Origin of the sequence: Actinomadura rayongensis, from assembly GCF_009831215.1 — a bacterium.
GTDB lineage: Bacteria > Actinomycetota > Actinomycetes > Streptosporangiales > Streptosporangiaceae > Spirillospora > Spirillospora rayongensis.
Map to the genome: position 1 here is coordinate 1 of NZ_WUTW01000008.1, position 57,069 is coordinate 57,069.

Here is a 57,069-nt window from a genome sequence, read left to right on the forward strand (position 1 = left end):
GAACCCGGAAGTTAAGCCTTTCAGCGCCGATGGTACTGCATGGGAGACTGTGTGGGAGAGTAGGACACCGCCGGACTTTCTTTAGTGTCGAGGGTCGCCCCGGAATGCACGGGTGCGGCCCTCGACGCATGTAATGCCCCAGTCGAAGTAGGCTGCAGGGGCAACCGAACGACGACGACAGTGACGGACGTGATGAGCGCGGAAGAGGACGGCCGAAACGGCGAGGACCGGCGCGGCAGGGACGGGGGGCGCGACAAGCCCGCCCGTCGCGGGGGGGACGGTCGCGGCGACGCCGGTCGGCGCCGGGACGGCGGCCCTCGCGGTGCGGCGCCGCGGTCGGGCGGCCCCCGAGGCGCCCAGGGCCGTCCGCGACAGAGCGGCCAGTCGGGGAACGGCGGTGGCCGTTCCTTCGGCGGCGGCCGTCCGGGTGGCGGCGGCTTCCGGCGCGATGACCGCCGCGAAGACCGTCCGCCTCGACGCGACTTTCGCGACGATGACCGCCGGGGCGACGGCCCGCGCGGTGGCCAGGACCGTCCGTACCGCGGCTCCGACGACCGCCGTCAGGGCGGCGAGGGGCGTTTCGACCGTCGTGACGACCGCGGCGGACGTGGATCGGGTGGCCCGCGTGGCCCCCGTCAGGGCGGGCCGCAGGGCGAGCGGCGTTACCAGGGGCGTCCCGGCGACCGTGATGACAGGCGTCCGTTCCGGTCCGGCGACGACCGGTCCGAGCGTCCGTCCGGTGGTCCGCGCCGCGACGACCGGAAGCCCTTCCGGCAGGACCGCGGTCCCGGCCGTCCGCAGGGCGGCGGCTTCCGCGACCGTGACGACCGCTCCGGCAGGTCCGACGACCGTCGCGGCCTCGGCGGACCCCGATTCGACCGGCAGGAACGTTCGGGACGTCCGGACGACCGTCGCGGTCCCCGCTTCGAGCGGCGCGACGATCGCGGTGGTCGGCCCTTCGAACGGCGGGACGACCGTCCGGGCGACGATCGGCGTCCGTCCGGTGGTCCGCGTTTCGAGCGGCGCGACGACCGTGGTCAGGGAGATGATCGGCGTCCGTCCAGTGGCCCGCGCTACGACCGGCGTGATGACCATGGTCAGGGTGACGACCGGCGTTCGTTCGGCGGCCCGCGCTACGACCGGCGGGACGACCGTCAGGGAGATGACCGGCGTCCGTCCGGTGGGCCCCGCTTTGACCGGCGGGACGATCGTGGGCGCGGTGATGACCGGCGTCCGTCCGGTGGCCCGCGCTATGAGCGGCGGGACGACCGTGGTGATGACCGGCGTTCGTCGGGCGGTCCGCGTTATGAGCGTCGGGACGATCGGCGTGGGCCGGGCGGTCCTCGCTTTGAGCGGCGTGATGACCGTGGGGGACGTCCGGACGACCGGCGTGGCCCGCGCTTCGAGCGGCGGGACGACCGTCCGGGCGATGATCGGCGTTCGTCGGGCGGTCCGCGTTACGAGCGGCGCGATGACCGGCGTGGGCCGGGTGGCCCTCGGTTCGAGCGGCGCGACGACCGTGGGGGACGTCCGGACGACCGGCGCGGCCCCCGGCCGGACCGGCGCGACGATCGGCGTTCCGGTGGTGGGCCGCAGCGCGGTTCCGGCCGTCCGCCGTTCCGCCAGGGCGACCGCGACGATCGGCGTCCGTGGCAGGACCGGGGCGGCCGTCCTGGCGATGAGCACGCGTCCACTGAGCTGAAGCACGACGACCCGCTGCTGCCCGACGACGTCACCGGCGAGGAGCTGGACGCGGAGGCCCGCGCCGAGCTGCGCACGCTGCCGAAGGACCTCGCGACCCGCGTCGCCCGTCACCTGGTGATGGCGGGGCGGCTCGCGGAGGACGATCCCGAGCAGTCGTACAAGCACGCGCGTGCGGCCCGGCGGGTGGCGTCGCGGGTCGGGATCGTCCGGGAGGCGGCGGGGCTCGCCGCCTACCACGCCGGCGAATGGGCCGAGGCGCTCGCCGAACTGCGGGCCGCGCGGCGGCTCGGCGCGGGGGACGAGACGTACCTTCCGGTTATGGCGGACAGCGAGCGCGGACTGGGGCGTCCCGAGCGGGCGCTGGACCTGGTCAAGTCGCCCGAGGCGTCCCGGCTGGACACGGCAGGGCTGGTGGAACTGCGGATCGTGGAGTCCGGCGCCCGCCGCGACCTCGGTCAGCACGACGCCGCCGTCGTGACCCTCCAGATCCCCGAGCTGCGCGACCGGCGGCTCCGGCCGTGGTCGGCGCGGCTGTTCTACGCCTACGCGGACGCGCTGGCCGAGGCCGGACGGGAGACCGAGGCGTCCGACTGGTTCGCGCGGTCCGCCGCCGCCGACCGCGACGGCGAGACCGACGCGGCGGAGCGCTACGCGGAGATCGAGGGCCTGGAGATCGTCGACACCGAGGAGGACGACGACACGTTCGTCGCCGACGCGGAGCTGGACGAGGCCCCGACCGTCGGCGCGGACGAGCCGGAGGCCCAGGACGTCGTCGTCGCGGACGAGCCCGACGTCACGGACCCGGCGGACGACGGGGAGGCGCTCGGCGAGCCGGTCGCGGAGACCGCGACGGACCCGCTGACCTTCGCCTTCGCGCCGGACACCCCGCCGGCGGCCGACGCGGACGTCCCCGAGGCGCCCGCCGTCTTCCTGGCGCCCGAGCCGGCGCCGGAGAAGGACGAGGACGAGTGAGATCAGGCCGTCCGCCCCCGTGGCGGACGGCCTGACCCTTTCACGCGTGCTGTGACAGCGCGTGCATGATGCCGACGACGTTGCTCTCGTCGCTGTTGAGCACCTGGTACTTGGCGGCGATGTTCGGGTCGACGTCGTCCTGCGTGATGCGGTAGCGGTGCGCGGTGCGCTCGCGGACCATCTCGACGGCGTGGTCGACGTCGAGCCCGGCATCGCGGGCGTCCCGGACGGCGTCCACCCAGACGCGCAGTTCCTCGGCGGACCGCTCCAGCGTGTCCTGGACCGCCGTCACCGGGCCGTAGTGCGCGAACAGCAGCCGTTGCGGCTGGAGCGCGGCGAAGCGCCGGAGCGAGCCGAGCGCGGTGTCCAGGTCGAAGTCCGGCGGGGGCGTCGCGGGACGGACGTCGGCGGTTTCCTGAAGGTAGATTCCGGCGGCGTCCCCGACGTAGAGGTCGCCGGTCGCGGAGTCCATGAGCCCGACGTGGTGCTTGGCGTGTCCCGGCGAATAGTGCGATTCCAGGCGTCGGCCGCCGCCGAGGTCGATGACGCCGGTGTCGTCCACCGCCCGGATCCGCGCCGCGTCGGTCGGCTTCAGCTCGCCGAACAGGACGTCGAGCGCGTCCCCGTAGACCCGCCGCGCGCTGCGCATCAGCCGTTCCGGCGAGACGAGGTGGCGCGCGCCCTTCTCGTGGACGACGACCTCGGCGTCGGGGTACATCGCGGCGATGTCGCCGACGCCGCCGGCGTGGTCCAGGTGGATGTGGGTGACGACCACGGTCGCGAGGTCGGCGGCGGTGACGCCGAGTTCGGTCAGCGCGGCCTGGACGATCGGCGCGGACCCGGACGTTCCGGGCTCGACCAGGCATGGCCGGTCGGACAGGATCAGGTATCCGGCCGTGATCCCGCTGTATCCCGCCATCCGCGTGTCGATCTCGTAGACGTCCCCGCCGAGCGGCGTGATCGTGGTCTCCATGGCCCGATCATCGCGCTCCGGGACGCGGTTATCCACAGTTCGAGCCCGGGGTTTCGCCGTCGGCGTCCGGCGCTCCATCCTGGTCGAGGAGGCGCAGGACGAGGCCGGTGCGGGGTTTCGGGCCGAAGGAGGTGGACTTCCGGGGAACGCGGTCGCCGTGCGCGGCGACGGCCATGACATCGCGAACAGAGAGGGGGTTGAGCAGGACGGCGGTGCCGCCGGTCGCGCGGGCGCGGTCGAGGGCGGCGGCCGGGTCGTCGTGGACGATCTCGACGGCGTCCTCGTCGCGGGGCACGTTCCAGAGGGCGTCGATGAGGAGCCGGTCGAGGACGGTCGTGTTCAGCCTGCGGACGAGCGGGGACACGCTGGCGGGCACGGCGCGCTCAAGCCGGGCCGGGTCGGGCCGCGTCAGCAGGTGCAGGCCGTGCGCGCCGCCGAGCAGGAACGCGGGCTCGTCCGCCGCCGCGAGCGCGTCGAGCGCGGGGGACAGGTCGGTGAACGAGGTGACGCCGAAGGCCGTCCGGGCGGCCGTCAGCGCCGTCTCGGGGTCCAGACCCGGCAGGACGCGGTGGATGGCGCCCAGCCGGGGCGGGTAGCGCGTGGAGTCGACGAGGAGGGCCATGCCGTAATCGCAGGGACCGGGGCCGCTCTGGCGGGCCTGGAGGAGGCGGTACGTCGCGTACCGGTGGTGACCGTCGGCGATCAGCGCCTGCCGAGGCCACAGGTCGTCGGCGATGCGCGCGTGCAGACGCGGATCGGTGATCCGCCACAGCCGGTGGACGAGCCCGTCGCGATCCCGGAACTCGACGAGGGGCTCACCGGACGCGGCGTCGTCCACGATGTCCGCCGTGACCCCGCCGCCCTCATAGGTCAGGAAGATCGGCTCCAGGTTGGCGCGCGTCGCGCTCATCAACGCCAGCCGGTCGCGCACGGGCCCGGGATAGACGTCCTCATGCGGCAGCACAACCCGGTCGCCCTCCGCCCGCAGCCCGAGCGCACCAATAAGCCCACGCTGCAGAACAACACCACCACCAGCGCCCCCACCAGCGCCCCCGTCCGTGCCCTCGCCGGTGCCTCCGTCCGTGCCCTCGCCCCCGCCCGTGCCTGCGTCCGTGCCCTCGCTAGCGCTCCCGCCAACGCACTCGTCCGCACGCCCGACGCCCTCGTCAGCACCTTCGACAGGCCTACCGGCAGCACGACCGCCAGTGTCCCCGCCGAGGCGCGCCTCACCGGGCACTGCACCAGGAGTGTCACTCGCGTCGCTGCCTCTGTCGGTACGCCCGTCGGCACTCGCGGCACCGCGTTCGACGCCGGGCGCGGCGCCTGCGTCTGCGCTTCCGCCAGTGTCCCCGCGAGCGCTCGGGTCGGCATTGTGGCCAGCGTCCCCGCTGGCCCTCTCGGCGCTCCCAATGGGCCCGCCAGGGGTACCTGTGGCCGCGCTCGCGCCTGCGCCTGCGCGCTTGGCTGTGGTGTACCTGATGGTGGTTGTTTCGGGGTGGCGGGTGGCTGCTGCGTGGGAGCGGGCCCGGGCGGTCGGGCTGTTTGCGTCTGGCTTGGGGCTTGTGTCGGTGCTGGCGGCTTTGGGGGTGGTGGCGGCTTCGTAGATGTAGAGGGCTGGGGTGTCGTCGGGGCGGAGGGTGCCGTTGGCCAGCCAGTGGCGTAGTGCTGCGGCGGCGTCGGCGTAGTCGGAGGACTCCGGGCGGGGGTGGATGAGGCGGGCGATGTTGTGTTCGTCGGTGTTCAGGAGTGAGCGGGTCTCCGCGTCGTCCAGGAGGTCGTAGGGCGGGCTCGTCACGGTGGACAGGTCTTCGATGCGGGTCGGGTCGAAGCGCACGCCGCGGAAGGGGGCCAGGACCAGTCCGGCGGCGGGCCTGGGGTCCGGTGTGCCGAACGCCCATGCGCTGAAGTCCTCCGGATTGGATCCGGAAGGGAGATCGCCGTCCACTGTGGGCATGCTAACCACCGGCGGCCCCCCGCCGCGTGAGCGGGTACCGTCGAAAGTGATCACGATCGCACGGGAGGTCCATATGAGTCTTCAAGGACCGGGACGGCCGGACGATTCCACGGGTGAGCATCCTCCCGGCGGCGACGTGTACGAGTGGTACACGCGTGGGCTCAGTCTGTTGCGGTCGGGCAGTGCTGCCGCGGCGCTCCAGCTCCTGGCCCGTGCGGCCGATGCCGAGCCGGACTCGCGTGCCATTCGTGAGGCGCTGGCGCGGGCTCAGTTCGGGGCCCGGCGGTTCGGGGACGCCGCCGACAGCTTCCGCTCGATCGTCGCCGATGATCCCGCTGAGGATTACGCCCTGTTCGGGCTGGGGCTTGCGCTCAGCCGCATGGGCGACTTTCGCGGCGCCGTCGAGCCGCTTGCCCTTGCTGCCGCTATGCGGCCCGACAACAAGGACTACGCCAACGCCCTCCGGCACGTTCGCGCCACCCTCGCCTCGCGCGACTGACTTCCTCCGCCCGTTCACCCCCTCCGTTCTTTCTCCGCTCCGTCCGTTCGCCCCTCCGTCCGTTCGCCCCTCCGTCCGTTCACCGCTCCCTTTTGCCCCTTCGACCTTCCCGCCTGATCGCCCCTGACCACGACCATCACTGTTGCAGCGCTGATCGCGATCACGTTGCATCGAGTGTCGCCGGTTCGCGTTTGTGGGACCTCCTCCGTCCGCGTTGGACGAATCAATTGCGGCCTCGCTTTTGGCGGGCTCGTGTACTCGGCGCGATCAGCGCCCGCTGTCGAGCGCTGGGGATGCTTGCGCTGGCGGGGCTGAGTGTGGTGTGCGTCATGGTCGGTTGAAGTTTGATCGTGGGTGCGTCGGCGGCGGTGCTGGTGGGTGCGATCCAAATGGGTGGGTGCTTCGGGGATGGGGGCTGGGCGTCTCGGTGGCGGGGCGGGGGAGATGGTGTGATGGACGGGATCCCGGGCGGTGCTCGGGGGTTCGTGGCGACCGCGTGAGGGACGAGGTGCGATGCGAGGGTCCGACAGGCCGCTCAGCGAGGTGTACGACGTGGCGTTGCTCGACCTCGACGGGGTCGTCTACGTCGGGCACAGGCCCGTTCCGGGGGCGGCGGAGGCGCTGGCCAAGGCGCGTGCGGCGGGGCAGCGGCTGGCGTTCGTCACCAACAACGCGTCCCGGACGCCCTCGGCCGTCGCGACGTTGCTGCGCAGCGTCGGCGTGCCCGCCGATCCGGCCGATGTCGTGACGTCGTCGCAGGCCGCCGCGACGCTTCTCGCCGAGCGGCTGCCCGCCGGGGCCAAAGTGCTCGTCGTCGGCGGTGCGGCGTTGCGGCGCGCGCTTCATGCGCGGGGGTTGCGGCCGGTGTCGACGGCGGCCGAGAAGCCCGCCGCCGTTGTGCAGGGATTCGATCCGAGTCTGTCGTACGGGCTGATCGCGGAGGGGGCGAAGGCGGTGCTCGCCGGGGCGCTGTTCGTCGGCTCGAATGGCGATCGCACCATTCCGGACGGCGACGGTGTTCCGAAGCCCGGCAACGGTTCGCTGCTCCAGGTGATCCGGTCGGCGACCGGGGTGGATCCGATCGTGACGGGCAAGCCGGAGCGTCCGCTGCACCACGAGTCGGTGGTCCGGACGGGCGCCGAGCATCCTCTCGTCGTCGGAGACCGGCTCGACACCGACATCGAGGGCGCGCACAACGGCGGCGCCGACAGCCTGCTCGTCTTCACGGGCGTCACCCGGCCGCGCGACGTGCTCACCGCCCCGCCCGAGCATCGGCCGACCTTTCTGGCGGCCGATCTGGGCGGTCTCGTCGCCGGGCATCCGGAGGTCGTCCGGGACGGGGACGCCTGGCGCTGCAACGCCTGGACGGCGACGCGCGACGGCGACGCGCTCTCCGTCGAGGGGTCCGGCGATCCGTACGACGGCCTGCGTGCGCTCGCCGCCGCGTCCTGGCGCGACGCGGCGGCGCCGTCCGCCGAGGCCGTCGACGGTCCGCTGCGGACGCTCGGGCTCGCGTAGAGCGCGGCGGGTCAGAGGGCTTGGCGCACGGCGGCGCCGTCCGCCGAGGCCGTCGACGGTTCGCCGCGGGCGCCCGGGCCCGCCGGGTCGGTCAGAGGGCTTTGCGCAGGCGCAGGAGGTCGGTGAAGCTCGCCTCGACGCGCAGGCGGCCCGACGTCCACGCGCGGGCGGGATGGAGGCGGTCGTCGGCGAGGGCGACGAGGTCGTCGCTGTTCACCGTCAGCCGAACCTGGCCGACGGACGGGTCCTCGGTGCGCCGCACGGGGTCCAGGCCGCCGGGGTGCACGCGGGTCGCGAACGCGATCCCGAGGTCGGGGATCCGGCAGGTGATGGTGCGTTCCACCACGTGCTCGGCGAACCGCTCGGGGTCCACGTCGGCGAGCCGGGCGGCGACCCGGTCGAGCGCGGCACGGCATTCGTCCTCGTTCGCCATGGTCAGGCCGTTCCCCCGTTCGGTCGACAACGATGCCGTGAAGGGACGGTAGCGTTCAGACCGGTCCCCGAGCGACCCGCGACCCGCGGGCCGGAGATGTCCAGGAGGTCAGGCCGATGTCCGACGGCACCGCGCCGCACGCGTCCACCGGGGACGCGCGCGTCGACACGGTCCTCGCGCGCCTCGGCGAGCTGCCCGGCGCGCCGGTCGCCGCGCACGTGGCGGTGTTCGAGGACGTCCACGCGCGGCTCCAGGAACTGCTCGACGGCGAGCCCGCGCAGCCGCCGGTCCCGGGGCCGCGCCCGTGACGCGGCGGCGGCTCGACGCCGAGCTGGTCCGGCGCGGCCTGGCGCGGTCGCGCGAGCAGGCGGCCCAGCTCATCGGCGACGGCCTCGTCCGCGTCGGCGGGCAGCAGGCGGCGAAGGCGGCGACGCAGGTCGAGACCGGCGCCGCGATCGTCGTCACCGCGCCCGCCGACGATCCCGGGTACGTCTCGCGCGGCGGCCACAAGCTCGCGGGCGCCCTCGCCGCGTTCGCGGACCTCAAGCCGGCGGGCCGGGTGTGCCTGGACGCGGGCGCGTCCACGGGCGGCTTCACCGACGTCCTGCTGCGCGCCGGCGCCGCGCACGTCTACGCCGTGGACGTCGGCTACGGGCAGATCGCGTGGTCCCTGCGCACCGACGACCGCGTCACCGTGCTGGAACGCGTCAACATCCGGGACCTGACGCCCGAGACGCTGGGGCAGCCGGAGGCCGAACGGCCGGACCTGGTCGTCGGGGACCTCTCGTTCATCTCGCTGCGGCTCGTCCTCGAACCGATCCGGCGCTGCGTCGCGCCGGACGCCGACTACGCGCTCATGGTCAAGCCCCAGTTCGAGGTGGGGAAGGACCGCGTCGGGGCGGGCGGCGTGGTGCGGGATCCGGAGCTGCGCGCCGAGGCCGTCCGGGGCGTCGCCGCGCACGCCGCGACGCTCGGGCTCGGCGTCAAGGGCGTGGCGGCCAGCCCGCTGCCCGGCCCGTCGGGCAACGTGGAGTACTTCTTGTGGATGGCGGCGGGAGCGCCGCCCCTGGACGCGGACGACCTCGCCCGCGCGATCGAGGAGGGGCCGCGGTGAGCGAACCGCAGGCGCGCGGCACCGGGCGCGCCGCAGGTGAGCGAGCGCGAACCGCGGGCGCCCGCCGTGCGCTGGACCGGGGAGCGGCGGGAGCGTGCGACCAGAGACGCGGCTCAGAACGCGCCGCAGGCGGGCGGGAGACACTGTGAGCGAGCTGGAGGCGCGTGCCGTGCGGTGGGCTGAGGAGCGCGCGCAGCGGGGGACGTGCGAGCACGTGACGAGGGAAGCGCGGCTTGAAGTGCGCCGCAAGCGAACGGGAAACGCTGTGAGCGAGCCGGAGGCGCGCGGCGCGCGGTGGGCTGAGGAGCGCGCGCAGCGAGGGGCGAGCGAGCACGTGACGAGCGAAGCGCGCGGCTCAAGGCGCGCCGTAGGCGGGCGGGGAACGCTGTGAGCGAGCCGGAGGCGCGTGCCATGCGGTGGGCTGGGGAACGGCGGGAGCGTGCGATCAGAGTGGCGAGGGAAGCGCGCAGCGCAAGACGCGCTCTAGGCGAGCGGGGGACAGCTTGAGCGAGCCGCAGGCGCGGTCGGTGCTGATCGTCGCCCATACGGGACGGCCCGAGGCCGTCCGCAGCGCGCATCTGGTCATCGACCGGCTGGCCGAGGCCGGGGTGGCGGTGCGCGTGCTGGAGGACGAGGCGGCCGACATCGGGTGCGCCGACGTCGAGGTGGTGCCCGACGGTCCGTCCGCCGCGGCAGCCGCCGAGGTCGTCATGGTGCTCGGCGGGGACGGGACGCTGCTGCGCGCCGCCGACCTGGCGAGGTCCGCAGGGACGCCGCTGCTCGGCGTGAACCTCGGCCATGTCGGGTTCCTCGCCGAGGCCGAGCGCGAAGATCTCGCCGCCACCGTCGACCGGGTCGTGTCGCACCGGTACGACGTCGAGGAGCGGATGACGATCGACGTGACCGTCCGCCGCAACGGCGAGGTGATCGGGACGAACTGGGCGCTGAACGAGGCGTCGGTGGAGAAGGGCGAGCGGGAGCGGATGCTGGAGGTCGTCGCCGAGATCGACGGCCGTCCGCTGTCGAACTGGGGCTGCGACGGCGTCGTCTGCGCGACCCCGACCGGTTCGACCGCCTACGCGTTCTCGGCGGGCGGCCCGGTGGTGTGGCCGGAGGTCGAGGCGATGCTCGTCGTGCCGATCTCCGCGCACGCGCTGTTCTCCCGTCCGCTGGTCGTTTCGCCGCGCTCGCTCGTCGCGATCGAAGTGATGGCGGACACACCGGGCGCGGTGTTGTGGTGCGACGGACGGCGCATGATCGACCTGCCGGACGGCGCCCGCGTCGAGGTGCGCAGGGGCGCGAAACCCGTGCGCCTGGCGCGATTGCACCTGACCCCGTTCACCGACCGGCTGGTGACCAAGTTCGGCCTCCCGGTGACGGGCTGGCGCGGACGGTCCCGGCCGCGTCCCGAGGAGCCGGGTGCCGGACACGAGAGATAATCTCGGGCAGCCGCGGAAACCGTTGTGCGAGGGGTTGTGACGCCGGTGCGTCCGATGATCGATGAGGTGCGGATCCAGGGCCTCGGCGTGATCGACGAGGCCGTCCTCGATCTTTCGCCGGGCTTCAACGTCGTCACCGGCGAGACCGGGGCCGGGAAGACGATGGTGGTGACGAGCCTCGGCCTGCTGTTCGGCGGGCGCGCCGACCCGCAGCGGGTGCGGCCCGGCGCCGACCGCGCGGTCGTCGAGGGACGGCTCGTCGTGGATCCGGGCGGCCGGGTGGCCGAGCGGGTCGAGGAGGCGGGCGGCGAGCTGGACGACGACGCGCTCATCGTCACCCGCTCGGTCTCGGCGGAGGGAAGGTCCCGCGCGCACCTCGGCGGCCGGGCCGTGCCGGTCAGCGTGCTGATCAACCTGGCGGACGATCTCGTGGCCGTCCACGGCCAGTCCGACCAGCAGCGGCTGCTGCAGGCGGGCCGCCAGCGCGCCGCGCTCGACCGGTACGCGGGCGGCGAGCTGACCAAGCCGCTGCGCGCCTACACGCGCTCGTTCCAGCGGCACAAGAAGGTCGCGGCGCTGCTGGAGGAGCTGACGACGCGCGCCAACGAGCGCGTCCGCGAGGCGGAACTGCTGCGCTTCGGCCTGGAGGAGATCGAGAAGGTCGACCCCAAGGAGGGCGAGGACGTCGACCTCGCCGCCGAGGAGGAGCGCCTGGGCCACGCCGACGCGCTGCGGGCGGCGGCCGACACGGCGCACGAGGCGCTGCTCGGCGACCCGGCGGCGGCGTTCGAGGCCGCCAACGTCGTGAGCCTGCTCGGCCGGGCGCGCGCCGCGCTGGAGCAGGTCCGCGACCACGACCCGGAGCTGGGCGGCCACGCCGACCGGCTCGCCGAGGCGGGCTACCTGGTGTCGGACGTCGCGACCGACCTCGCCGCCTACGCCGAGTCGGTGGACGCCGACCCGGCGCGGCTCGCCGTCGTGCAGGAGCGCCGCGCGGAGGTCACGGCGCTGGCGCGCAAGCACGGCGGGACGGTCGCGGGCGTCCTGGAGTGGGCGCGCACGTCCGCCGCCCGCCTCACCGAGCTGACCGGCGACGACGACCGCATCGACGAGCTGCGGGCCGAGCACGCCGAGCTGACCGAGCGGCTGGCCGCCGAGGCCGAAGAACTGACGGCCGTAAGGACGCGCGCCGCCGAGCGGTTCTCCGCCGCCGTCACCGCCGAGCTGGCCGCGCTCGCGATGCCGCACGCGCGCGTCGAGGTGAACGTCACGCCGTCCGCCGACTACGGCCCGCACGGCGCCGACGAGGTCGAGGTCCTGCTCGCCCCGCACCCCGGCGCCCGGCCGCTGCCGCTGAACAAGGGCGCGTCCGGCGGCGAGCTGTCGCGCGTCATGCTCGCGATCGAGGTGGTGTTCGCGGGCGCCGACCCGGTGCCCACGTTCGTGTTCGACGAGGTGGACGCGGGCGTCGGCGGGAAGGCCGCCGTCGAGATCGGCCGCCGCCTCGCGCGGCTGGCCCGCAACGCCCAGGTGATCGTCGTGACGCACCTGCCGCAGGTCGCGGCGTTCGCCGACCAGCACCTGCTGGTGGAGAAGGCCGACGACGGGTCGGTCACGCGCAGCGGCGTCACCGCGCTGGACCGGGAGGGCCGCGTCCGCGAGCTGTCCCGGATGCTGGCCGGCCTCGAGGACTCCGAGCTGGGCCGCGCCCACGCCGAGGAACTGCTCGGCCTGGCCGCCGGCGAGCGGTGAGGCGTGCGCGTTCCCGCGCTCTGGCAGGATGAGGGAACGATGAACGAGTCGTCACCGGCCGCGGAGCGGCGGATCCGCCTCGCGCCGTCGCTGGCGCGGCGCGTCCGCGCGTTCGGACGCGGGCGGAGCGACGGTCCCGGCGTCACCGGCACCGTCCGGCTGGACAAGCGCACCAAGAACCTCACCAAGCGGCTCCAGCCCGGCGAGGTCGCCGTCATCGACCACGTCGACCTCGACCGGGTCAGCGCGGAGGCGCTGGTGTCGTGCCAGGTCGCGGCGGTGGTGAACGTCGCGCCGAGCATCTCGGGCCGGTACCCGAACCTCGGCCCGCAGATCCTCGTGGACGCGGGCATCACGCTGGTCGACGGCGTCGGCCCCGAGATCTTCACGGCGCTCGGCGAGGGCGACCAGGTCCTCGTGGAGGGCGGCGCGGTCCGGCGCGGGGACGAGACCGTCGCCACCGGCACCGAGCAGACCCTCGCGACCGTCGAGGAGGCGCTGGCCGAGGCGAAGGCGGGCCTGGCCGACCAGCTCGAGGCGTTCGTCGAGAACACGATGGAGTACGTCAAGCGCGAGCGCGACCTGCTCATCGACGGCGTCGGCGTCCCGGACGTGAAAACGAAGATCAGCGGTCGGCACGCGCTGATCGTCGTGCGCGGCTACCACTACCGCGAGGACATCGCCGCCCTGCGCCCCTACATCCGCGAGTACCGGCCGGTGCTGATCGGCGTGGACGGCGGCGCGGACGCGCTGCTGGAGGCCGGCTACCGCCCCGACATGATCGTCGGCGACATGGACTCGGTGTCGGACGGCGCGCTGACGTGCGGCGCGGAGATCGTCGTCCACGCCTACCGGGACGGGCGCGCGCCGGGCCTCAAGCGCGTCCACGACCTCGGCCGGGAGGCGGTGACGTTCCCGGCGACCGCCACCAGCGAGGACATCGCGATGCTGCTCGCCGACGACAAGGGCGCCACGCTCATCGTCGCCGTCGGCACGCACGCGAACATGGTCGAGTTCCTCGACAAGGGCCGCGCGGGCATGGCCAGCACGTTCCTCACCCGGCTGCGGGTCGGCAGCAAGCTCGTGGACGCCAAGGGCGTCAGCAGGCTCTACCGCAGCCGGATCTCCACCTGGCAGCTGCTGTTCCTCGTCATCGGCGCGTTCGTCGCCATGTCCACCGCCGTGTTCATGTCCCCCGCGGGCGACGTCATCCGTCCCCTGCTGGCCGACCGCTGGCACGCCTTCCTCTTCTGGCTGACCGGACTCTTCTCGTGATCGACTTCCGCTACCACCTCGTCTCCATCGTCGCGATCTTCCTCGCGCTGGCCCTCGGGATCATCCTCGGCTCCACCACCCTGTCGGACTCGGTGACGGCCGGGCTGAAGCGGGAGGCCAACACCGCGGCCAAGCGCAACGAGGCGTTGCGGCAGGAGCAGAGCCGTCTCGCCGCCCAGACGCGCGGCGAGGAGCAGTTCGCGCGCGGCCTCGGCGCGCAGATCGTCGCGGGCCGCCTCAAGGGCCAGTCGGTCGTGCTGGTCGAGGCGCCCGGCGCGGGCAACGACGGGCTGGAGAAGATCGGCGACCTGGCCAAGGCGGCGGGCGCGACCGTCACCGGCCGCGTGACGATCCAGGCCAAGTTCCTGGACGCGCGCGAGGGCGCGACCGTCGACCAGCTCGCCACCCAGCTCCGTCCGCCGGCGGTGCCGTTCGCCGGGGACGCCGACGCCTACGAGAAGGCGGGGGCGGTGCTCGCGTCGGCGCTCGTGACGCGGAACGCGGCGCAGATCGGGCGGGAGGACGCGTCCGGCAGCGCGATCCTCACCCGCTTCCAGCAGGCGGGTTACCTGACCCTCAGCGGGAAGCCCGCCCAGCATGCGACACTCGCCGTCATGGTCGCGCCGTCCACCCCCTACACCTACACCGGCGGCGACGCCGCCAACAAGGCGCTGCTGTCGGTGACGGGAGCGCTGGACGCCGCCGGACGCGGCGCCGTCGTGGGCGGCCCGCAGCAGGCGGCGCAGGAGGGCGGCCTGATCACGGCGCTCCGCGACGCCGACCTGCGCAAGACCGTCTCGGACGTGGACACGGCCGACACAGCCTCCGGCCAGGTCGTGACGATCCTGGCCCTCCAGAACGAGCTGAGCGGCAAGTCGGGGCAGTACGGCACGGGCTCGGACGCGAGCGGATACCTGCCGTCCCCCGCGCCCGCCGCCGGAAAGAACGGATGACACACCGATGACTGCGAGCAGGAACGGCCGCGTGCGCGGCACCGTCCGGCTGCTGGCGGGGGCGGCGCTCGGCGCCGCCGCCGCCCGCGCCGCCTACGCCTCGCTGACCGCGCGGACGCCCGGCCTCGGCGGCGTGGCCGGGGACGAGCTGTGGGGCCGCACCAACCACCGCGGCGAGCCCGTGACGCTGCTGGAGGGCCCCGCGTTCGTCGCGGGCGCCGCGTCCGCCGGGCTGCTGCTGCCCGGCCTGCCGCCGCGGCTGCGCGCGGCGGCGCTGCTGGCCGGGACGGTCCCCGGCGCGCTCGGCGGCTACGACGACCTGTTCGGGTCGGGCGCGTCGCGCGGCTTCAAGGGCCACCTCGGCGCGCTGGCGCGCGGCGAGGTCACCACCGGCGCGGTGAAGATCCTCGGGATCGGGGTCGCCGGGCTGGCCGCCGCCGCCGTCGCCGGGTCGCCCGCGCCGTCCCGGGGCGGACGGCTGTTCGACACGGTGCTGAACGGCGCGCTCATCGCGGGCAGTGCCAACCTGATGAACCTGTTCGACCTGCGGCCCGGCCGCGCGATCAAGGTCGGGCTGCTCACCGGGGCGCCGCTGGCGTTCACGGCGGGCGGCGCCGTCACCGCCGCGCCGCTCGGCGCCGCCGCCGCGCTGCTGCCCGCCGACCTCGGCGAGCGGGCCATGCTCGGCGACACCGGCGCGAACGCGCTCGGCGCGCTGCTCGGCCTGGCCGCCACCCGGCTCGGACGCGGGCCGCGCCTCGCGGTGTTCGCCGGCGTCGCGGGGCTCAACGCCGCCAGCGAGTTCGTCAGCTTCACCAAGGTCATCGCGCGGACGCCGGTGCTGCACAGGCTCGACATGCTGGGCCGCCGTCCGGTCGCGGCACCCGATCCGGTGCCCGCCGCGTCGGGGACGACCGCGCCCGCCGCGTCCTGACCGTCCGTCCCGAGTCCCGGTGAGCCCGATCCCCGTGAGCGCCCTTCCGTGAGCCCATCTGCGCGCCGCCTGACCGGCGGCCTGGCGGGCGCGGCCGTCCTCATCGGCGTCATCACGGTGCTGTCGCGGCTCGCCGGGTTCGGCCGGACGTACGTGTTCTCCCAGACCGTCACGACGTCCTGCCTCAGCCAGGCGTACTTCACCTCGACGCAGATCCCGAGCATCGTCTACGAGATCGTCGCGGGCGGGGCGCTGGCGAGCATGGTCGTGCCGGTGCTGGCGGCGCCCGCCGAGCGCGGCGACCGCGACGAGGTCCGGCGGATCGCGTCGGCGCTGCTGACCTGGGTCGTCGTGCTGATGGTGCCGCTGTCGGCGGCGATGGCGCTGCTGGCGCGGCCGGTCATGGAGCTGCTGGTCGGGCCGGACCTCATCGGCTGCTCGCGGCACGACATCGTCGGCGTCGGCGGGGACATGCTGGCCATCCTCGCCCCCCAGATGATCATGTACGGGCTGGCGGTCGTGCTGTACGGGGTGCTGCAGTCGCACCGGCGGTTCGCCGCGCCCGCGCTCGCGCCGCTGATGTCCAGCCTCGTCGTGATCGGCGCCTACCTGGTGTACGCGCCGCTCGGCCGGGGCTTCGAGAACGACCTCGCGCACCTGCCGCCGCGCGCCGAGCTGACGCTGTCGGTCGGGACGGCCCTCGGCGGCGTCGCGATGGCCGCCACCGCCGGGATCGCCGCGTGGCGGCTGCGGCTCGGGCTGCGGCCGACGCTGCGGTTCCCGCCCGGCGTCGCGCGGCGGGTGCGGCGGCTCGCGGTCGCGGGCCTCGCGACGGTCGTCGCGCAGCAGGTGTCGGCGCTGCTGGTCGTCCGGCTCAGCTACCGGGGGACGGGCGGCGCGCTCGCCAACTACCAGTACGCCTGGTCGATCTACCTGCTGCCGTGGGCGATCCTCGCCGTGCCGATCGCGACCAGCGCGTTCCCGCTGCTGTCGGCGCGGACCGGGCCGGACGACGCGGCGGCGTTCGACCGGATCACCGCGTCCACGACCCGCGCCGTGCTGCTCGTGTCGTGCGCGGGGGCGGCGGTGCTCGCGGCGGTGGCCGTCCCGGCGGCGGCGGTGTTCAACCCGGGCCGGGCCGACCAGCAGGAGGTGCTGGCCCGCGCCGTGCTCGCGTTCGCGCCCGGCCTGCTGGGCTACGGGCTGGTCGCGCATCTCGGGCGCGTCCTGTACGCGTGCCGCCGGGGACGCGCGGGCGCCGTCGCCGTCGTCGCGGGCTGGGCGGTCGTGATGGTCGCCGACGTCGTGCTCGTCCTGCTCGTGGACCCCCACTGGGTCGTCGCCGCGCTCGGCCTCGGCAACGCGGCCGGGATGACGGCGGCGGGCGCGCTGCTGCTCGGCGTCCTCGCCCGCGCCCGGGGCCGCGCCGCGCTGCACGGCGTCCCGCGCGCGCTGGCCGCGTCGGCGGCCGGGGCGGTTGCGGGCGCGGGCGCCGGGTACGGGCTCGCGGCGCTGCTCGGCACCGGCGGGCAGGTCCGCGACGTCGCGGTGGGCGCGCTGGCCGCACTGGCCGCCGGGACGGTGTTCCTGGCGGTGACGTTCGTGATCGACGGGCGGGACCTCCGCGCCGTCCTCAGCCGGAGGTTCGCACGCGATGCGCCCTGACGAGAAGCCCGTGGAACGCGATCTGGACGGGCTGCGCGTCGCGCTCGTCCTCGGCACCAGCGGCGGGGGAGTGGGGCGGCACGTCCGGTCGGTCGCGGCCGGGCTCACGGCGCGCGGCGCCCGCGTGCTCGTCTGCGGCCCGGCCGCGACCGAGGAGCTGTTCGCGTTCACCGAGGCCGGGGCGCGGTTCGCGGCCGTGGACCTCGCCGACCGGCCGCGCCCGGCCCGGGACGCGCGCGCCGTGGCGCGGCTGCGGCGGCTGCTGCGGAACGCCGACGTCGTCCACGCGCACGGCCTGCGGGCGGGGGCGCTGGCCGTCGCGGCGGGCGTCCGGCCCGCCGTCGGGCCGCTGCGGATCGGCCGGGGCCGCACGCCGCTCGCCGTCACCCTGCACAACGCCGTCCTCGCGGGCGGGCGCACCGCCGCCGTGTACGGGCTGCTGGAGCGCATCGTCGCCCACGGCGCGGACGCGGTGCTCGGCGTCTCCCCGGACCTGGAGGAGCGGATGCGGTCGCTCGGGGCGCGGCGCGTCGAGGCGGCGTTCGTGCCCGCGCCGCCGCCGCGCTCCAGCCCGGGACCGGCCGTCCGCGCCGACGTCCGCGCCCGGCTCGGCGTCGGCGACCGGCCGCTGATCCTCGCGGTCGGACGGCTCGCCGAGCAGAAGGGCCTGCCGACGCTGCTGGACGCGGCGGCGGGCTGGGCGCGCCGCGACCCGGCGCCGCTGGTCGCCATCGCCGGGGACGGGCCGCTGGAGGAACATCTCGCCGCCCGGATCGCCGCCGAGGACCTGCCGGTGCGGCTGCTCGGCCGCCGCTCGGACGTCCCGGACCTGCTCGCCGCCGCCGACGTCGCGGTGGTGCCGAGCGTCTGGGAGGGGCAGCCGCTGATCGTCCAGGAGATCATGCGGGCGGGCCGGCCGCTGGTCGCCACCCGCGTGGGCGGGATCCCGGCGATGGTCGGGGCGTCCGCGCGCGGCCCGGCCGCCGGATCGCCGCTGCAGGGGCCGGAGAGCGACGCGGCGCTGCTCGTCCCGCCGGGCGACGCGGCGGCGCTGGAACGGGCCGTGAACCGGGTCTTGGACGACGCGGCGCTGGCCGTCCGGCTCGGGACGGCCGGGGCGCTGCGCGCGGCGGCCCTCCCCTCGGAGGCGGACGCGGTGGAACAGCTCGCCGTCCTCTACCGCGCGCTCCGCTGAGACCGTTCCAGAAAAGTAGGGGCAACCCGGAACCGGCACGCGACCCCGCGCGTTGAAGGAGGTAGTGGAGGGGAGTATCCCTGCGCGACGGTTCCGTCACTACGGTCGGCCCATGCCGGCCCGGGGCCGCCGGTCCGGCCCCACGGGCGGGAGAGACCTCCGACGTTCCCAGTCGGAGGTACGTTCGTGCACGTCGCACCCTGGGTCTGGATCCTGACGCTCGCCGGGATCCTCGCCGTCATCCTCGCCGATCTGCTGCTCGTCCACCGCGCCGACGGCAAGGAGTTCACCACCCGCCGCGCCGCGTTCTGGTCGGCGGTCTACCTCGGTCTCGCGGTCGCGTTCGGCGCCGGCGTCTGGGCGTTCTCCGGCGGCGAGCACGCCGCGCAGTTCTTCGGCGGCTTCGTCACCGAGAAGAGTCTCAGCGTCGACAACCTCTTCGTGTTCATGGTGATCCTGACGCGGTTCGCCGTGCCGAAGGCGTCGCAGCACACCGCGCTGATGGCGGGCATCGTCATCGCGCTCGTGCTGCGGGGCGCGTTCATCGCGGTCGGCGCGGCGGCCCTGTCGGCGTTCACCTGGGCGTTCTTCGTCTTCGGCGGGTTCCTGCTCTGGACGGCGATCGGCCTCGTCCGCGGCGGGGACGACGACGAGTTCACCGAGAACCGCCTGCTCAAGCGCGCCCGGAAGATCCTGCCGACGACCGATGAGTTCGAGGGCGGACGGCTGTTCACCCGGCGCAACGGCAAGCGGATGGTCACGCCGCTGTTCATCGTCGTGCTCGCCATAGGCTCCACCGACGTCCTGTTCGCCCTGGACTCGATCCCGGCGATCTTCGGCCTCACCACCGAGCCGTACCTGGTGTTCACCGCCAACGCGTTCGCGCTGATGGGCCTGGTGCAGCTGTTCTTCCTGCTCGGCGGCCTGCTGGACCGGCTGGTGTACCTCGGCCGCGGGCTGGCGTTCATCCTCGGCTTCATCGGCGTGAAGCTCGTGCTGCACGCGCTGCACGAGTACGGCGTCGCCTGGGCGCCCGACGTGCCGATCTGGCTTTCGCTGGCCGTCATCGGGGGAACACTGGCGGCGACGACGGTCGCGAGCCTCACGGTCGGCCGGCGGCGCACCGCCGACGCGACCGAGCGCGTCCCGGCAGAGCGCGACCGGACGGAGTGAGACCCAGATCACCTAGAGACGCGGCCCGAATGCTGTTCTAGAATCCCCGTCGAACAGGTCGAGAGAAGGTGACGCATGGCCATCGGGCTGACGGAAGAGCATGAGGCCCTCGCCGCATCGGTGCGCGGGTTCGCCGAGCGCAACATCCCCGCCGGGGTCGTCCGGGCCGCGCTGGAGGCCGACGCCGAGACCCGGCCGCCCTTCTGGTCGGCCCTGGCCGAGCAGGGCCTGCTGGGACTGCACCTGGACGAGGCGCACGGCGGGCAGGGGTTCGGGCTGCTGGAACTCGCCGTCGCGGTGGAGGAGCTGGGCCGCGCCGCCGCGCCCGGCCCGTTCCTGCCGACGGTCCTCGCGAGCGCGGCCGTGCGGGCCGCCGGGAACGCCAAGGCGCGGGACGCGCTGCTGCCCGCCCTCGCCGACGGGTCCCGCACCGCCGCCGTCGCGCTGACCGGGTCGTTCACCGGCCGCCGCGACGGCGGGACGGTCGTGGTGGACGGCGCGGCCGACACCGTCCTCGGCGCGTCCCTGGCCGACCTGCTCGTGCTCCCGGTCGCGATCGGCGCCGAGACCGCGTGGGTCGTCGTGGACGCCGCCGACACGACGATCACGGCCGTGGAGAGCCTGGACCGCGTCCGGCGGGTCGCGAGGGTCGAGGCGTCCGGCGTCGACGTCCCCGCCGACCGGGTGCTGGACGGCCTCACCACCGCCGCCGTCCGGGACCTCGCCGCCGCGCTGTTCGGCGCGGAGGCGGCGGGCGCGGCGGACTGGCTCGTCACGACCGCCGCCGAGTACGCCAAGGTCCGCGAGCAGTTCGGCCGCCCGATCGGGCAGTTCCAGGGCGTCAAGCACAAGGCCGCCCGGATGCTCATCGCCGCCGAGCAGGCCCGCGCCGTCGCCTGGGACGCGGCCCGCGCGCTGGACGAGGACGTCCCCGAGGCGGGCTTCGCGGCGGCCGTGTCCGCCGTCGTCGCGGTCGACGCCGGGGTCCGCACCGCGCGCGACGCCATCCAGATCCTCGGCGGCATCGGGTTCACCTGGGAGCACGACGCCCACCTCTACCTGCGCCGGACGCTGACGCTGCGGGCGCTGCTCGGCGCGCCGGGCGCCTGGGCGCGCACGGTCGGGGAGCGGGCCCTCGCGGGCGGGCGCCGGCCCGTCGAGCTGGAGCTGGACGACGACACCCGGCCGCTGCGCGAGCGCGTCCGCGCCGAGATCGCCGAGCTGGCCGCGATCGAGGACAAGGGCGAGCTGAACACGCGGATGGGCGACGAGGGCTGGACCGTCCCGCATTTCCCCGCGCCGTGGGGCCGGGACGCCGGGCCGGTCGAGCAGATCGTCATCCAGCAGGAGCTGAAGCGCGCGGGCGTCAAGCCGCCGAGCCTGATGATCGGCGCGTGGCTGGTGCCGTCGCTCGTCCGGTACGGGACCGCCGAGCAGCAGGAGCGGTTCCTGCGGCCGACGCTGCGCGGCCAGATGGTCTGGTGCCAGCTGTTCTCCGAGCCGGGCGCCGGGTCGGACCTCGCGTCGCTGTCGATGCGGGCCGAGCGGGTCGAGGGCGGCTGGAGGCTGACCGGGCAGAAGATCTGGACGTCGCTCGCGCAGTTCGCGCAGTGGGGCTTCTGCATCGCCCGCACCGACGCGTCCGGGCCCAAGCACGACGGGATCACGTACTTCCTCGTGGACATGAAGTCCGAGGGCGTCGACGTCCGGCCGCTCAAGGAGCTGACCGGCGAGGCGATCTTCAACGAGGTGTTCCTGGACGGCGTGTTCGTCCCCGACGACCGCGTGGTCGGCGAGGTCGGCAAGGGCTGGCAGGTCGCGCGCAACACCCTGTCCAACGAGCGGGTGTCGCTGTCCACGGGCAGCGGCGGCCTCGGGATGGGCGTCGACGAACTGCTCGCGTTCTTCGCCGAGCGGACGCCCGACGCCGCCACCGTCACCGAGGTGGGCAGGCTCGTCGCGCAGGGGCACTCGATCGACCTGCTGTCGCTGCGCACCACGCTCAAGCAGCTCAACGGCGTCGAGCCGGGCGCGGAGGCGAGCGTGCGCAAGCTGCTGGGCGTCCAGTTCAACCAGGACGTCGCCGACTTCTGCTGGGCCGCGCAGGGCGACGCGGCGGCGACCGAGGTCCCGATGGCCGAGAGCGGGATCGTCGGCCGGGCGATGCTGTTCAGCCGCGCGATGACGATCTACGGCGGCACCACCGAGGTGCAGCTCAACATCATCGGCGAGCGGCTGCTCGGGCTGCCGCGCGACCCCGAGCCGGGGAAGTGATCAGGGCCGACGCGCGTGGACGGCGTTGAACAGCACGACGCCCGTCCACACCACGGCCAGCCCTGCAAGCCCCGCCTGGACGGCGGCGATCGCGCTCAGCGGGATCGCCGCCGCCAGCGACAGGACCGCCAGCACGAAGCCGGAGTCCAGCAGGCGGGCGGGCGCGCGCCGGGCGGCCACCAGCTCCTCGACGCGGTCGGCGATGGCCTGCGCGAACGCGGCGTCGTAGTCGGGGCCGAGTTCGCGCCGGGCGGCCATCGCCGCGGCCAGCTCGTCGTGGGGGAGGCGTGCGGTCGTCATGCGTCCGATCCAACCGGGCGGCGGCGTCGGGCCGCGTCACCCCCGGGGCCGAACTCCGGCGTGCTACCAGGGAGGGAGTTCGGGGTACAGGGTGTGTCCCGTCGGATACGGTAACCCGTCGATAAGTCACCTCTTTCTCCCCGCTCAGGAGGTCCCCATGCGCCTGCGGGCTCGTTCCGTCAGCTCCCTCGCCGCGACCGCTCTCGCCGCGGCGCTCGCCCTCACGGCGTGCGGCGGTTCCGGCCACGGGTCGTCCGGCGCCGCCTCGACCGCGCCGACGCCCACGCTGGCGCCGGTCCCGGCGGTGAAGGCCGCGGACGTCCGGGTGCTCGTGGGCCGCTGGATCGGCGAGCGCAAGGACTACTTCGAGTTCAAGGCCGACGGGTCGGGCGTCTGGAAGCAGGGCGGTCAGACGCTCTGGACCGGACAGGCCATCCCAGACGGGAAGAACAAGTACCGTTTCTCCTGGCAGGGCAAGGATCCGCAGTCCGGGTCGTACTGGGGTGCGACGATCGACGCCAAGGGGAGGCTCGTGTTCGCGGGGACGAATCAGACGTACAGCAAGGCGAAGCGGAAATGACCGCGCCGGCCGCGTTCACCTCGCCGGACGACGTCGCCGCGCGGCTCGCCGCCGCCGGGTACCTCGCGGACGAGCCCGTCACCACGACCGTGTTCCTCGCCCAGGCGCTCGGCAAGCCGCTCCTGGTCGAGGGTCCGGCGGGCACCGGCAAGACCGAGCTGGCCAAGGCGGTCGCGGCGGCGACGGGCGCCGGGCTGCTGCGGCTCCAGTGCTACGAGGGACTGGACGAGGCCCGCGCCCTGTACGAGTTCAACTACAAGAAGCAGCTCCTCGCGATCCAGGCCGCCCCGTCCGACCGCGCCTGGCAGGAGACGCACGACGACATCTTCTCCGCCGACTTCCTGCTGGAGCGCCCGCTGCTGGCGGCGATCCGCCGCGCGGACCCGACGGTCCTGCTCATCGACGAGGCCGACAAGGCCGACGTCGAGGTGGAGGGCCTGCTGCTGGAGGTCCTGTCGGACTACCAGGTGACGATCCCCGAACTCGGGACGATCACCGCCGTGCGCCGCCCGTTCGTCGTCATCACCTCCAACGCCGCGCGGGAGCTGTCGGAGGCGCTGAAGCGGCGGTGCCTCTACCTGTACCTGGACTACCCGGCCGCCGAGCGGGAGCGCGCCATCGTGCTGGCGCGGGTGCCGGGCATCGAGGCGTCGCTCGCCGAGCAGCTCGTCCGGACGGTCGCGGCGCTGCGCGACCTGGAGCTGAAGAAGGCGCCGTCCATCGCCGAGACGATCGACTGGGCGCGCACCCTGCTGGCCCTCGGCGTGGACGACCTGGACGAGGCCGCCGTCGCCCGCACCCTCGGCGTCGTGCTCAAGCACGTCTCCGACCAGGAGCGCGCGGCGGCGGAGCTGGGCCTGCGGGGCTGACCGTGGCGTCCCTGGTCGGCCGGCACGCGGACTTCGTCGCGGCGCTGCGCGAGGCGGGCCTGCCGGTGTCGACGGCCGAGGGGCTGGACGCCGTCCGCGCTCTGAAGCTCCTGGACCTGATGGACCGCGAGTCCTTGCGCGCCGCGTACGCCGCGACGCTCGTGAAGCGGTCCGCGCACCGCGAGCTGTTCGACACGCTGTTCGACCTGTGGTTCCCGGCGGCGCTCGGCGACGGCGCGGGGCACGTCCCGGGCCGTCCGGGACGGCGCCTGGACGGCGAGGGCCGCCCGATCCCCGCCGCGCTGGACCCCGGCGTGCAGGCGCGCCGCCGCGAGCTGGCCGACGTGCTGCTGGACGGCGACGACGCGGCGCTGCGGGCGTTCGCGCGCGACGCCGTCGCGTCCTACGGCCGGACGCCCGGCCAGGAGTCGTGGTTCTCCTCGGGCGTGCTGCGCGCCCTGTCCCCGGACACGCTGATGGCGGGGCTCCTGAACGCCGTCCTCACCGGACGGGACCGGGGCGGGCTCGCCGAGCGGGTCGCGCGCCGCACCTTCCGCGACCGGATCGCCCGGTTCGAGCGGCTGGTGGCGGGCGAGGTCCGCCGCCGCATCGCCGAGGACACCGGCGTCGAGCGGACGGCCCGGCTCGCGGTCCGCCCGCCGCTGGAACGGCTGGACTTCGGCCGCGCGAGCCGCGCCGAGCTGGACCGGCTCCGCCGCGAGGTCCACCCGCTCGCGCGGCGCCTCGCGACCCGGCTCGCGCAGCGCAATCGGGCGGGCGACCGGGGGCGGCTGGACTTCCGCCGGACCGTCCGGGCGTCGCTGGCCAGCGGGGGAGTGCCGCTCACCACCCGGCACCGGCCGCGCCGCCCGCACCGGCCCGACCTCGTGATCCTCTGCGACGCCAGCGACTCGGTGTCGGCGTTCGCGCACTTCACGCTGCTGCTGACGTTCGCGCTGCGCGAGCAGTTCAGCCGGGTCCGGGCGTTCGCGTTCATCGACACCACCGACGAGATCACCAGGTTCTTCGCGCCGGGCGCGGACGTCGCCGCCGCGATGACCCGGATGGCGCGCGAGGCCGACCTCGTCTGGATCACCGGCCGCAGCAACTACGGGCACGCGATCAAGGTGTTCGAGGAGCGGTACGCCGACGCGATCGGGCCCCGGACGTCCCTGCTCGTCCTCGGCGACGCCCGCTCCAACTATGGCGAGCTGTCCCTGCCGGTCCTGGAGGCGATGGCGGGCCGGGCGCGGCACGCGTACTGGCTGAACCCCGAGCCGCGCGGCCTGTGGGACACCGGGGACTCGGCGGCGTCCCGCTACGGCGCGATCGTGCCGATGGTCGAGTGCCGCAACCTCGACCAGCTCACGGCGTTCATCGAGGAGCTGGCGTAACGGGTGTGATGTGTGGAACATCCGTTTCGACCTACTACTCTGCTCGCTCATGGAGTTCGACAGGGCGCCCCGCGCGCGCCGGACGCCGTTCGTGGTGCTCTGGCGGCTCATCGACGGACGTCCCGGCGACTCGCGGACGGTGATCGTCCGCCGCGCCCGGCGCCTGGTCACGATCGCCACGGGCCTGGCCAACCTCGGCGGCGCGCTGGTCGTCTTCCTGTTCACGCTCGTCGTGCCGAACCCCGACGGCGACATCCCGGGCCGGCTGGAGACGATCAACGTCTGGCTGTTCACCGTCTACGTCACGCTGGCGGTGCCGGTCGGGCTGGTGCTCGGCGCGCGGGTGTTCCGGGGCGTCCGGCGGATCGTGGAGCGGGACGAGGGCGCGCGGCCCGGCGAGCGGTCCGCGCTGCTGTACGCGCCGCTGCGGATGATGGCCGTCCACCTGATGCTGTGGGGCATCGGCTCGGTCGGCTGGGTCGTGATCAACGCCGTCTTCTCGCCGCTGCTGGCCGCCAAGCTCGGCCTGACGAGCCTGCTCGGCGGGCTCACGACCTGCACGATCGTCTACCTGCTCACCGAGCGGCTGCTGCGCCGCGCCGTCACGGCCGCGCTGCGCTCGGGGACCCCGGCGCGGACCGGGCTGCCGGGCGTGGTGGCCCGGTCGGTGCTGGCGTGGGCGCTCGGGACGGCGGTGCCGATCCTCGGGCTCGTCGCGCTCGCCGTCGGCTCGCTCGTCTTCGCGCGGGTGACGCTGCGGGACTTCGCCGTGGCCGCCCTCGTCCTCGGCGGGACGGCGCTCGTCGTCGGGTTCGCCGTCACCTACGGCGCCGCGCACGCCATCGCCGACCCGGTGGAGTCGGTGCGGTTCGGGCTCGCGCGCATCGAACGCGGCGACCTGGACGTGGAGGTGCCCGTCTACGACGCCAGCGAGGTCGGCCTGTTGCAGGCCGGGTTCAACCACATGGCGGCGGGCCTGCGCGAGCACGAACGCCTGCAAGACCTGTTCGGACGGCAGGTCGGCCCGGACGTCGCCCGCGTCGCGCTCGAACGCGGCATCGACCTCGGCGGCGAGACGCGCCGGGTCGCGGTGCTGTTCGTGGACATCATCGGCTCGACGCGGCTGGCCGCCGACCGGCCGCCGAGCGAGGTCGTCGCGCTGCTCAACGCGTTCTTCGGCGTGGTCGTCGAGGTCGTCGGACGGCACGGCGGCTGGATCAACAAGTTCGAGGGCGACGCGGCGCTGGCGATCTTCGGCGCTCCGCTGGACCTGGACGGCGCGCCCGCCCGCGCCCTCGCGGCGGGCCGCGAGCTGGCCGCCCGGCTGCGCGCCGAGGTGACGGGCGTGTCGGCGGCCGTCGGGGTGTCGGCGGGCGAGGCCGTCGCCGGGCACATCGGCGCCGAGGAGCGGTTCGAGTACACCGTCATCGGCGACCCGGTGAACGAGGCCGCGCGGCTCACCGACCTCGCCAAGTCGACGCCCGCGCTCGTGCTGGCGGCCGGTTCGGTCGTCGCGGCGGCGGGCGATCCCGAGGCCGCGCACTGGGAACTCGGCGAGGAGGTCGTGCTGCGCGGCCGGACCGAGCCCACCCGGCTCGCCGCCCCGGTGCCCGAGCCCGCCGCCGAGGCGGAGACGGCGGACGCGGCCGGACGCTAGCCGGCGGCGAGCGACGCGCCGGTCAGCGTCGTCGCGAACGCGGCGAAGCCGGGGCCGGTCTCCTCGCCGACGTACACGTCCGCGTGGTGCTGGCCGCCGTAGCCGGGACGGAACAGGTCCGTGACGGTGAAGGTCGCCCGCCGGAACGCCGCGCAGACGTCCGCCGGGACGGCCCTGCCCGCGTCGTCCCGGCCGCAGTCGGTGACCAGGAACCGCTGCCCGCGCGCGAGGACGGACCGGTCGGCCGCCGCCGTCCGCCACGCGACGAGCGGGTGCGCCCCCGAGTCGCGCGTGGAGTCGTCCAGCCACCAGCCGACGCTGTGCGACCAGTTGAGGTAGCGGCCCTTGTTCGGGCCGGACGTGAGGCGCCCGGCGCCCTCCATCTGCACGACCGCGAGGAAGTCCTCTGGGTAGGAGCCGAGCGGCGTCCGTCCGTGCGAGCAGTGCAGCTCCGGGCAGCCTTTGACGGCCTTCGGCTTGCCGTGGTGCAGCGACTCCACCGCCGTGTAGTACGTGGTGATCTTCCAGCTCCCCGGCTTGCCCAGCGGCTTGCCGGGCCTCCCGTCCGGCGCGCTCTCGGGCGACGCGGACGACACGGACGGCGCGGGCGAGGCGGGGGAGGCGGACGGCGACGGCGCGGCGGCGACGGGCGGCGGCGCGGCCTCCTGCACGGCCGCGTCCGACCGGGCGCCGCAGCCTGCGAGCGCGCCCAGCAGGGCGAGGCCGCCGACGGCCGCGCCCGGACCCCGCATCCGCATGGAACCCCCGCCTTCCGGACGTGCCGGACGCACGCCGCCCGCGACCCTATGCCGCGCGCCGCCCGCGCGTCTGCCCGGAGCTACACGAATCTGTCCGTTCCGGTCGGCGTTCGGCCACCGCAAAATGGGGTTTGACCAGGTCTTTTCCCCGATGTCTGTTTGATCCTTTTCCTGGCGGGGACTCGTTGCCGCATGGCATTCATTCTGTGGCTCATCGCCGTCATCCTGGTCGTCGGGGGCATCTACGTGATCCTCGCCCGACGCGAACTGCTCTGGGGCATCGTCCTCATCGTCGTGGGCCTGCTCGTCGGCCCGGGAGGTGTCAGCATCTTCCACTGACCCCGGCGCCCGCGCGGCGCCGCCTCCGCGAACGGCCCGCGTGCAGCGATGCACGCGGGCCGCGCGCCGGAAGGGCGTCACCAGCCCCGCGCGCGCCACTCCGGCAGCGACGGCCGCTCCCGGCCGAGCGTGGAGTCCTTGCCGTGGCCCGGATAGAACCAGGTCGCGTCGGGCAGGCGGTCGAACACGCGCTCCTCGACGTCCGCGAGCAGACTCTCGAACCGCGTCGGGTCGCCCCAGGTGTTCCCGACGCCGCCGGGGAACAGGCTGTCCCCGGTGAACAAGTGCGGGTGGCCGGACAACGACCCGTCGGCGTCGTACAGCAGGGCGATCGACCCCGGCGTGTGGCCCCGCAGATGGATCACCTCCAGCGTCACCGCGCCGAACGTGAACGTGTCGCCGTCCTCCACCGGCGCCGTCACCGGGACGGGCAGCGGCTCGGCGTCGAACGGGTGCGCGGTGACCGGAGCGCCCGTCGCCCCCGCCACCTCCGCGAGCGCCTCCCAGTGGTCCTGGTGGCGGTGCGTCGTGACGATCCGCGCGAGCGGCCCGCCGCCGACCAGGCCGAGCAGCCGCGGCGCCTCGTTGGCCGCGTCGATGAGGATCTGCTCGCCGGTCGCGGGGCAGCGCAGCAGGTAGGCGTTGTTGTCGTAGGGCCCGACCGCGACCTTCGTGATCGTCAGGCCGGGCAGCTCGCGGACGTCGGGCGCGCCGCCGACCGCGACGTCTCCGGTGTACGTCATCGTCCCTCCCGTCGAGGTCCCGTGGCGGACAGCGCCCATCTTCGCGCATCGCCCGCGCCGCCGCGTCCCCGGCCGCGTCACGGGACGCATTCCGTTCGTGGCGTACGGCGCGGAAAATCACGCGCGTCCGGTTCATCATGGTCGGCGGGACGGCTCGGGACCCGTCGGGAAGAGGTGAACCGTTGCTCCACGACCCCGCGCGGCCGGGCGGTTTCTGGGACCAGCTCGCGCCGTCGGACCGGGAGGCGCTGCGCGCGATGGGCCACGGCCTGCGGGTCCGCCCCGGGACGGCGCTGCTGCACCAGGGGGAGGCGGCGGGCGGCGTCCGCGTGCTGTTCGCGGCGGGGCCGCCGACGGCCGGGACCGTCCTCGCCAAGGAGATCGTCGGCTCCAGCGAGGGCCACGAGTCGATCATCGACCTGTTCGGGGCGGGCGACCTCGTCGGCGGGCTCGCGCCGTGGGGCGGGCCGCAGCGCGGGACGGTCGTCGCGCTCGACCACCTCGTCGTGCTCCGCGTGGACCGCCGCCAGTTCGGCCGCCTGCTCGCCGCCGGGCCGCAGATCGCCGGGGCGCTCATGCGGACCCTGGCCGCCGACCAGGCCCGCGCCGGCCGCCGGCACGCGCTGCGCGCCGCCGAGCACCCCCAGCGGCTGGCCTGCCACCTCCTGGAACTCGCCGAGCGGTTCGGCACGGCCGGCCCGGACGGGTGCCGCGTCCCGGGCCGGCTGAGCCAGGCCGACCTCGCGAACTGGTCCGGGCTGTCGCGCGAGACGCTCGTCCGGTGGTTCCGGGTCTGGCGGGCCGACGGCGTCCTGTCCCGCCGCGCCCGGCCGCTGACGATCCTCGACCCCGCCGCGCTGCGCCGCGCCGCCGGGCCGTGGGCCGCCGACCCGCCGCCCGCCGCGCCCGCCGTCCCGGCCGCCGCGCTCCCCGCCGGGATCGCCGCGCCCGACCCCGAGCCGCTGGAGCCGGGCGGCCCGCCGCGCCGCCTGCCCGCCGACAAGCCGTCCTTCACCGGCCGGTCCCTCAGCCTCGCCAAGCTCGACCTGCTCGTCGGGAGCGGGCCGCGCGGCGTGCTCGTCCAGGGCATGGCGGGCGTCGGGAAGACCACGCTCGCGATCCACTGGGCGCACCGCGCCGCCGACCGCTTCCCCGACGGGGTGGTCTTCGCCGACCTGCGCGGCACGACCCCGAGCCCGCTCACCCCCGCCGGGGCGATGGGCCGGGTGCTGCGGGCGCTCGGCGTCCCCGGCGACCGGCTGCCGCGCACCGAGGACGAGCTGGCCGCCCAGTGCCGCGCGCTGCTCGGCGGACGGCGGACGCTGCTCGTCCTGGACGACGCCGCCGAGTCCGGGCAGGTCGCGCCGCTGCTGGCGGCCGTGGACGCGGGCCTCGTCGTCGTCACCGCCCGCCGCCGGATGCCCGACCTCGTGGAGGGCACGGGCCTGCGGACGCTGGAACTGGGGCAGATGGGCGCGGCCGAGGCCGTCGACCTGATCGCCGCCGTCCTCGGGCCGCGCGACCCGCGCGTCCGGGCCGAGCGCCGCGCCGCGCAGCGCCTCGCCGACAAGTGCGGACGGCTGCCGCTCGCCCTGTCGCTCGTCGCGGCCCGGCTCGCCGAGGATCCCGCCGCGTCGATCGCCGGGACCGTCCGGAAACTGGCCGGTACGGAGGCGTACGCGCCCGGGATGGTCGTCCTGCGCACCGGACTCGGCCCCACCATCGAGGTCGCCTACCGGAGCCTGCGCCCCGACCAGCGCGCCGCGTTCCGGCTGCTCGGCCTCGCGCCCGGCCCGGACTTCTCCGCCGCGTCGCTCGCCGCGCTCACCGGCCGCGACGCCGCCGGGGCCGCCGACTGCCTGGACGGCCTCCGGCAGGCGTACCTCGTCCAGGACGCCGCGCCCGGCCGGTACCGGATGCACGACCTCGTCCGCGCGTTCGCCCGCGAGCGCGCGCTCGCCGAGGACGCCGACAGCGACCGGATCGCCGCCCAGCGCCGCCTGCTCGCGTCGTGCCTGGCGGGCGCCCTGGCCGCCGGGGACGCCCTCGGCCGCCGCCGCAGGCCCCGCGTCGCCACCGGCCCGCCCGCCGCGCCGCCGATGACCAGGACCGAGGCCGTCGCGTGGTTCGAGGCCGAGCGGCGCACGCTGGTCGCCGCCGTCCACCAGGCCGCCGGGCTCGGCCTGCACCGGACGTGCCTGCGCCTCGCCGACGCCCTGTTCGACTTCCAGGAGTTCCGCCGCTACAGCGATGACAACGTCGCCGTCCACCTGGCGGGCCTGCGGTCGGCCCGCGCGCGGGAGGACTGGGCCGCCGCGGCCGTCATGCTGCACAACCTCGCGGTCGCGCACTTCGAGCTGGGTCGGTCCGTCCAGGCCATCGGGTACGCCGAGGACGCCCGGCGCGGGTTCCGCTCCGCCGAGCCGCACGACGCGTTCGGCGAGGCCGCCGCGCTCACCACCCTCGCCGAGATCCACGGCGCCCTCGGCCGCTACGCCACCGCGATCGAGCACGCCCGGCACGCCCTGGCCATCCACCGGGCGCGCGGCGACGCGGCCGGCGCCGCCCGCGCCCACGAGACCCTGGCCCGCGCGGGCGTCGGGCGCACCGACTACGACGCGGCCGAGCGCGACGCCCGCCGCGCGATGGCGCTGCGCCGCGCGACCGGGGACGGCCCCGGGCTCGCCGCCACCCTGCTGACGCTCGCGCAGATCCAGCGGCGGCGCGGCGACGTCCAGCAGGCCGTCGTGTACGTCCTGGAGGCCCTGGAACTGCGGCAGGAGGAGGGCGACCGGCCGGGCGCCGCGCAGGCGCTCACCGAGCTGGCCCGGATGCACGCCACCCTCGGCCTGCGCGACCTGGCCCGCCGCGACGCCGACCTGGCGCTGCGCACCAGCCGCTCCCTCGGCGCCCGCCACGGCGAGGCCCGCGCGCTCGCCACGCTCGGGCGGCTGGAGTGCGACGCGGCCCGGTTCGCCGAGGCGTTCACCCACTGCGGACGGGCCCTGCGCCTGCACCGGGAGATCGGCGACCGGCACGGCGAGGCCGAGGTCCTGGCCCGGACGGGCATGGTCCACGGCCGTCTCGGCCGCTTCCACGAGGCCCGCGAGCACCTGGAACGCGCCCTGGAGATCCGCCGCGAGCTGGGCGACCGGCACGGCGAGGCGCACGACCTGGAACAGCTCTCGATCGTCCTGCGCGGGCTGGAGCGCGACGCCGAGGCGTTCGTCGTCGGCCTGGAGGCGCTGGACCTGTTCCACGGGCTCGGCGCGCGCGGCGGCGTCGCCGGGACGCTCGGCAGCCTCGCCCGCACCTACCTCGGCCTCGGCCTGCACGCCGAGGCCGAGCACGCCGCGCGGCAGGCGCTGCGGCTGCGCGCGGAGATCGGCGACCGGTACGGGACGGGCGTCGGCATGGACACGGTCGCGGCCGTCCTGCACGGCGGCGGCCGGCCCGCCGAGGCGCTGACCGCCGCCCGCGAGGCGCTGCGGGTCCTCGGCGAGGTCGGGGACCGGCACGGGGCGGGCGTGGCGCTCGCCCGGCTGGCGGCGATCCACCTCGACCTCGGCGACGCGCCCGCCGCCCTCGCGACCGGACGCCGCGCGCTGGACCTCGCGGCCGACCTCGGCGACGCCCGCGAGCAGGCCGTCTCGCTGCACGTCATGGGCCGGGCGTGCCAGTCGCTCGGCCGTCCCGCCGAGGCGGCCGACCACCTGCGCGCCGAGATCGGGATCCGCCGGGACCTGGCCGACCACCGGGGCCGGCGGCAGGCGCTGGAACGGCTGGCCGAGGCGTGCGCGGCGCTCGGCGACCGGGACGCGGCGGCGGACTGCCGGCGGCGCGTCCGGGCCATCGACCAGTGGCTGGCGTCGGAGGAGGCGACCCCGGCGGTGTGAGTGATCGTTCCATGGGAAGTGCGGTGGCACCGCCGTTAATGGGTCGCGACTCGGGAGGCCACTGTGCACGATGGGGGAATGGACGCCGCACCGCTCACCGACCGGCCTCCCGAACGGATCGTGCTGGACGACCTCGTCGTGCGCCGCTGGCGGCCGTCCGACGTCGCCGCCCTCGATCGGGCCGTCGCGGAGTCCTTCGCCGAACTGCACGAGTGGATGGCCTGGGCGGCGGAGCTTCCCACCCCGCGGGACCACGCGGCCTACCTCGCCGAGCGGGACCGGTCCTGGGCCGACGGGACGGAGTTCGCCTACGGGATCTTCGCGGCGGGCGGCGAGAAGGACGGCGCCCCGGTGCTCGGCGGCGCGGGCCTCCAGGTCCGTCCGCCCGTGACGCGTGAGATCGGTTACTGGGTCCACTCGGCCTACACCGGCCGGGGCATCGCGACCCGGGTCGCGGCGGCGCTGGTCCGGGCGGCGTTCGCGGCCCCCGGCGTCGAACGCGTCGAGATCCGGTGCGACGCGGCCAACGACGCCAGCGCCTCGGTCGCGCGCCGGCTCGGGTTCCTGCTCGAACGGACGGTCGAACGCGAGCCCGCGGCCCCCGGCGACACCGGCCGCGACCTGTGCTGGCTCCTCACCCGCGACGACCTGCGGGAGGGCCGCGCGCGGCTGGGATGAGACGAGGCCCGCGCCCGTTCCGGTGGCAAGTGGTGTTCGAACACGTGTACGGTCGAAATGAAGCGGCCGATGCCGCTGTTAACTCAACGGGGGAATCTCTCCCCGCCGCCGTGAACGGGACGCGCGCTGACGCGCCGTCGGCGCCCCATCAGAGGAACCGGAAGCCACCGCCGTGCATGACCGACTCATCGTGCGTGGAGCACGCGAGCACAACCTGAAGGACGTCTCGCTCGACCTGCCGCGGGACGCCATGATCGTGTTCACCGGGCTCTCCGGCTCCGGGAAGTCGAGTCTGGCGTTCGACACGATCTTCGCCGAGGGACAGCGCCGGTACGTCGAGTCGCTGTCGGCCTACGCCCGGCAGTTCCTCGGCCAGATGGACAAGCCGGACGTCGACTTCATCGAGGGCCTGTCCCCGGCCGTGTCGATCGACCAGAAGTCCACGAGCAAGAACCCCCGGTCGACCGTCGGGACGATCACCGAGGTCTACGACTACCTGCGCCTGCTCTACGCGCGCATCGGGCACCCGCACTGCCCGGTCTGCGCCCGTCCGATCAGCCGCCAGGCCCCGCAGCAGATCGTGGACCGGGTGCTGGAGCTGGGCGAGGGCACCCGCTTCCAGGTGCTCGCGCCGGTGATCCGTGGCCGCAAGGGCGAGTACCTGGAGCTGTTCCGCGAACTCCAGTCCAAGGGCTACTCGCGGGCGATCGTGGACGGCGCGACCGTCCGGCTGGACGAGCCCCCGACGCTCAAGAAGCAGGAGAAGCACGACATCTCGGTCGTGGTGGACCGGCTGTCGGTCAAGCAGTCCGCCCGCCAGCGCCTCGCCGACTCGGTGGAGACCGCGCTCGGCCTGTCCGGCGGCACGATCGTCCTCGACTTCGTCGACCTCCCCGAGGACGACGAGAACCGCACCCGGATGTACTCCGAGCACCTGTACTGCCCCTACGACGACCTGTCGTTCGACGAGCTGGAGCCGCGCTCCTTCTCGTTCAACTCGCCCTACGGCGCCTGCCCCGACTGCACCGGCCTCGGCACCCGCATGGAGGTGGACCCGGAGCTGGTCGTCCCCGACCCCGAGCTGTCGCTGGCCGACGGGGCCGTCCAGCCGTGGTCGGGCGGGCACGTCAGCGAGTACTTCCTGCGGCTGCTGGCGGCCCTCGGCGACGCGCTCGGCTTCGACCTCGGGACGCCCTGGCACAAGCTGCCGCTCAAGGCGCGCCGGGCCGTCCTGAACGGGCACGAGACGCAGGTCCACGTCCGGTACAAGAACCGGTACGGCCGCACCCGGTCGTACTACACCGCGTTCGAGGGCGTGATCCCCTACATCCAGCGGCGCCACTCCGAGTCCGAGAGCGACTCCAGCCGGGAGAAGTTCGAGGGCTACATGCGGGAGATCCCGTGCCCGACGTGCGAGGGGGCGCGGCTCAAGCCGTACGTCCTCGCCGTCACGATGGGCGGCCGGTCGATCGCCGAGATCGCCGGGATGCCGATCGGGGAGTGCGCCAAGTTCCTGCTGTCGCTGGAGCTGAACGACCGCGAGAAGCACATCGCCGAGCGCGTGCTGAAGGAGATCAACGCGCGCCTGGGCTTCCTGCTGGACGTCGGCCTGGACTACCTCACGCTCGACCGCGCGTCCGCGACGCTGGCGGGCGGCGAGGCGCAGCGCATCCGGCTCGCGACCCAGATCGGCTCCGGGCTGGTCGGCGTCCTGTACGTGCTGGACGAGCCGTCGATCGGCCTGCACCAGCGCGACAACCACCGGCTCCTGGAGACGCTGCTGCGCCTGCGGGACATGGGCAACACGCTCATCGTCGTCGAGCACGACGAGGACACCATCGCCGCCGCCGACTGGATCGTGGACATCGGCCCCCGCGCGGGCGAGCACGGCGGCGAGGTCGTCGTGTCCGGCACGGTGGACGACCTGCGCGCCAGCGAGCGGTCCCTGACCGGCGCGTACCTGTCGGGCCGCCGGACGATCGACGTCCCCGAGGTCCGCCGCCCGCGCCAGAAGGGCCGGGAGATCACGGTCAAGGGCGCGCAGCAGAACAACCTGCGCAACGTGGACGTGTCGTTCCCGCTCGGCGTGCTCACGGCCGTGACCGGGGTGTCGGGCTCGGGCAAGTCGACGCTGGTCAACGACATCCTCTACAACTCGCTGGCCAAGCAGCTCAACGGCGCGCGGACCGTCCCGGGCAAGCACCGCCGCGTCACCGGGGTCGACCAGCTCGACAAGGTCGTCCACGTCGACCAGTCGCCGATCGGCCGCACCCCGCGCTCCAACCCGGCGACCTACACCGGCGTGTTCGACCACGTCCGCAAGCTGTTCGCGCAGACGACCGAGGCCAAGGTGCGCGGCTACCAGCCGGGCCGGTTCTCGTTCAACGTCAAGGGCGGCCGGTGCGAGAACTGCTCCGGCGACGGCACGATCAAGATCGAGATGAACTTCCTGCCGGACGTCTACGTGCCGTGCGAGGTGTGCCACGGGGCGCGCTACAACCGGGAGACGCTGGAGGTCCACTACAAGGGCAAGACGATCGCCGAGGTCCTCGACATGCCGATCGAGGAGGCGACGGTGTTCTTCGAGCCGATCAGCGCGATCCACCGGCACCTGAAGACGCTGAACGACGTCGGGCTCGGGTACGTCCGGCTCGGGCAGCCCGCGCCGACGCTGTCGGGCGGCGAGGCGCAGCGCGTGAAGCTGGCCGCCGAGCTGCAGAAGCGCTCGACCGGGCGCACCATCTACGTCCTGGACGAGCCGACCACCGGCCTGCACTTCGAGGACATCCGCAAGCTGCTCGGCGTGCTGAACGGCCTGGTGGACAAGGGCAACACCGTCCTCGTCATCGAGCACAACCTCGACGTGATCAAGACGGCGGACTGGATCGTCGACATGGGCCCCGAGGGCGGCTCGCGCGGCGGCACCGTCGTCGCGACCGGCACCCCGGAGGACGTCGCCCGCGTCGAGGCCAGCCATACCGGGCAGTTCCTGGCCAAAATGGGGCTCTGATCCCGTTCCGCGCCCCGGGTGCAGGATCATGTGTCCCATGAACGACGATGTGACGGCCGGGACACCGGCGACGCGGCGGACGGTGCTGTGCGGCGCCGGGGCGTTCGGCGCGGCGGCGGTGCTGGCGGCCTGCGGCCCGAGCGACGACAAGCCCGCGAAGTCCGCGACCGAGCTGCGCGGCACCGAGATCGCGAAGACCGCCGAGGTCCCGGTCGGCGGCGGGGTGATCAACCAGCAGGCGAAGCTGGTGGTCACCCAGCCCACGGCCGGGACCTACAAGGCGTTCGACGCCACCTGCACCCACCAGGGCTGCCTGACCGACAAGGTGAGCGGCGGGGCGATCCACTGCCCCTGCCACGGCAGCGCCTTCAAGATCGCCGACGGGTCGGTCCAGCACGGGCCGGCGGGCCGGCCGCTGAAGGAGTATCCCGTCCAGGTCAAGGGCGACGTCATCGTCGTCGCCTGAGCGCGACGTCCGGCGGGCCGCCCCCCGGCGGCCCGCCGGGGAGCCGCGGTTGTCGGCGGCGCCGACTACGCTTGCGAGCGTGGCAGATCCGGCGACCTACCGACCCGCACCGGGATCCATCCCCGAGGATCCCGGCGTCTACCGCTTCCGCGACGCGGGCGGGCGCGTCGTGTACGTGGGCAAGGCCAAGAGCCTGCGGTCCCGGCTGAACTCCTACTTCGCCGACTTCGCGGGCCTGCACCCGCGCACCCAGACGATGCTGCAGACCGCCGCCCGCGTGGACTGGACGGTCGTCGGCACCGAGGTCGAGGCGCTCCAGCTCGAATACTCCTGGATCAAGGAGTTCGACCCCCGGTTCAACGTCCGGTACCGCGACGACAAGTCCTACCCCTACCTCGCGGTGACGCTGAACGAGGAGTTCCCGCGCGTCATGGTGATGCGGGGGGCCAAGCGCAGGGGCGTCCGCTACTTCGGGCCGTACTCGCACGCGTGGGCGATCCGCGAGACCGTCGACCAGCTCCTGCGCGTCTTCCCGGTGCGGACGTGCAGCGCCGGGGTGTTCAAGCGGCAGCACCAGCTCGACCGGCCGTGCCTGCTCGGCTACATCGACAAGTGCTCGGCGCCGTGCGTCGGGCGCGTCTCCCCGGACGAGCACCGGCTGCTCGCCGAGGAGTTCAGCGACTTCATGGCGGGCAACACGACCCGGTTCATCCGCCGGCTCGAACGCGACATGCGCGAGGCCGCCGCGTCGCAGGAGTACGAGCGCGCGGCGCGGCTGCGCGACGACGTCCGCGCGCTGGAGCGGGCGCTGGAGAAGCAGACGGTCGTCTTCGGCGACAGCACCGACTGCGACGTGGTCGCGTTCGCGCAGGACGAGCTGGAGGCCGCCGTCCAGGTGTTCTACGTGCGCGGCGGCCGGATCCGGGGCCGGCGCGGCTGGGTCGTCGACAAGGTGGAGGACGTCACCACCGGCGACCTCGTGGAGCAGTTCCTCATGCAGATCTACGCCGAGGCCGAGGGCGGGCAGGGGATCCCGCGCGAGGTGCTCGTCCCCGAGCTGCCGCCCGACCACGAGGCGATGGCCGAACTGCTCGGCGAGCAGCGCGGCGGCCCGGTGGGGCTGCGCGTGCCCCGGCGCGGCGACAAGAAGACCCTGCTGGAGACGGTCGAGCGCAACGCGCTGGAGGCGCTGAAGCAGCACAAGACGCGCCGCGCGAGCGACCTCACGACCCGCAGCCGCGCGCTCCAGGAGATCCAGGACGCGCTGGAGCTGGACGACGCGCCGCTGCGGATCGAGTGCTACGACGTGTCGAACCTCCAGGGCACGAACGTGGTCGCGTCGATGGTGGTGTTCGAGGACGGGCTCGCCCGCAAGTCCGAGTACCGCCGGTTCACGATCAAGGCGGTCGAGGGGCAGGACGACGTCCGCTCGATCCACGAGGTGATCACCCGCCGGTTCCGCCGCTATCTGGCCGAGCGGGAGAAGACGGGCGAGCTGGACGTCCTCGGCGACCCCGACGAGACCGAAGCCGGCGCGCACGGCCCGGTCGATCCGGAGACCGGCCGGCCGCGCAAGTTCGCCTACCCGCCGAACCTCGTCCTGGTGGACGGCGGCCCGCCGCAGGTCGCGGCGGCGCAGCGGGCGCTGGACGAGCTGGGCGTCGAGGACGTCGCGGTCGCGGGCATCGCCAAGCGGCTGGAGGAACTGTGGCTGCCGGGCGACGACGACCCGGTGATCCTGCCCCGCAACAGCGAGGGCATGTACCTCGTGCAGCGGGTGCGCGACGAGGCGCACCGGTTCGCGATCACGTTCCACCGCCAGCGCCGGTCCAAGGCGATGACGGCGAGCGAGCTGGACGGCGTCCCCGGGCTCGGCCCGGCCCGGCGGACGGCGCTGCTCAAGCATTTCGGGTCGGTGAAGCGGCTGCGCGCGGCGACGCCCGAGCAGATCGCGGAGGTGCCGGGCATCGGGGCGCGCAGCGCCGAGACGATCGCGGCGGCGCTGCACGGCGGGACGGTCCCGGTCGCCGGCGCGCGGCCCGGGTCCGGCGAGGACGCACGGGGTTCTGACGGCTGACGGGGGAAGCGCAATGACGACAGAGACAAACGTCCCGGACATCGTGATCGTGACGGGCATGTCGGGCGCGGGGCGCAGCACCGCCGCCAAGGCCCTGGAGGATCTCGACTGGTTCGTGGTGGACAACCTGCCGCCCGGCCTGCTCGCGACGATGGCCGACCTCGGCGGCCGGGTGAAGGACGCGGTGCCGCGGATCGCGGTGGTGGTGGACGTCCGGAGCCGGGCGTTCACCGAGGACCTGCACACCGCCATCGCGGAGCTGGAGGCCAGGGGCGTCCATCCCCGGGTGGTGTTCCTGGAGGCGGGCGACCCGGACCTCGTGCGCCGGTTCGAGAGCGTCCGGCGTCCGCACCCGCTGCAGGGCGACGGGCGCCTGGTGGACGGCATCGCCCGCGAACGCGACCTCGTGCGCGAGGTGCGCGCCGAGGCGGACCTTGTGATTGACACGAGCGGGCTCAACGTCCACGAGCTGCGCGCCAAGATCGTGTCGTTCTTCGGGACCGACACCGGCGGGCCGAGCCTGCGCGCGACCGTGGTGTCGTTCGGCTACAAGTACGGCCTGCCGGTCGACGCGGACCTCGTGGTCGACTGCCGGTTCCTGCCGAACCCGCACTGGGTGCCGGAGCTGCGGCCGAAGACCGGGCGGGACGCCGACGTCCGCGACTACGTCCTCGGGCAAAGCGGCGCCAAGGAGTTCCTCGACGCCTACACCGAGGTGCTGCGCCTGCTCGCGGCGGGGTACGACCGGGAGGGCAAGCACTACGTGACGCTCGCCGTGGGATGTACAGGCGGCAAACACCGTAGTGTGGCCATGGCGGAACAGATCGCCGCACGGCTGCGCGACGAGGGCATCGAGGTACAGGTCGCCCATCGCGACCTCGGCCGTGAGTGAGCAGTGACCCGGCACGGGTCGGGGACGAGGAGACGAACGGCACGGTGGACGTACCAGGCCCGGGTTCAGGTCCGCAGGCGGGTCCGCTGACGGGTCCCAAAATCGTGGCGCTCGGCGGCGGGCACGGGCTGTACGCGGCCCTGTCGGCGCTGCGCCGGGTCACCGACCGGCTGACCGGGATCGTCACGGTCGCCGACGACGGCGGGTCCAGCGGACGGCTGCGCGCCGAGCTGGGCGTGCTGCCGCCGGGCGACCTGCGGATGGCCCTCGCCGCGCTGTGCGGCGACGACGAGTGGGGCCAGACCTGGCGCGACGTGGTGCAGCACCGGTTCCGCAGCGGCGGCGTCCTGCACGACCACGCGGTGGGCAACCTGCTGATCGTGGCGCTGTGGGAGCTGCTCGCCGAGCGCGCGGGCCCGACCGGCTCGACGGTGGAGGGCCTGGACTGGGTCGGGCGGCTGCTCGGCGCCCACGGCCGGGTGCTGCCGATGGCGTCGGTCCCGATGGACATCGTCGCGGAGGTGCGCGGCGCCGACCCGGCGCGGCCCCGCGTGATCACGCGGGTCAAGGGCCAGGTGGCGTGCGCGAGCACGGCGGGGACGGTGCTCGGCGTCGACCTCGTCCCGGCCGACCCGCCCGCGTGCCCCGAGGCCCTGGCCGCCGTGGACGACGCGGACTGGGTGGTGTTCGGCCCGGGGTCGTGGTTCACGAGCGTCCTGCCGCACCTGAAGGTCCCCGCGCTGGCCCGGTCGCTGGTCCGCACGAGCGCCCGCCGGATCGTCGCGCTGAACCTCGTCCCGCAGCCGGGCGAGACCGACGACTTCTCCCCCCAGAACCATCTGGAAGTGCTCCAGGCCCACGCGCCCGACCTGCGGGTGGACGTCGTCCTCGCCGACCGGGGCGTGGTGGACGACGCCGAGGCGCTGGAGAAGGCCGTCGCCGCGCTCGGCGGCCGGCTCGTCCTCGCCGACGTCGCCGACCCCGGCGGCGCGCCGCGTCATGATCCCGCCCTGCTGGCCCAAGCCTTCGTACAGATATTCGCGCAGTGACGACCCGCGCGGCCGACTTCGGCCACACTGCAGGGAGTCCGGACAGGGGGAGAGGGTTCATCTCATGGCGATGACCGGTGTGGTCAAGGACGAGCTGAGCAGGCTGCAGGTGCTGAAGCCCTGCTGCCGCAAGGCCGAGGTCTCGACGCTGCTGCGCTTCGCGGGCGGCCTGCACCTGGTGAGCGGCCGGATCGTGGTGGAGGCCGAGATCGACACCGGGGTCGCCGCGCGGCGGCTGCGCCGGGACGTCGCCGAGGTGTTCGGGCACGGCTCGGAGGTCGTGGTGCTCGCGCCGAGCGGGCTGCGCAAGGGCAACCGCTACGTCGTGCGGGTGTTCCGCGACGGCGAGTCCCTGGCCCGCCAGACGGGCCTGATCGACAACAACGGCCGTCCGGTGCGGGGGCTGCCCCGGCACGTGGTGGCGGGCGCGGCGTGCGACGCCGAGTCGGCGTGGCGGGGCGCGTTCCTCGCGCACGGGTCGCTGACCGAGCCGGGCCGGTCGATGTCGCTGGAGGTGACCTGCCCGGGCCCGGAGGCGGCGCTCGCGCTGGTCGGCGCGGCCCGTCGGCTCAAGATCCACGCCAAGGCGCGCGAGGTGCGCGGGGTGGACCGGGTGGTCGTCCGCGACGGCGACGCGATCAGCGCGCTGCTGACCCGGCTCGGCGCCCACGACAGCGTGCTGGCCTGGGAGGAGCGGCGGATGCGCCGCGAGGTCCGCGCGACGGCCAACCGCCTCGCCAACTTCGACGACGCGAACCTGCGACGGTCGGCGCGGGCGGCGGTCGCGGCGGGCGCGCGGGTGGCGCGGGCGCTGGAGATCCTCGGCGAGGAGGCCCCCGAGCACCTGGTGAGCGCGGGGCGGCTGCGGCTGGAGCACAAGCAGGCGTCGCTGGAGGAGCTGGGCCAGCTCGCCGACCCGCCGCTGACCAAGGACGCCATCGCGGGCCGCATCCGGCGGCTGCTGGCGATGGCCGACAAGCGCGCGAGCGACCAGGGCCTCCCGGGCACCGAGGCGAACCTGACCGCGGACATGCTCGCCCCCTGACCTCGGCCGACGGCGGGGCGTGCCCCGGGCGGTCGCGGCGCTACCCGGCGCCGGGGCCGCCGGTCGGGCTCTCGAGTCCGTGGCGCGCCTGCGCGAGGTGATCGCTCATGGCCTTCGCCGCGCCGTCGGCGTCGCCCGCGCGCACGCGCTCCAGGATCGTCGCGTGGGCTTCGACGATGCTCGCCAGGTTGCCCCCGGAGGAGACCCAGCCGCTCCAGACGCGGCGGCGCAGTCGGTGCAGGAGGGGCTGGAGCGCGTCCAGGGTCAGGCTGAACATGTCGTTGCCGGAGGCGCGGGCGAGGGCCGCGTGGAAGGCGATGTCGGCGGCGTGCAGCGCTTCGTCCCCCTCGACGGAGCGCAGGTTCCGCAGCGCCTCGTCCAGTTCGGCCAGGGCGTCCTCGTCGCGGTTGGCGGCGGCGAGCCGGGCGCTGCCGACCTTCCGCGCTGCGGGCGCAACTTCGAGTACCACGGCGAGGACCCGCTGCTGTCCGGGATCATGGTGGCCGGGGAGCTGGCCGGCACCCAGGAGACCGGCGTGATCGCCACGGTCAAGCACTACGCGGGCAACTACCAGGAGACCGGGCGGTTCACGATCAACACCGTGATCGACGAGCGCGCCCTGCGCGAGGGTGAACTGCTCGCGTTCGAGATCGCCGTCGAACGGTCCGGGGTCGGCGCGGTCATGTGCTCCTACAACCGTCTCAACGGCCCCTACGCCAGCGAGAGCCGGTACCTGCTCACCGACGTCCTCAAAGACGAGTGGGGGTTCCAGGGCTGGGTGATGTCGGACTGGGGCGCCGCGCACAGCACCGAGGCGTCCGCGAACGCCGGGCTCGACCAGGAGTTCCCGCTCAACCGCTGGTTCGGCGCGGCCCTGGGCCGGGCGGTCGCCGACGGCCGGGTGCCGACGGCGAGGCTCGACGACATGGCGCGCCGGATCGTGCGCACCATGGCCCGCGTCGGGCTGCTGGACGCGTCGCCCGTCCCGGACTTCGACGCGGCGGAGAGCTACCGCGTCTCCCAGCGGATCGCGGAGAACGGGATCGTCCTGCTGGCCAACGAGCGGGGACTGCTGCCGCTGGATCCGGCGGCCGAGCACCGTGTCCTCGTCGTCGGCGCGCACGCCGACGTCGGCGTGCCGAGCGGCGGAGGCTCGTGCGCCGTCGATCCGATCGGCGGCAACGCCGTGCCCGTCGATCTGCCGCCGGGCCAGCTCCCCGTCATGCAGCCGATCTGGGTGCCCTCGTCCCCGCTGGAGGCGATCCGGGAGGAGTTTCCGCGGGCGGCGGTCTCGTTCGCGGACGGCTCGGACGTCGACGCGGCGACCGGCGCGGCCCGGGACGCGGACGTGGTCGTGGTGTTCGCCGACCAGTGGACCTGTGAGCACTACGACGTCGAGGACCTGAGCCTGCCGCGCGAGCAGGACCGGCTGATCGACGCGCTCGCGGCCGTGAACGACTCGGTGGTCGTCGTCCTGCAGACCGGCGGTCCCGTCCTCACTCCCTGGGCCGGGCGCGTCGGCGCCGTGCTCGAGGCGTGGTACCCGGGCCACCGCGGCGGCCCGGCGATCGCCTGGGTGCTCAGCGGGGCGGTGAACCCCTCGGGGAAGCTCCCCGTCACCTTCCCCTTCTCCGCGGACGACCTGCCGACCTCGATCGTCCCGACGAGCCAGCCCATCGAGATGACCGGGATGGCCGACCCCGCGGTGGACTGGTCGCCGGCGACGGCCTTCGACGTGTCCTACGACCACGCGCTGACGTCGGGCTACAAATGGTTCACCGGCGACCGCCGTCCGGCGTTCCCGTTCGGGTTCGGCCGGTCCTACACCACGTTCGAGATCGGCGGCCTGTCCGTCGACCCCGAGAACCTGACCGCGTGGGCCGACGTCCGCAACACCGGAGACCGGGCCGGCGCCGAGGTCGTCCAGCTCTACGCCCAGCTTCCCGACACGCTGGGCCCGTGCCCGCGCCGGCTGGTGGGCTGGGCGAAGGTCCACCTCGCCCCCGGGGAGTCCACGCGGGCGCGGATCGACCTGGAGCGACGACTCCTCGCGGTCTGGGACACCGCCTCGCGCGGCTGGCGGCGCCCCGCCGGGCAGGCCGTGTTCGACGTCGGATCCTCCAGCGCCCACGTGGCGGACTCGGCGCGCGCCTCCCTCTGAGCCTCCCGCAACGCGTTCCCCTCGACACGCCGATTCGGCGCGTTCCACCCCCGGCCCGTCGGCCGACGGCGCATGGACGGCGTTCCGCGGTCCAGCGTCCGCGCGCGTCCCCGCGGTGCGCCGCCCTTCCGAGATCGAGATGAGGACACCGTGACCGGAACCGAGAACCTCCCCCTCCCCGACCCCTCTTCCCCCTCCGCGCCGCCCGGCACGACCGCCGACGGTGAACGGGCGATGCGACCGCTGTTCGTGCGTCGTACGTCCTGGCCCAGATGGCGCTCTGGATCGGGCTGCTCACGCCGGTCTCGGTGACCCTGGCCCTGCGGGTCGCCGACCTCACGTCCGCCGACAAGGGCGCCTGGCTCAGCCTGACCATCGGCGCCGGGGCTCTGCTGGCCGCCGTCGCGGGCCCGGTCTTCGGCTACCTGTCGGACCGGACCCGGGCGCGGATCGGACGGCGTCGCCCCTGGCTGATCGGCGGCATGCTGGTCAGCGTGGCCGGCACGGTCATCCTGGTCGCCGCGCCGAACGTGGTCGTCCTGGTCGTCGGCTGGTGCGTCGCCGCGCTCGGTTTCAACGCCGCCCAGGCCGCGATGTTCGCCGTGCTCCCCGACCACGTCCCCGCGCGCCACCTCGGCCGCGTGTCGGGGCTGCTCGGGCTCACCATCCAGGCCGCCGTCCTGGTCGGCACCTTCCTCGTGCAGGCCGTGCCCGCGCGGAGCCCCGCCGCGCTTCTCCTTCCGACGGCCATCGCCGTCGTCTTCGTCGGCGGGTTCGTCGTGGTCCTCCCCGACCGACCGGCGCGGGCCGTGTCCGACGTGGGACGCGGTCTGCTGACGCTGTTGCGGGCCTACCGGTTCAGCCCGCGTCGGCACCCGGACTTCGCCTGGGCGTTCGTCAGCCGCTTCCTGCTCATGCTCGGCCTGTCCTACCTGCTCACCTACCAGGTCTACTACCTGACCGACGAGCTGGGCTTCTCCGCCGACGACGTCGCGCGCGCCGTGTTCGGCGCGATGGCCGTCAACGCGACCGTCACGATCATCGTCTCGGTGGCCGGCGGCTGGTTGTCGGACCGCGTCGGACGGCGCAAGCCCTTCGTGGTCGCGGCGGCGGTGATCGCCGCCGCCGGGCTCCTGATCGTCGGCACGGCCCCGACCTACACCCGGTTCCTCGTCGGCATCGGCGTCGGCGCGTTCGGGACGGGCCTGTACATGGCGGTGGACCTGGCCCTGGTCGCCGCCGTCCTGCCCGACCCCGACGACAGCGCGAAGGACATGAGCATCTTCAACATCGCCAACGCCTTCCCCCAGTCGCTCGCGCCGAGCATCGCCCCGCTGTTCCTCCTGGCCGGAAGCGGGGACTACACGCCGGTGTTCGTCGCCGGCGCGGTCTTCATGGTCTGCGGCGCGATCGCGATCAAACCGATCCGCGCCGTGCTCTGACCACGGCCGGAAACGGCGAGGTGACGGCCCCTGCCGCCGGGGGCCGTCACCTCCCCGGATGTTCCGCGCCGGGAACGGACCCGCTCAGCGGCGCGCGTCGCCGCGCAGCACGCGGTGGACGAGGTCGTCGCGGAACTGCCCGTAGCCGGTGTCGGCCCAGACGCTGCGTTCGGGCGGCACCTCGAAGTACGGGACGGGACGTCCGTCCCGGTCGTCCAGCAGCCAGTCGGGGGAGCGGCGTTCCTTCACGGCCCGCGCGCACGCGTCGCAGCACCGGACCCGGAGCCTTCGCCGGGTGCCGAGCGGTCGCCAGTCCACGGTGACGGACCCGTCGCCGTGCAGCGGGTGGAAGAAGCACAGCGGCACGGCGGGGATCTCGCGTCCGCCCGCGGCGAGCGCGGTGGCGGACGCGAGCGCGTCCCGGCCCTGGTCGACGAGGACGAGCACCCCGGCGAGGTCGGGCACGCCGGACGCGGCGTCGAGGGTCTTCCCGGCGGCCTGGTAGGCGTCGAGCGCGCGGGTGAGCAGCGCGCGGGGCCGGTCCGCCCCGCCCGCGACGGTCGTGGCGTCCAGGTCCTCGCCGAACGCGATGACCTCGCGGGACGCCTGCGTGCGCAGCTCGTCCTCGTCGGCCTTCCCGGCGGTGGCGAACACGGCGCGGGGGAGCAGCAGGCCGTCGCCGGGCCGCCGCGCCGCGGCCATGCGCCGCCGTCGCCAGACCAGCAGCCCGGCGACGGCCGCGACCGCGACGCCCGCCGCGCCTGCCGTGACGGGCAGGACCGGGAGCCCGTCGTCCGCGGTCTCTTTGGCGGGCTCGCTCCGCCGGGCCCGCCGGCTGATCTCGGCGCTCAGCCGCTCGTACTCGCGTTTGCCGGTGCCCGCCGTGATGAGGCGGGCGAACGCGGTGAGGCGGGTGGACAGGGACGCGTCGTCCATCCGCCGGTCGAAGTTGACGGCCCAGGCCGACTCGCGCGCCGCGTGGGGGCTCTCCCACTTCCGGTCGTCGTCGTTCCCCGTCCATTCGCGGGCGGTGAGGGTGTCGGCGTTTTCGTCGATGCCGACGAAGACGCCGTCGCGTCCCAGCCGGTCGTGGACGACGGTGAGGAGCTGGTCGCCGTCCGCCCACGTCCCGCCGCGCACGATCGGGACGATCACCGCGTACACCGGCACGGGAGCGCGGCGCAGCGTCGCGACGAGCCGGCGGCGGTCCGCCACGGGCAGCGCCGGGGCCAGCGACGGATCGACGTACACGGGCGAGCGCCGCAGCGCCGCCGCGATCCGCTCGCCGGGGGACGGGCTAGTCGACACCGAGGGACTCCAGGACGAGAGGGGACAGGGGCGTGCGGGCACCGTACGCGGCGTCCCGCCACAGCCCGGGGACGTCGTGGTGGGGCTGGGCGCCCGCCGGGCCGGGGACGTGCAGCACCCGGCTCCGCAGCGTCGCGGTCGACGCCTTGGCGCACGAGCCGCACAGCGCCCGCCGCCCCCGCCCGCCGACGTCCGTCCGCCGGTGCTCGGCGGACGCCCCGTGCAGCGGGTTGATCCAGCAGGGCGGCGGCGGGGACGCGACGTTCCGGTCGAGCGCCTCCCGGCCCTGCCGGGCGAGCACGATCACGCCGACGAGGTCGATCGCGCGCGCCCGGTCGTCGGCGACGTCGTCGAGCAGGATCTGGGCGGCGTCGTAGGCGCCGGTGGCGAAGTCGAGCCCGCGGTTCTCCCCGCCGTCCGCGCCGAGCGCCGCGCGCAGCGCCGCCACGTCCCGGCGGGCGGTGCGGCGCAGCCACCGCGCGCCCGGCCGGACCGGACCGCCGGACCGGACGGCCGAGCGGGGCCGGGCGCGCCGGGCGACCAGCGCCGCCGCGATCCGCCACAGGGCGTACAGGACGAGCGCCCCGAACGGTCCGGCGAGCAGCAGGCCGGTGAGGAACGGCGCGCGGAACTCGGGTCCGTCGGCGGGCACCAGGTCGTCCTCGTGGCCGAAGGCCGGCGGGCTCTCGATGCCCGTGGTCGTCTCGGGCGGGACCGCCGCGCCGTTCCGGGCGCGGTCCAGCCGGCGGACCAGCCGGTCGGCGAGTCCGGCGAACGGCCGGCGGAAGTCGGGTTCGGGGTCGTCTAGGGACGGTGTTTCGAGGTCGCGCGAGAGGTCGCGGGGGACCCGGAACCCGGCGGCGTCCACCCGGCCGGACGTGTCGGCGATGAGGTAGAGCCCGTCCCGTCCCGTGCGGTCGCGCAGTTCGGCGAGGAAGGCCCGGTCGTCGCCCGCCGACTCCGCGTCGGACGGGTTGGGGATCACGACGACGTACACGGGCGTGCCGAGCGCCCGCGCGGCGGCGGCCGTCGCCGCGCGGACCCGGCGGCGGTCGGCCGCGCCGATCCAGGGCGCGAGGTCGGGGTCGACGAACACCGGGTCGCGGGCGAGCGCCGCGCCGACCCGGTCCAGCCGGTGGTACGCGTACGCCGGGAACGGCGCGGCGGGCGGGGACGGCGCGGCCCCGGCCGGGACGACGGGAAGCGCGCCGAACGCCAGGGCCGCGAGGACGGCCGTACTCCGCGCCCTCATCGGCGCGCCCGCCGACGTCCCCGCCGATGTCGGACGAGCACCGCCGCCACGATCCCGCCGCCGAGCGCCGTCCCGGCCGCGAACGTCCACCCCTCGACCCGCGCGGTGTGGCGCTCGGCGGCGTCGCGGCGCTCCAGCGCACGGCGGAGCCGCGTCTTCGGCACCGGACGGTTCCCGGCGCGCAGCCGCTCGGAGACGTCTCCGGCCAGCGCCACGTCCACGAACCGCTCGACGACCGCGACCGCCCCGGCGTCGGACGGCAGTTCCACCGCGGCGGCGGTCAGCGTGTGCTCCGGAACGGTGACGGGTCCGGTGCCGTACTGGCGGGCCGCGCCGAGCGGTCCGTCCACCGAGACGATCAGGTAGACGCCGTCGCGGCCGAGCCGGTCGTGGACGAGCGGCAGCAGGTCCGCGGCGTCGACGCGCCCCGGCAGCGGCGGCTCGACCGCGACGTAGACGGGCTCGCGCAGCCGCGCCACGGCCGCCCTGATCCGTGTGGCCGCGTCGGCGGGAAGGGCGCGCGGGGCGTGGTCGGTCACCTGGACCGGGTCGCGCCGCCACAGCGCGGCGAGCCGGTCGGCGCGCGCGGCGGCGATCCGGCGGTCGTCGGTCCCGTCGGCCCGCGCGGGGGTCGCCGCGGTCGGGATCGTCAGCCCCAGGATCAGGACGAGGAGTCCACGCCGCATGGGTCGGAAGTGTACGGGTATTTCGGTCAGCCGTTCCGGGGGCGGCGACCGGGACCGGTGATCACCCCGCGTGATCACCACCACTTTTCCCGACGGCGGTCCAACCTCGGGCACTCAACTACATACAGGAACAAATGCGACGATGCGTGCGCTGTGGGTCACATACGGCCCGGTGGCGGCGGGGAGCCCGCTGAATGGTCTAGACACAAAGGTCTAGACCCCCGGGGGTGACAGTCCGATCCCCCAGGTGGGGGAGGGGGCTTCACCCCCCGATATCCCTCGCCTCCGGTGTCGGGGAGCGGCCGGGTCATTCGGTAGGGTCGGGCGGGGAACACCCCGTGCGAGCACGAGACCGCACGCCGTGGGCAGCCCGGCGACACCGGGCGTGACGACGTTACGACGACGCAAGAGGAGAGCCGTTCCGTGACCATCCGAGTAGGCATCAACGGGTTCGGCCGGATCGGCCGAAACTTCTACCGCGCCGTCCTGGCCAGCGGGGCCGACATCGAGGTCGTGGCGGTGAACGACCTGACCGACAACGCCACGCTCGCCCACCTGCTGAAGTACGACAGCATCCTCGGCCGCCTCGGCCGCGACGTGCACGCGACCGACGACTCCATCGCCGTCGGCGACGCGATCATCAAGACCTTCGCCGAGCGCGACCCGGCGAACCTCAAGTGGGCGGACGTCGGCGTGGACGTCGTCGTCGAGTCCACCGGCTTCTTCACCGACGCCACCAAGGCCAAGGTGCACGCCGACAACGGCGCCAAGAAGGTCATCATCTCCGCCCCGGCCAAGAACGAGGACGTCACGATCGTCCTCGGGGTCAACGACGACGCCTACGACCCGGCCGCGCACACGGTGATCTCCAACGCGTCCTGCACGACCAACTGCCTCGCGCCGATGGCCAAGGTCCTGAACGACACGTTCGGGATCAACAAGGGCCTGATGACGACGATCCACGCCTACACCCAGGACCAGAACCTCCAGGACGGCCCGCACGGCGACCTGCGCCGCGCCCGCGCCGCCGCGCTGAACCTCGTCCCGACCTCCACCGGCGCCGCCAAGGCCATCGGCCTGGTCCTGCCGGAGCTGAAGGGCAAGCTGGACGGCTACGCGGTCCGCGTCCCGATCCCGACCGGCTCGGCCACCGACCTGACGGTCGAGCTCGGCCGCGAGGCCACCGTCGAGGAGGTCAACGGCGCGCTGAAGGCCGCGGCCGAGGGCCCGCTCGCCGGGATCCTCACCTACACCGAGGACCCGATCGTCTCGTCCGACATCGTCACCGACCCGTCGTCGTGCATCTTCGACGCGGGCCTGACCAAGGTCATCGGCAACCAGGCCAAGGTCGTCGGCTGGTACGACAACGAGTGGGGCTACTCCAACCGCCTCGCCGACCTCGTCAAGCTCGTCGGCGCCCAGCTCTGACCGACGTCCCCCGCCGTGGCCGTGCCCCGCACGGCCACGGCGGCCGTGTCTCCGGGGGCCGTGCGCGCGGCGGTGCGCGCCGCCCCGCCGTGTCCACCGGGGGCGACCCCCGACGGAAGGAAACGCCTTGCCGATGCGCACCATCGACGATCTCGACGTCGCCGGGAAGCGGGTGCTCGTCCGCGCCGACCTCAACGTGCCGCTGGACGGCGGCGCCATCACCGACGACGGCCGCATCCGGGCCAGCCTGCCGACGATCGAGGCGCTGCGCGCGCGGGGCGCGAAGGTCGTCGTCTGCGCCCACCTCGGCCGTCCCAAGGGCGAGGTGAAGCCCGAGTTCTCGCTCGCGCCGGTCGCGGCGCGGCTCGGCGAGCTGCTCGGCGCGGACGTCCCGCTCGCCGCCGACACCGCGGGCGAGTCGGCCCGCGCGCTCGCCGCCGGACTCGCCGACGGCCAGGTCGGGCTGCTGGAGAACCTGCGCTTCGAGGCCGGGGAGACCAGCAAGGACGACGCCGAGCGCGGCGCGTTCGCCGACCGCCTCGCCGCCCTCGCCGACCTCTACGTGGGCGACGGGTTCGGCGCCGTCCACCGCAAGCACGCCAGCGTCTACGACGTGCCGCAGCGCCTCCCGCACGCGGCGGGCGGTCTCATCGCGACCGAGGTCGACGTGCTGAAGCGGCTCACCGAGGACGTCGAGCGGCCCTACGCCGTCGTGCTCGGCGGCTCCAAGGTCTCCGACAAGCTCGGCGTCATCGACAACCTCCTGGACAAGGCCGACCGCATCCTCATCGGCGGCGGCATGGTCTTCACGTTCCTCAAGGCGCAGGGCCACGAGGTCGGCAAGAGCCTCCTGGAGGAGGACCAGCTCGACACCGTCCGCGCCTACCTGGAGCGGGCGCGGGCCAACGGCGTCGAGTTCGTGCTGCCGGTGGACGTCGTCGCGGCCACCGCGTTCGCGGCCGACGCCCAGCACGACGTCGTCGCGGCCGACGCGATCCCCGCCGACCGTCTCGGCCTGGACATCGGCCCCGAGTCCGGCAAGCTGTTCGCCGACCGGCTCGCCGACGCCCGGACGATCTTCTGGAACGGCCCGATGGGCGTGTTCGAGATGGCCCCCTACGCGGGCGGCACCCGCGCCGTCGCGCAGGGCCTCGTCGACTCCGGCGCGTTCACCGTCGTCGGCGGCGGCGACTCGGCCGCCGCGGTGCGCGGGCTCGGCTTCGACGAGGCCGCCTTCTCCCACATCTCGACCGGCGGCGGCGCCAGCCTGGAATACCTCGAAGGCAAGACGCTGCCCGGCCTGCTGGCTCTGGAGGACTGACCCCGATGGCCCCGAAGAACGCTTCCGCCCGCAAGCCGCTGATGGCCGGGAACTGGAAGATGAACAACAACCACCTGGAGGCCATCGCGCTCGTCCAGAAGCTGGCGTTCGGGCTCAAGGAGGCCGACTACGACGCGGTGGACATCGCCGTCCTGCCGCCGTTCACCGACCTGCGCTCGGTGCAGACGCTCGTCGACGCCGACAAGCTCGACCTGGCCTACGGCGCCCAGGACGTGTCCCAGCACGCGTCCGGCGCCTACACCGGCGAGGTGTCGGCCGCGATGCTCGCCAAGCTCGGCTGCTCCTACGTCACCGTCGGGCACTCCGAGCGGCGCGAGTACCACCACGAGGACGACGCGCTCGTCAACGCCAAGGCGCGCGCCGCGCTCGGCGCCGAGATCACGCCGATCGTGTGCGTGGGGGAGCGGCTGGAGGTCCGCGAGGCGGGCGAGCACATCGCGCACTGCGTCGCGCAGGTCGACGGCGCGCTGCAGAAGATCACCGCCGAGCAGGCCGCCGGGCTCGTCATCGCCTACGAGCCGGTCTGGGCGATCGGCACCGGCAAGACCGCGTCCGCGCAGGACGCCCAGGAGGTCTGCGCGGCGATCCGCGCGCGCGTCGGCGAGCTGTACGACGGCGACACGGCCGCGCGGATCCGTATCCTGTACGGCGGGTCGGTCAAGGGCGCGAACATCGCCGGGATCATGGCCCAGCCCGACGTGGACGGCGCGCTGGTCGGCGGTGCCAGTCTCGACCCCGGCGAGTTCGTCAAGATCTGCCGGTACCGGGATCTTCCGGCCTGATCCGAACGGATTGATTCGGTCTGTCCCGGGGGTTCTTACCGAACCAGGCGCCCGTTCGTCGTACCCTTCGTACCTGACGGGCAAACGCCCGGCTCGACGCTCGTCCGCATCCGAGAACGCCCCGCCCCGGCGGGGGCGACCCAGAGAAGGCGCTGAACTGTGATCATCGCAACGTCCATCGTGCTCATCGTCGCGAGCCTGCTGATGGTGGTCCTCGTCCTGATGCACAAGGGCAAGGGCGGCGGGCTGTCCGACATGTTCGGCGGCGGCATCTCGTCGTCGCTCGGCGGTTCGTCGGTCGTGGAGCGCAACCTGGACCGCCTGACCATCGGTCTCGGGATCATCTGGCTGGCGTCGGTCGTGGTGCTGGGCCTGCTGTTCAAGAGCAAGGGCGCCTGACCGGCCGCCGAGAGACATGCGAGCGCCGCGGCTCCGTCGGGCGGACGGACGCGGCAACACTGAGCGAGGAGTAGTCCGTGGGTAGTGGCAACGCGATTCGGGGCAGCCGTGTCGGTGCCGGGCCGATGGGAGAGGCCGAGCGCGGCGACGCGGCCCCCAGGGTCTGGGTGACCTTCTACTGCGCCAACCGGCACGAGACCCGGCCGAGCTTCGCGACGGACGTCGCGGTGCCGGAGACGTGGGACTGCCCGCGCTGCGGCTTCCCGGCCGGGCAGGACAAGGACAACCCGCCGGCGCCGCCGAAGACCGAGCCCTACAAGACGCACCTCGCGTACGTGAAGGAGCGCCGCAGCGACGAGGACGGCGAGGCCATCCTGGAGGAGGCCCTCGCCAAGCTGCGGGAGAAGCGCGCCGCGGTGAAGCGCGCGCTGGAGGCCGCCGGACGCGGCTGAGCGACGAGCCCTGCGGGGCCCGCGGGAGGGAGCGCCCCTTCCGCGGGCCCCGTTCGCGTCTTTCCGGGGGTGCGCGCGTCCCGCTAGGCTGGACGGCAACGCGACTGGCGCAGTCAAGGTGGATCCGACCACCGGGAAGCGAACCGTCCGCACACCGCGCGCCTGGGTGTACGGGTCCCCACGCCGGGGCCTCGTACCGTCCCGGCGGCGAAGCAGCGGAGGCGTCCATGCACCAGCCGTCCCTTCCCCATCTGCAGGGCCAGGACCCGAGCGTCGCCGGGCTGGTGGAGGCCGAGGCCCGCCGGCAGTTCGAGAAGATCCGGCTCATCGCGTCGGAGAACTACGTGTCGCCCGCCGTGCTGGAGGCGACCGGCTCGGTCCTCACCAACAAGTACTCCGAGGGGTACGCGGGCCGCCGCTACTACGAGGGCCAGCAGAACGTCGACCCGCTGGAGCAGCTGGCCATCGAGCGCGCCCGGACGCTGTTCGGCGCCGAGCACGCCAACGTCCAGCCCTACTCGGGGTCGCCGGCCAACCTCGCCGTCTACGCAACGTTCCTGGAGCCGGGCGACACGGTGCTCGGCCTGTCGCTGCCGATGGGCGGCCACCTCACGCACGGCTGGACGGTGTCGGCGACCGGGAAGTGGTTCAACGCCGTCCGCTACGAGGTCCGCCGCGACACCGGCCGCGTCGACATGGACCAGGTGCGCGAGCTGGCGCTGAAGGAGCGGCCCAAGCTGATCTGGTGCGGCGGGACCGCGCTGCCCCGGACGATCGACTTCCCGGCGTTCGCCGAGATCGCGCGCGAGTGCGGCGCCGTCCTCGCCGCCGACATCGCGCACATCGCCGGGCTCGTCGCGGGCGGCGCGCACCCCTCGCCCGTCGGGCACGCCGACGTCGTCACCACCACCACGCACAAGACGCTGCGCGGGCCGCGCGGCGCGATGATCCTCACGACGGACGAGCACGCGAAGGCGGTCGACCGGGCCGTCTTCCCCGGCCTTCAGGGCGGCCCGCACAACCACACGACCGCCGCCATCGCCGTCGCGCTCGCCGAGGCCGCCCGGCCCGACTTCGCCGACTACGCGCGGGCGATCGTCGCGAACGCCGTCGCGCTGGCGGACGCGCTGCTGGAGCGCGGCTACGACCTCGTGTCCGGCGGCACCGACAACCACCTGATCCTCATCGACCTGACGAACAAGGGCGTCGCCGGCAAGCCCGCCGCCCGCGCGCTGGACGAGGCGGGCATCGAGCTGAACTACAACGCCGTCCCGTTCGACCCGCGCAAGCCGTTCGACCCGTCCGGGCTGCGCCTCGGCACCGCCGCGATCACGACGCGGGGCCTGACGCCCGACCTGATGCCGCGCGTCGCGGAGTGGTTCGACGAGGTCGTCGTCGCGGCGGGCAAGGGGGACACGACCGTCGCCGACCGCGTCGCCGCCGAGATCCGCGACCTCATGGCCGCCTATCCGATGCCGGGCTGGGCGCCGCTCGGCTGACGCAGCACGCTGATCATCCGCCAGGCGGCGGCGTCGGTGACGGGCACGTCGCCGAAGTCGCCGTACTGGGCGGCGATCTCCAGCCGTCCCGACAGCCGGACGGCGGCGGCCAGCTCCGTCGCCGTCCAGAACCGGTAGGGGACGACGTCGCGGATCGTGCGCGGCTCCGCCCCGGACTCGATCGTCATGACGACGCGGTCCGGGGCGATCTGCGTGACGGGGTCCAGGACGTCCTCGCGCCCGCCCCAGCGCACCGACGCGCGGACGCCGTCGCGCTCGACCGTCCACGCGGTGCCGACGCTCGGGTCGCCGAGCCGGTCGCGCGGGTGCGACATCTCCACGACGTACAGGCCGCCGGGCGCCAGGTGCTCGGCGGCGCGGTCCAGGTGGGCGACGAACGCGTCCAGCGTCATGAGGTGGGACGTCGAGTCCAGCATCGTCACGACGAGGTCGAACCGGCGGCCGAGCGCGAACGCGGTCATGTCGCCGCGCACGACGTCCACCGCGACGCCCTCGCGCGCGGCCCGCTCGCGCGCGTACGCGCACATCGCCGGGTTCAGGTCGAGCGCGGTTGCGGCCACGCCCCGGCGGGCGAACGCGCGGGCGTGCTCGGCCGGTCCCGCGGCGAGTTCCAGCACCGACCCCGGCGCGCCCGCGCCGTGCCGCCGGCACCAGGCCAGGACCGCGTCGACCTCCGGTTCGACGTCGCGGAAGGAGCAGGCCAGCTCGTAGGCCCAGGGGTCGTCATAGATGCCGGTCACCCCGCAATCCTGCCAGGGCGCGCGCGGGCGCCCGGCCGTCCAGCCGCAGCCGGATCTCGACCACGGCCGGCTCCTCGGTGCGCAGCGTCCGGCCGCCGAGCGCGGTGAGCAGCCGCCGCATCGGGGCGTTCTCGCTGAACGTCGTCGCGCGCAGCTCGACCAGGCCCCGGTCGCGGCCGAGTTCGGCGAGCATCCGGGTGAGCAGCCGGCCGAGGCCCCGGCCCTGCCAGGCGTCCTCGACGAGGAACGCCAGCTCCGCGACGCCCGGTTCGAGGACGTGGATCAGGTGGGCGAGCGCGAGCACCGACCCGTCCGGGCCCTCGGCGACGAGCGTCAGCCCGTGCCACGGCTCGCAGAACCGCTCGATCGCGCGACGCGGCAGCGACGGCTTGGCGCTGAAGTAGCGCATCCGCCGCGTCTCCAGCGAGCAGCGGTCGTGCATCGCGGTGATGGCCTCGACGTCGCGGGTCTCGACCGGCCGGACGACGACCGCCGTGCCGTCGCGCAGCACCACCCGGCGGGACGCGGGCAGCGGCCCGGCGGCGGGCAGCACCGCCCGGACCATCGCGTCGGCGCGGGCCGCCTCGGTGGTCGTGAACGGCAGCCCGGGCCGGCGCACCAGCACGGCGCGCCGCTGCCCGACCGGCACGACGAGCGCGGCGGGGTCGTCGTCGGCCTCGACGGACGTGGACCAGCGGGCGTCCTGCGCGCGCAGCAGCTCGGCGAGGACGTCCGGCAGCGTGTGCGGCTCGGCGCGCAGCCGGGCGGCGAGGACGAGCGCGCGGGTCGTCTCGTCCACCAGCTCGCGCGGCCGGGCGGGGGCGACGGCGGTGCGCAGCGCGCCCGCGCCCGCGAGCGCGCGGCCGAGGTCGTCGGCCGCCGTGGCGCCGCCCGGGACGTCGACGATGAACTCGTCGACCACGCCGTCGGCGCCGAGCTGGACCGAGAGCCCGAGGATGTTGGCGCCGCGCCGGGCCAGCGCGGCGGTGAGCAGGGCCAGCCGGCCCGGACGGTCCTCGATCTCGGCGCGGACGCGCAGCAACGGCATGGGAACGTTCCTTCCGGTGACGGTGAACGTGTACTGACTCACCTTGACCGTGAGGTGTTACGGATTCGCTACGCGGCCGTGAGCTGATGGTTTCACATACCGGACAAGGGCTTGAGCGCCCGGCCTCCAGCGCCTAGCGTGCAAGGGGTGATCGAGCCTCTGCGCGATGGCCGTCCGGATCAGCACCCCGACGGCGGGCGGCTGCCCGCCTTGCGTCCCGCACTCCTCAGCGAGGAGCAGCGCGACGTCTACACCGCCATCACGGAGGGGCCGCGCGGGGACCGTGCCGCGCCGTTCGCCGTGGCCGACGAGGAGGGCAGGCTGCACGGCCCGTTCAACGCCATGCTCTACAGCCCGCACGTCGGGATGCCGCTGCAGGAGCTGGGCGCCGCGCTCCGCCACCGCACGGCGTTCACCCGGCGCGAGCGGGAGATCGCGACGCTCGTCGTCGCCGAGCACTGGCGGTCGGACTTCGAGTGGTACGCGCACGAGCGGCTCGGCCGCAGCGCCGGGCTCACCGAGGCCGAGCTGGACGCGCTGCGCGCGGGCCGCGCGCCGCTGCTGGCCGACGTCCGCGAGCGCGTGGTGTACGAGGCGGCCCGGCAGCTCGCCGCCGACGGCGACCTCGGCGACGCCGTCCACACCGAGGCCATCGCGGCGCTCGGCCGCGCGGCGCTGGTCGAGCTGGTGACGCTCGTCGGCTATTACGCGGGGCTGGCGCTGCAGATGCGCGTGTTCCGGACGGGCGTCCCGGCGGGGGAGAAGGCGCCCGACTGGCCGGCCCGCGATGCGTGACGTCGATGCGTGACGTGCTGCGCACGGCCCGGCTGACGCTGACGCCCGTGAGCATGAGCGACCGCCGCCGGCTGCTCGCGCACTGGACCGGGCCGCTCGTCCGGCCGCACCTGTTCGGGGCGCGCGGCGTGACC

50 protein-coding genes, 1 rRNA gene and 1 riboswitch (1 of these 52 only partly in view) are annotated in these 57,069 nt (G+C 74.5%); of the genes, 38 read left to right on the forward strand and 13 right to left on the reverse strand.

Annotated features, from left to right (window positions below; all coding sequences use genetic code 11):
* Positions 1-76, forward strand: a 5S ribosomal RNA gene (rrf, locus tag GQ466_RS26440); the annotation flags it as partial.
* A 5-nt stretch (positions 77-81) separates the two neighbouring features.
* Here the strand turns inward: rrf and GQ466_RS31070 are convergent.
* Complete coding sequence (locus GQ466_RS31070) at positions 82-1,815, reverse strand: hypothetical protein (RefSeq protein ID WP_202421238.1); 1,734 nt, start codon at positions 1,813-1,815, stop codon at positions 82-84.
* A 6-nt stretch (positions 1,816-1,821) separates the two neighbouring features.
* Between GQ466_RS31070 and GQ466_RS26445 the strand changes: the two genes are divergently transcribed.
* On the forward strand, positions 1,822-2,676 hold the full coding sequence (locus GQ466_RS26445) for a hypothetical protein (RefSeq protein ID WP_237418412.1): 855 nt from the start codon (positions 1,822-1,824) through the stop codon (positions 2,674-2,676).
* A gap of 40 nt (positions 2,677-2,716) precedes the next feature.
* Here the strand turns inward: GQ466_RS26445 and GQ466_RS26450 are convergent, their stop codons facing one another.
* Together GQ466_RS26450 and GQ466_RS32050 are read right to left on the reverse strand one after the other, a co-directional pair.
* The gene (locus tag GQ466_RS26450; RefSeq protein ID WP_161105771.1) at positions 2,717-3,649 is read right to left on the reverse strand and encodes an MBL fold metallo-hydrolase; all 933 of its coding nucleotides are present in this window, start codon (positions 3,647-3,649) and stop codon (positions 2,717-2,719) included.
* Between the two features lie 28 nt (positions 3,650-3,677).
* Positions 3,678-5,603 carry a DUF1015 family protein gene (locus GQ466_RS32050; protein ID WP_237418413.1) on the reverse strand — a complete coding sequence of 642 codons (1,926 nt, stop codon included), beginning with the start codon at positions 5,601-5,603 and terminating at the stop codon, positions 3,678-3,680.
* Positions 5,604-5,649: 46 nt separating this feature from the next.
* Here GQ466_RS32050 and GQ466_RS26465 point away from each other — a divergent pair, with 46 nt between their 5' ends.
* Positions 5,650-6,102 carry a tetratricopeptide repeat protein gene (locus tag GQ466_RS26465; protein WP_337193640.1) on the forward strand — a complete coding sequence of 151 codons (453 nt, stop codon included), beginning with the start codon at positions 5,650-5,652 and terminating at the stop codon, positions 6,100-6,102.
* A 513-nt stretch (positions 6,103-6,615) separates the two neighbouring features.
* Positions 6,616-7,620 (forward strand): HAD-IIA family hydrolase, encoded by a 1,005-nt coding sequence (locus tag GQ466_RS26470; protein WP_161105772.1) that lies wholly within the window; start codon positions 6,616-6,618, stop codon positions 7,618-7,620.
* Between the two features lie 91 nt (positions 7,621-7,711).
* Here GQ466_RS26470 and GQ466_RS26475 read toward each other — a convergent pair whose 3' ends face one another.
* Positions 7,712-8,053 (reverse strand): SCP2 sterol-binding domain-containing protein, encoded by a 342-nt coding sequence (locus GQ466_RS26475; RefSeq protein ID WP_161105773.1) that lies wholly within the window; start codon positions 8,051-8,053, stop codon positions 7,712-7,714.
* Positions 8,054-8,169: 116 nt separating this feature from the next.
* Between GQ466_RS26475 and GQ466_RS26480 the strand changes: the two genes are divergently transcribed.
* The 11 genes from GQ466_RS26480 (at position 8,170) to GQ466_RS26530 (ending at position 21,827) form a co-directional block, all read left to right on the forward strand.
* On the forward strand, positions 8,170-8,361 hold the full coding sequence (locus GQ466_RS26480) for a hypothetical protein (RefSeq protein ID WP_161105774.1): 192 nt from the start codon (positions 8,170-8,172) through the stop codon (positions 8,359-8,361).
* Positions 8,358-9,167 carry a TlyA family rRNA (cytidine-2'-O)-methyltransferase gene (locus GQ466_RS26485; protein ID WP_161105775.1) on the forward strand — a complete coding sequence of 270 codons (810 nt, stop codon included), beginning with the start codon at positions 8,358-8,360 and terminating at the stop codon, positions 9,165-9,167. Before GQ466_RS26480 ends, GQ466_RS26485 begins: the two co-directional genes overlap by 4 nt.
* A 503-nt stretch (positions 9,168-9,670) precedes the next feature.
* Positions 9,671-10,606, forward strand: a complete 936-nt coding sequence (locus tag GQ466_RS26490; protein ID WP_161105776.1) for an NAD kinase — start codon at positions 9,671-9,673, stop codon at positions 10,604-10,606.
* Between the two features lie 54 nt (positions 10,607-10,660).
* Entirely contained in the window at positions 10,661-12,358 is a 1,698-nt protein-coding gene (gene recN, locus GQ466_RS26495) for a DNA repair protein RecN (protein WP_161105777.1), read from the forward strand.
* 39 nt (positions 12,359-12,397) lie between these two features.
* Positions 12,398-13,633, forward strand: coding sequence for a putative cytokinetic ring protein SteA (gene steA / locus GQ466_RS26500; protein WP_202421170.1), 1,236 nt, complete (start codon positions 12,398-12,400; stop codon positions 13,631-13,633).
* Positions 13,630-14,586: a copper transporter gene (locus GQ466_RS26505; protein ID WP_161105778.1), complete on the forward strand. Its 957-nt coding sequence runs from the start codon at positions 13,630-13,632 to the stop codon at positions 14,584-14,586. Before steA ends, GQ466_RS26505 begins: the two co-directional genes overlap by 4 nt.
* Positions 14,587-14,593: 7 nt before the next feature.
* A complete protein-coding gene (locus GQ466_RS26510; RefSeq protein WP_161105779.1) occupies positions 14,594-15,520 on the forward strand; it encodes a hypothetical protein in 927 nt (308 codons plus the stop codon).
* Positions 15,521-15,568: 48 nt separating this feature from the next.
* Positions 15,569-17,185, forward strand: coding sequence for a lipid II flippase MurJ (gene murJ, locus GQ466_RS26515; RefSeq protein WP_161105780.1), 1,617 nt, complete (start codon positions 15,569-15,571; stop codon positions 17,183-17,185).
* Positions 17,175-18,380, forward strand: coding sequence for a glycosyltransferase family 4 protein (locus GQ466_RS26520; protein ID WP_202421171.1), 1,206 nt, complete (start codon positions 17,175-17,177; stop codon positions 18,378-18,380). The genes murJ and GQ466_RS26520 overlap by 11 nt, the downstream gene beginning before the upstream one ends.
* A 186-nt stretch (positions 18,381-18,566) precedes the next feature.
* On the forward strand, positions 18,567-19,553 hold the full coding sequence (locus tag GQ466_RS26525; protein WP_161105781.1) for a TerC/Alx family metal homeostasis membrane protein: 987 nt from the start codon (positions 18,567-18,569) through the stop codon (positions 19,551-19,553).
* Between the two features lie 75 nt (positions 19,554-19,628).
* Positions 19,629-21,827: an acyl-CoA dehydrogenase family protein gene (locus tag GQ466_RS26530; RefSeq protein WP_161105782.1), complete on the forward strand. Its 2,199-nt coding sequence runs from the start codon at positions 19,629-19,631 to the stop codon at positions 21,825-21,827.
* Here the strand turns inward: GQ466_RS26530 and GQ466_RS26535 are convergent, their stop codons facing one another.
* Positions 21,828-22,127 carry a hypothetical protein gene (locus tag GQ466_RS26535; protein WP_161105783.1) on the reverse strand — a complete coding sequence of 100 codons (300 nt, stop codon included), beginning with the start codon at positions 22,125-22,127 and terminating at the stop codon, positions 21,828-21,830. It abuts the gene before it with no gap.
* Between the two features lie 157 nt (positions 22,128-22,284).
* On the opposite strand from GQ466_RS26535, the gene GQ466_RS26540 reads away from it, so the two are divergent.
* From GQ466_RS26540 to GQ466_RS26555, 4 genes are read left to right on the forward strand one after another with little or no spacing between them, the layout of a single operon-like run.
* Positions 22,285-22,707 (forward strand): hypothetical protein, encoded by a 423-nt coding sequence (locus tag GQ466_RS26540; protein ID WP_237418414.1) that lies wholly within the window; start codon positions 22,285-22,287, stop codon positions 22,705-22,707.
* Entirely contained in the window at positions 22,704-23,576 is an 873-nt protein-coding gene (locus GQ466_RS26545; RefSeq protein ID WP_161105784.1) for an AAA family ATPase, read from the forward strand. Before GQ466_RS26540 ends, GQ466_RS26545 begins: the two co-directional genes overlap by 4 nt.
* Before the next feature lie 2 nt (positions 23,577-23,578).
* Positions 23,579-24,970, forward strand: a complete 1,392-nt coding sequence (locus GQ466_RS26550) for a VWA domain-containing protein (protein WP_161105785.1) — start codon at positions 23,579-23,581, stop codon at positions 24,968-24,970.
* 49 nt (positions 24,971-25,019) lie between these two features.
* Positions 25,020-26,627: an adenylate/guanylate cyclase domain-containing protein gene (locus GQ466_RS26555; RefSeq protein ID WP_161105786.1), complete on the forward strand. Its 1,608-nt coding sequence runs from the start codon at positions 25,020-25,022 to the stop codon at positions 26,625-26,627.
* On the opposite strand, the gene GQ466_RS26560 is transcribed toward GQ466_RS26555, so the two are convergent.
* Positions 26,624-27,385 carry an RlpA-like double-psi beta-barrel domain-containing protein gene (locus tag GQ466_RS26560; RefSeq protein WP_237418415.1) on the reverse strand — a complete coding sequence of 254 codons (762 nt, stop codon included), beginning with the start codon at positions 27,383-27,385 and terminating at the stop codon, positions 26,624-26,626. The two genes, GQ466_RS26555 and GQ466_RS26560, sit on opposite strands and share 4 nt — an antisense overlap.
* 192 nt (positions 27,386-27,577) lie before the next feature.
* Here GQ466_RS26560 and GQ466_RS31075 point away from each other — a divergent pair, with 192 nt between their 5' ends.
* The gene (locus tag GQ466_RS31075; RefSeq protein WP_168212274.1) at positions 27,578-27,724 is read left to right on the forward strand and encodes a GPGG-motif small membrane protein; all 147 of its coding nucleotides are present in this window, start codon (positions 27,578-27,580) and stop codon (positions 27,722-27,724) included.
* Positions 27,725-27,801: 77 nt separating this feature from the next.
* On the opposite strand, the gene GQ466_RS26565 is transcribed toward GQ466_RS31075, so the two are convergent.
* Positions 27,802-28,467 carry an MBL fold metallo-hydrolase gene (locus GQ466_RS26565; protein WP_161105787.1) on the reverse strand — a complete coding sequence of 222 codons (666 nt, stop codon included), beginning with the start codon at positions 28,465-28,467 and terminating at the stop codon, positions 27,802-27,804.
* Between the two features lie 182 nt (positions 28,468-28,649).
* Between GQ466_RS26565 and GQ466_RS26570 the strand changes: the two genes are divergently transcribed.
* The 8 genes from GQ466_RS26570 (at position 28,650) to whiA (ending at position 41,580) form a co-directional block, all read left to right on the forward strand.
* The gene (locus tag GQ466_RS26570) at positions 28,650-32,363 is read left to right on the forward strand and encodes a tetratricopeptide repeat protein (RefSeq protein ID WP_161105788.1); all 3,714 of its coding nucleotides are present in this window, start codon (positions 28,650-28,652) and stop codon (positions 32,361-32,363) included.
* A 78-nt stretch (positions 32,364-32,441) separates the two neighbouring features.
* Complete coding sequence (locus tag GQ466_RS26575) at positions 32,442-33,041, forward strand: GNAT family N-acetyltransferase (protein ID WP_161105789.1); 600 nt, start codon at positions 32,442-32,444, stop codon at positions 33,039-33,041.
* A gap of 172 nt (positions 33,042-33,213) precedes the next feature.
* Positions 33,214-36,051, forward strand: coding sequence for an excinuclease ABC subunit UvrA (gene uvrA, locus GQ466_RS26580; protein ID WP_161105790.1), 2,838 nt, complete (start codon positions 33,214-33,216; stop codon positions 36,049-36,051).
* 37 nt (positions 36,052-36,088) lie between these two features.
* Complete coding sequence (locus tag GQ466_RS26585) at positions 36,089-36,517, forward strand: Rieske (2Fe-2S) protein (protein ID WP_161105791.1); 429 nt, start codon at positions 36,089-36,091, stop codon at positions 36,515-36,517.
* Positions 36,518-36,596: 79 nt separating this feature from the next.
* Positions 36,597-38,594 (forward strand): excinuclease ABC subunit UvrC, encoded by a 1,998-nt coding sequence (uvrC, locus tag GQ466_RS26590; protein WP_161105792.1) that lies wholly within the window; start codon positions 36,597-36,599, stop codon positions 38,592-38,594.
* Positions 38,595-38,607: 13 nt separating this feature from the next.
* A complete protein-coding gene (rapZ, locus tag GQ466_RS26595) occupies positions 38,608-39,486 on the forward strand; it encodes an RNase adapter RapZ (protein WP_161105793.1) in 879 nt (292 codons plus the stop codon).
* Positions 39,487-39,587: 101 nt separating this feature from the next.
* Complete coding sequence (locus GQ466_RS26600) at positions 39,588-40,535, forward strand: uridine diphosphate-N-acetylglucosamine-binding protein YvcK (protein WP_161106002.1); 948 nt, start codon at positions 39,588-39,590, stop codon at positions 40,533-40,535.
* Between the two features lie 64 nt (positions 40,536-40,599).
* A complete protein-coding gene (whiA, locus tag GQ466_RS26605) occupies positions 40,600-41,580 on the forward strand; it encodes a DNA-binding protein WhiA (protein WP_161105794.1) in 981 nt (326 codons plus the stop codon).
* A 40-nt stretch (positions 41,581-41,620) separates the two neighbouring features.
* Here the strand turns inward: whiA and GQ466_RS32055 are convergent, their stop codons facing one another.
* Positions 41,621-42,049: an FCD domain-containing protein gene (locus GQ466_RS32055; protein WP_161105795.1), complete on the reverse strand. Its 429-nt coding sequence runs from the start codon at positions 42,047-42,049 to the stop codon at positions 41,621-41,623.
* A 27-nt stretch (positions 42,050-42,076) separates the two neighbouring features.
* Between GQ466_RS32055 and GQ466_RS26615 the strand changes: the two genes are divergently transcribed.
* Entirely contained in the window at positions 42,077-43,741 is a 1,665-nt protein-coding gene (locus GQ466_RS26615) for a glycoside hydrolase family 3 C-terminal domain-containing protein (RefSeq protein ID WP_237418416.1), read from the forward strand.
* A gap of 272 nt (positions 43,742-44,013) precedes the next feature.
* Positions 44,014-45,183, forward strand: a complete 1,170-nt coding sequence (locus tag GQ466_RS26620; RefSeq protein WP_161105797.1) for an MFS transporter — start codon at positions 44,014-44,016, stop codon at positions 45,181-45,183.
* An 84-nt stretch (positions 45,184-45,267) separates the two neighbouring features.
* Here GQ466_RS26620 and GQ466_RS26625 read toward each other — a convergent pair whose 3' ends face one another.
* From GQ466_RS26625 to GQ466_RS26635, 3 genes are read right to left on the reverse strand one after another with little or no spacing between them, the layout of a single operon-like run.
* Positions 45,268-46,491 carry a hypothetical protein gene (locus GQ466_RS26625; RefSeq protein WP_161105798.1) on the reverse strand — a complete coding sequence of 408 codons (1,224 nt, stop codon included), beginning with the start codon at positions 46,489-46,491 and terminating at the stop codon, positions 45,268-45,270.
* Complete coding sequence (locus tag GQ466_RS26630; protein WP_161105799.1) at positions 46,481-47,743, reverse strand: hypothetical protein; 1,263 nt, start codon at positions 47,741-47,743, stop codon at positions 46,481-46,483. Before GQ466_RS26630 ends, GQ466_RS26625 begins: the two co-directional genes overlap by 11 nt.
* Positions 47,740-48,429 carry a hypothetical protein gene (locus tag GQ466_RS26635; RefSeq protein ID WP_161105800.1) on the reverse strand — a complete coding sequence of 230 codons (690 nt, stop codon included), beginning with the start codon at positions 48,427-48,429 and terminating at the stop codon, positions 47,740-47,742. Before GQ466_RS26635 ends, GQ466_RS26630 begins: the two co-directional genes overlap by 4 nt.
* Before the next feature lie 423 nt (positions 48,430-48,852).
* Between GQ466_RS26635 and gap the strand changes: the two genes are divergently transcribed.
* From gap to GQ466_RS26665, 6 genes are all read left to right on the forward strand, one after another.
* The gene (gap, locus tag GQ466_RS26640; RefSeq protein WP_161105801.1) at positions 48,853-49,857 is read left to right on the forward strand and encodes a type I glyceraldehyde-3-phosphate dehydrogenase; all 1,005 of its coding nucleotides are present in this window, start codon (positions 48,853-48,855) and stop codon (positions 49,855-49,857) included.
* Positions 49,858-49,990: 133 nt separating this feature from the next.
* Positions 49,991-51,178: a phosphoglycerate kinase gene (locus GQ466_RS26645; RefSeq protein ID WP_161105802.1), complete on the forward strand. Its 1,188-nt coding sequence runs from the start codon at positions 49,991-49,993 to the stop codon at positions 51,176-51,178.
* 5 nt (positions 51,179-51,183) lie between these two features.
* Entirely contained in the window at positions 51,184-51,981 is a 798-nt protein-coding gene (gene tpiA / locus GQ466_RS26650; RefSeq protein ID WP_161105803.1) for a triose-phosphate isomerase, read from the forward strand.
* Positions 51,982-52,140: 159 nt separating this feature from the next.
* Positions 52,141-52,380 (forward strand): preprotein translocase subunit SecG, encoded by a 240-nt coding sequence (gene secG, locus GQ466_RS26655; RefSeq protein ID WP_103566814.1) that lies wholly within the window; start codon positions 52,141-52,143, stop codon positions 52,378-52,380.
* 77 nt (positions 52,381-52,457) lie between these two features.
* The gene (locus GQ466_RS26660) at positions 52,458-52,832 is read left to right on the forward strand and encodes an RNA polymerase-binding protein RbpA (protein WP_161105804.1); all 375 of its coding nucleotides are present in this window, start codon (positions 52,458-52,460) and stop codon (positions 52,830-52,832) included.
* Positions 52,833-52,922: 90 nt separating this feature from the next.
* Positions 52,923-53,007: riboswitch (ZMP/ZTP riboswitch) on the forward strand.
* 52 nt (positions 53,008-53,059) lie between these two features.
* Positions 53,060-54,331, forward strand: coding sequence for a serine hydroxymethyltransferase (locus GQ466_RS26665; RefSeq protein ID WP_161105805.1), 1,272 nt, complete (start codon positions 53,060-53,062; stop codon positions 54,329-54,331).
* Here GQ466_RS26665 and GQ466_RS26670 read toward each other — a convergent pair.
* Both GQ466_RS26670 and GQ466_RS26675 read right to left on the reverse strand, forming a co-directional pair.
* Positions 54,298-55,092, reverse strand: a complete 795-nt coding sequence (locus GQ466_RS26670) for a methyltransferase domain-containing protein (RefSeq protein ID WP_161105806.1) — start codon at positions 55,090-55,092, stop codon at positions 54,298-54,300. The two genes, GQ466_RS26665 and GQ466_RS26670, sit on opposite strands and share 34 nt — an antisense overlap.
* Entirely contained in the window at positions 55,076-56,140 is a 1,065-nt protein-coding gene (locus GQ466_RS26675) for a GNAT family N-acetyltransferase (RefSeq protein WP_161105807.1), read from the reverse strand. The genes GQ466_RS26670 and GQ466_RS26675 overlap by 17 nt, the downstream gene beginning before the upstream one ends.
* A 147-nt stretch (positions 56,141-56,287) precedes the next feature.
* Here GQ466_RS26675 and GQ466_RS26680 point away from each other — a divergent pair, with 147 nt between their 5' ends.
* On the forward strand, positions 56,288-56,935 hold the full coding sequence (locus GQ466_RS26680) for a carboxymuconolactone decarboxylase family protein (RefSeq protein WP_161105808.1): 648 nt from the start codon (positions 56,288-56,290) through the stop codon (positions 56,933-56,935).
* Positions 56,936-56,940: 5 nt separating this feature from the next.
* On the forward strand, positions 56,941-57,069 hold the 5' end (the start) of the coding sequence (locus tag GQ466_RS26685; protein ID WP_161105809.1) for a GNAT family N-acetyltransferase. 462 nt of this gene lie beyond the right edge of the window; only the first 129 of its 591 coding nucleotides appear in the window; its start codon is at positions 56,941-56,943; its stop codon lies beyond the right edge, outside the window.

Bases quoted from the DNA above. Each gene is read 5' to 3' on its own strand.
- GQ466_RS26445 (WP_237418412.1), top strand. From the start codon at position 1,822: ATGGCGGGGCGGCTCGCGGAGGACGATCCCGAGCAGTCGTACAAGCAC.
- GQ466_RS26450 (WP_161105771.1), bottom strand. From the start codon at position 3,649: ATGGAGACCACGATCACGCCGCTCGGCGGGGACGTCTACGAGATCGAC.
- GQ466_RS32050 (WP_237418413.1), bottom strand. From the start codon at position 5,603: ATGCCCACAGTGGACGGCGATCTCCCTTCCGGATCCAATCCGGAGGAC.
- GQ466_RS26470 (WP_161105772.1), top strand. From the start codon at position 6,616: ATGCGAGGGTCCGACAGGCCGCTCAGCGAGGTGTACGACGTGGCGTTG.
- GQ466_RS26475 (WP_161105773.1), bottom strand. From the start codon at position 8,053: ATGGCGAACGAGGACGAATGCCGTGCCGCGCTCGACCGGGTCGCCGCC.
- GQ466_RS26480 (WP_161105774.1), top strand. From the start codon at position 8,170: ATGTCCGACGGCACCGCGCCGCACGCGTCCACCGGGGACGCGCGCGTC.
- recN (WP_161105777.1), top strand. From the start codon at position 10,661: ATGATCGATGAGGTGCGGATCCAGGGCCTCGGCGTGATCGACGAGGCC.
- steA (WP_202421170.1), top strand. From the start codon at position 12,398: ATGAACGAGTCGTCACCGGCCGCGGAGCGGCGGATCCGCCTCGCGCCG.
- GQ466_RS26510 (WP_161105779.1), top strand. From the start codon at position 14,594: ATGACTGCGAGCAGGAACGGCCGCGTGCGCGGCACCGTCCGGCTGCTG.
- GQ466_RS26520 (WP_202421171.1), top strand. From the start codon at position 17,175: ATGCGCCCTGACGAGAAGCCCGTGGAACGCGATCTGGACGGGCTGCGC.
- GQ466_RS26530 (WP_161105782.1), top strand. From the start codon at position 19,629: ATGGCCATCGGGCTGACGGAAGAGCATGAGGCCCTCGCCGCATCGGTG.
- GQ466_RS26535 (WP_161105783.1), bottom strand. From the start codon at position 22,127: ATGACGACCGCACGCCTCCCCCACGACGAGCTGGCCGCGGCGATGGCC.
- GQ466_RS26540 (WP_237418414.1), top strand. From the start codon at position 22,285: ATGCGCCTGCGGGCTCGTTCCGTCAGCTCCCTCGCCGCGACCGCTCTC.
- GQ466_RS26545 (WP_161105784.1), top strand. From the start codon at position 22,704: ATGACCGCGCCGGCCGCGTTCACCTCGCCGGACGACGTCGCCGCGCGG.
- GQ466_RS26555 (WP_161105786.1), top strand. From the start codon at position 25,020: ATGGAGTTCGACAGGGCGCCCCGCGCGCGCCGGACGCCGTTCGTGGTG.
- GQ466_RS26560 (WP_237418415.1), bottom strand. From the start codon at position 27,385: ATGCGGATGCGGGGTCCGGGCGCGGCCGTCGGCGGCCTCGCCCTGCTG.
- GQ466_RS31075 (WP_168212274.1), top strand. From the start codon at position 27,578: ATGGCATTCATTCTGTGGCTCATCGCCGTCATCCTGGTCGTCGGGGGC.
- GQ466_RS26565 (WP_161105787.1), bottom strand. From the start codon at position 28,467: ATGACGTACACCGGAGACGTCGCGGTCGGCGGCGCGCCCGACGTCCGC.
- GQ466_RS26575 (WP_161105789.1), top strand. From the start codon at position 32,442: ATGGACGCCGCACCGCTCACCGACCGGCCTCCCGAACGGATCGTGCTG.
- GQ466_RS26585 (WP_161105791.1), top strand. From the start codon at position 36,089: ATGAACGACGATGTGACGGCCGGGACACCGGCGACGCGGCGGACGGTG.
- rapZ (WP_161105793.1), top strand. From the start codon at position 38,608: ATGACGACAGAGACAAACGTCCCGGACATCGTGATCGTGACGGGCATG.
- whiA (WP_161105794.1), top strand. From the start codon at position 40,600: ATGGCGATGACCGGTGTGGTCAAGGACGAGCTGAGCAGGCTGCAGGTG.
- GQ466_RS26615 (WP_237418416.1), top strand. From the start codon at position 42,077: ATGGTGGCCGGGGAGCTGGCCGGCACCCAGGAGACCGGCGTGATCGCC.
- GQ466_RS26620 (WP_161105797.1), top strand. From the start codon at position 44,014: ATGGCGCTCTGGATCGGGCTGCTCACGCCGGTCTCGGTGACCCTGGCC.
- GQ466_RS26630 (WP_161105799.1), bottom strand. From the start codon at position 47,743: ATGAGGGCGCGGAGTACGGCCGTCCTCGCGGCCCTGGCGTTCGGCGCG.
- GQ466_RS26635 (WP_161105800.1), bottom strand. From the start codon at position 48,429: ATGCGGCGTGGACTCCTCGTCCTGATCCTGGGGCTGACGATCCCGACC.
- GQ466_RS26645 (WP_161105802.1), top strand. From the start codon at position 49,991: ATGCGCACCATCGACGATCTCGACGTCGCCGGGAAGCGGGTGCTCGTC.
- tpiA (WP_161105803.1), top strand. From the start codon at position 51,184: ATGGCCCCGAAGAACGCTTCCGCCCGCAAGCCGCTGATGGCCGGGAAC.
- GQ466_RS26665 (WP_161105805.1), top strand. From the start codon at position 53,060: ATGCACCAGCCGTCCCTTCCCCATCTGCAGGGCCAGGACCCGAGCGTC.
- GQ466_RS26675 (WP_161105807.1), bottom strand. From the start codon at position 56,140: ATGCCGTTGCTGCGCGTCCGCGCCGAGATCGAGGACCGTCCGGGCCGG.